This window comes from Veillonella sp. T34266-5 (assembly GCF_002959815.1).
Classification (GTDB): domain Bacteria; phylum Bacillota; class Negativicutes; order Veillonellales; family Veillonellaceae; genus Veillonella; species Veillonella atypica.
Map to the genome: position 1 here is coordinate 1 of NZ_PPCZ01000004.1, position 57,671 is coordinate 57,671.

The window sequence follows — 57,671 nt, forward strand, 5'->3', positions numbered from 1 at the left end:
AGTCTGTATTACGTCATGAAATTTATCAATCATAGATGGTTTATGACGATGTGGATCAGGCGTTCCATTTTCATAATGAGATTTTATGGTGCGTCTATCATAGCCTAATTCACGACCTAGTAAACTATAATTAGGTTTCAAATTGCAAGCCTCCAGAATGTCTCTTAACATTGGTAAGTCTAATAATGATGTTACAGTAAATGAACTGTTAATAGCGTATACGTATTGCATGTTGTTATCACCTCAACTATAGTATCGGTGATACAATCAAAGTTGTACATTCTTATATCATCATTTTTGTACATTCTTAGAGTATCATTTACATATATTTATAGAGTTGTGATTGTCTTTCTACATAAAAATCTTATCCATCTTGAAATTTCCTTTTCTACATACGATATTAAATAAACCATCAGAAAGGCGTATCAAGAAATGTTCTATATCTTTATCATCTAAAAGATTAGCACTATCATGCACCAATTTCTCTATTAATGTAGAGTTAGTAACCTTATAAAAAAAATGATGTGGAAAATCTTTTCTATCTACACCTGATGTAAAATTAAATTCATTTAAATACAATGCTTGCTCGTTAGTATAAGAAAAGTTTATTACTTCATTAGCCTCTACAGATATCTTTTTATTATTATCATCAGTTAAGACTAACTTGATACTATCTAAATCATAAGTAAACGAAGTTATATCCAAAAAAACAGTATTAGCCAAAATTTTATATGCTGGAATCCATATGTTGTTCATTATATCCTCACCGTTTTCTTTTACGTCCTAAATATCTATAAACATAACCCCACCCAAAATAAAATACTAATATTGTGATATAAGAAGCAATGAAGAAATAAATATCATTTTCATCTTCTATTATTTCAGGATTTATAATTAGACTAACGGTCATACCTATAAAAAGAAAGATGAATATACCTCGCACAAAATAATTATAGATTTTTAAAAACATATATTTACTCCCACAATAAAAACTATACTTTCACAACACAATTAAAATTTCAATTCTAATATATCACAACTCTTATATAACTTCATATAATAAAACGAGGTATCGTATTCCAAATACAATACCTCGTTTTATTATGAACTTTAATCATCTAAAATTGCTTAAATATTATAGCTATTAATATAGCAAAGCCACTACCTAAGCTACTCCGTCAAAGAACGTAATAACCGTAATTTCTCTCGGACAGTTAATACGAATAGGGAACCAGTGTCCAGATCCATTATTTACGTAACATACGCTATTTTTTTCTGTATAGCGACCTTTTACATATGGTGTACCAATCGGTACCCAAGGCATGCCAAAGAGGATAATTTGTCCACCATGAGTATGGCCGGACAAGGTTAATGGCACATTGCGTTCGATGGCTTCATCAAAGAATTCTGGATGGTGGGCCAACAGAATAACAAAGGCATTATTAGGGATACCAGACAAGGCCTTATCAATCATGGCTTCACGATTTTCTTTGCGACGTTCATTGTCATAGGATACGCCAGCAATATAGACCGGTTGTTTACCACCCATGATTTGGATGTTGTCATTAATCAGTACGTTTAATGGCGTTTTTGTTTTAATATCATCGACGATTTTATTTACATCGTGATGGAATTCATGATTGCCAAGGATATAGTCTACGCCATCAGGAATTTGTTTTGCAAATACCTTTAAGCGATCACAGACTTCAGGTAGCCATTGTATCTTGTCGATAAGGTCACCGGTGATGACAACGCGGTTTGGGTGTTCTAATAGTGCTAATCGCAAGATTTCGTCAAAGTCATCTAAGTCGATGCTTGGCCCAATATGGATATCACTGAGTTGTACAATCTTATAGTCTGCAAGCCCTGACGGTAGATTGGTATAACCAAAGCTTTCATGGGTTACAACGATTTCTCGTTGTCCTTCATAGGCAGCATAACCAGCGCCACCCATAGTAGCCAAAGGTACAAGGGTACCTACGGTTCTAAAGAAAGCACGGCGTCCTGTCCGTTCTTCGACGGGAACCTTATGGGAGATACGGTTTACCAGTGCATAAATCAAGGCCAATATGATGAAAACTGGTATACACAAGAATATGGCGAATACTACGCCATAGCTTTCCGTTCTAAACAAGTTAAGCCATTCATACCAAGGCGTGCCGTATAGATCAACTTGGTATAAGAAATAGTATCGTACCGCGCAGAACCAACCAGCGACTACCAAAATATAGGCCAGCCATGCAGGCCATAGTTTTTTCGGTTTCCATAAATAGAGGTACAATCCCCAAAAGCCTAAAAAGGCTATGGTTAGCACCACGAGAAACACAATATTTATAATTAATTGCATATACGCTCCTAACTGTATATCAAGTAATGGCTAATACATTGAGACAAAATCAGTGTTCGCCTCATAAATTTATTCTACAATAGGACATAATTCTGTCAATTTACCATGAGGTCCTGCCCAAGCATAATCGGCAAATTCCTCCCGTTTGATAAGCATCCAATCCTTCGGTAATTGCTTTTGTATCGTTTCGATTGATGTATGGTCTCCAGTATACTGCAAATCGCCTCGAAAGGCCTTCATAAACCATTTGCGATGAGAAAATACATGAGTTAATTCTTTCACAATAACTGGTTGCAAGGATAGACTAAAGCCCAATGCCCCTACGATCTCAGTTAAACCAAATTCTGCCGCATCATAAGAATCCGCATGTTCTACAGATGGAAATTCCCACATGGAGCGCAACAGACCTCGATTAGGGCGTTTATGTAGCAAATAATAATCACCATAGCTGAGGATGCCTACAAAAACAGGCACATCTACAACCTTTGTTTTCTTGATACGCACAGGCAATTGATCGGTTACATTATGTTGATACGCATGACACGTATTAACAATGGGACACTCACCGCAACGTGGCGTCTTAGGGATACATACGGCTGAACCAAAATCCATCAAGGCTTGGTTAAAATCTCCTGGTCTATCGTGAGGCAAGGTGTCCTCTACGATAGCAGTTATGGCCTTCTTGCCCTTTGTACCCAAAATATCATCGAATATGCCGTACAAACGGGCATAGATACGCAACACGTTACCATCAACGGCCACCTCTGGCTCGCCATAGGCCATGGATAACACAGCGCCGGCCGTATAGGAACCGACACCCTTCAAGGATTCCATATCCTTGCGATTATGAGGCACTACGCCGCCATAATTATTAACCACATCTTGTACGCCTAGGCGTAGATTCCGAGCACGACTATAATAACCAAGGCCTTGCCACGCATGAACTACCTCATCTTCTGTGGCCTTTGCCAAGTCCTCCAGAGTCGGAAATAGACGCATCCAATTATCATAATAGGGCTTCATCGCCTCAATGCGGGTCTGTTGGCTCATTACCTCAGACACCCACACCTTATAAGGGTCACCGCAGTCACGCCACGGCAAATCCCGTTTATTTACATCATACCACGCCAACAACTGTGGCACCCACTTGGGGTTATTCATCTCTTTCATAGTTCCTCAATATAGGTATATGTGAAAGCACATCCTATACTTTCACTACACTCTATTCATTAATATATACATCGATACGGGCCAACAATTCACTTTCCATGACTGTGTCGACCTCTGTTAAACTCATATTCTCTACATGACTGTTATCTGGGCCAAAACGGATAGGTCCCTTTAGCAACTTGCCCTCTAATAGCATAGGAAGCCACGTACGGTCCCCTTCCCACATATGCTCATAAGGGACATCGGCGAATGTAAACCAATGCGGCTCCATCTCGTCTGATTCAATGGGGTTTACATCGGTAACGCGCACAAAATATACATAGCCCACATGGGTTAGACTTTCATCATAAGGAAACTGAAAGTCAAAAAGGGCTACGCACTCCAAATCAGCAGCATTAACAAGAATGCCCGATTCCTCATATAGTTCACGAACGGCGCATTGGCGAAAACTTTCACCAGCATTGATTTTACCGCCAAAGCCATTATATTTATCAGCGCCAAAGCCGCGTTTTTTACGGCCCAACAAAATTCTATGTTGTTCATCTATGGGAAATACCAAGGTTGTCGGTTTCATAAGACCTCCTATAATTTGGTAAAGATTATTAATATATTATACCATTATTTCATGTGTAATACTGTCATTTATGGTATGATTAAAGGTATGAGATGAAAGGAGGCGCACCATGAACGAACCACTTATATTTGACATTGCACTAGGGCGTACAAAGCCTGTAAATATGCGTGACGCAAGTGTGCGCTGTCCATTCTGCGACCGGTCAAAGTTAACAGATATTCTGGCACAAGATGGTCACATCATATGGCTCATGAATAAATATCCTGTTTTGCAAGACACTTGGCCTACGGTCATCGTTGAAACAGAAGGTGACCAAGGCGAACTATCCACCCTTTCCGTTGATGATGCAACACGGATTATTCAATTCGGTCTAGATAAATGGCATGAAACGATTGCCACAAAAGAATATAAATCCGTTCTATTCTTTAAAAACCATGGTCCCATGTCGGGTGGTTCCATACGCCATCCGCACAGCCAAATTATAGGCCTACGCAACTACGATTATCACGAGGACATTACGGTCAAGAACATGAATGGTTGGCTATTACACGAAGATCAAGATATCCGCATCACCTTATCCAAACACCCTATTATTGGATTCTTTGAATACAATTTGCGGTATAAACCTGATGCGCCTGTCCGCTCCATCGCCATGCGCTTACAACAGACCATACGCTATGTACTAGATAGCTTGGCAAAATTTTCCCAATCCTATAACTATTTTTTCTATCAACTAGAAGATGGTTACGAATATATCAAGGTAATTCCTCGCTATATCACAACGCCGCTCTACGTGGGCTATAAAATTCCACAAACGTGCAATGACGAACGAGCTGCGAAAATTTTACAGAATATTACACCCTATTTTGAATTGAAATAAGAACCCTCTGCTACGAGTTCCGTAGGTTAGAGGACTCTAGTAAGGACATATATGAACATTTACGCCATTGGAGACCTTCATCTATCAGGCAATCCACCTACGAAGCCGATGAACATATTCGGTCCCCACTGGGACAATCATTGGCAACGTATAAAAGAACATTGGCTGTCCACCGTCACCGATGAAGACATTATCTTTCTCGTAGGCGACATGAGCTGGGCTTTGCGCCTCGATGAAGCACTCTACGACCTCAACGAAATCGCCAGTCTTCCGGGTCAAAAATTTATGATTCGTGGTAATCACGATTATTGGTGGTCATCGGCAAACAAAATGAAAAATGCTATGGGCGATGCTATTACCTTTTTACAAGGCCATGGTACGGCCCGTATCATCAATCTCACCACTCAGGTTAATACGCTTACTGGTGAAAGCCAGTCTACCGAACATCAATGCATCTTAGCCTTTGGTGGCACCCGCGGATATATCTGTCCTGATGATGCTAGCTTTGAACCAGATACAGATCAGTCTATCTATGACAGAGAAATTATGCGTACTGAAGCGGCATTACAAGAAATGGAGCACGCTATCCAAACGTTACAAAAGGAACATGCTAAAACAGAGAATACCAGCGAACCACTACCTGTAACGCGCATTCTATTGTTACATTATCCACCATTCAATGAAAATAACGCCCCATCAGGCTTTACAGACCTTATGGAGCGCTATCATGTAGATATATGTATATTCGGCCATTTACATGACCAGAATTCATTCAAACGAATTCCAGCCACATATGGAAATACTAAATTAGAACTCGTTTCTGCAGACTATGCAGAATTTAAAATACAAAAAATATTGTAATTGAAGCCCTATGAGGCATAACTGACATACTATTCAAATGTGCATCATACATTTATAAAGGAGCATTATGAGTCGCATTCATAAAGAGCATTTACAAGCAGGCTATATCTTTGGCGATACAATCAATCAAGAATATATCTATTTACCATCTGGCGAGGTGGGCACAGACCATCCATTGGCGGTCCTCGAAACGCCTACAAAACGAGAGGACCTTACATTGGACGAAGCGGTTCATATGATTGATACGCTAACATTAAAACGTTGTAGCCACCCTACATTAGGTAAAAAATCATTTTAATAGCAAAGAGTACTAGTTAGGTATAATCTGTAATGACCCCAAAAAGTCTAACTTTTTGGGGTCATTACATTTTACAAGCCTAATTTTCTTGGTGTTTCTTATATTTTAAAGGGACTGCAACTAGAATTCGGTAAACCTGCATTCTTTTACAACCCCTTTTCATTAAAGATATTTTTTAGCATACACAGGAACTATATCTAATATAAAAATCTCCCTATACTAAAAACATATGACTAGTATAAACATCAATAAATAATACAAATCATTTGTCATCATAAGAAAAATCTAAAGATAACTGACCTTCAGAAGTTAAAGTATAAACCATACTAGAGAATGGATTTTGATTGTAGAATTTAAAAGTTTCTATCATGTCTAAAATCTCATACTTTAAATCAGACATAATTTCTGAAATAATAGCAGGTTCATCATTATTGTCTTCTACATACCGTGAAATTGGGGTATTATTATCATCCCGATAAATTGAAAGTTCTACTGAAGAAAAATTATCATGACTTTCAAAATTCAATGCTACAAAAGCCCAGTCTAATGGAGTTAATTTAAATATTTTTTTCGCCAGAGCATTATAATGCTTCTCGAGCTCATCTTCCAAACTCTTATGTTCTAATCTAAAGGCCTTGTCTATGGCAGTATAATTTTTTGCTAATATACGGGATTCCATATCTTCCAACAATAAAACACCTCGAGGACCTTTTATCATTTCTTTATATACATCTGGCTCAAATTCATCTTCTCTAGCTAGAACACCAAAATTCTGATATTCCCACTTATATCTATTTTGAAGCCAACAATCATCAGTTACAGGATCATTATGAAACTCACAATATGGCTCATAATCATCGCGTGAAATATACATTGTTCCCCACGTCCATTGTTCTGTAGAAGCTTCATGAAGTAAACGTACATACGTCAAAATCTCACTAATCCCAGCTTTTATAGATTTTACTTTTTCATCACTACAATTATATAACAAATCACCATCAGTAATAATAGAACCCGAAGGAGTCTTAACATTATAACAAGCAGAACTCATTCCTGATTCTGTACATTCAAAAAACAAATAGACCTTATACCAATATTTAGGCATACACTCTACCAATATGTCTCTTATCTTATTAATATATCTATCCATATATCCTCACCTTAATTATTAGGAATGTTATGTATAACTGGACGTTCTCCATTTATACTATAGGAAAACTTAAACTCAGATGGTCGTTTGCTGCCATTCCTAATAACCTCTATTTCTACAGATACAACATTCCCTTCCATGACAGCTTTTTTTATTGCATTTTCAACTCTTCTATATTCACTTTGATTTACTACTCTATCCATAGCAACCAAATTATCTATATCACCAGAACCATTAAATATCTTTGCAATTAAATGTCCTCCTTGATCTTCACCTGGAATTCCAGTTCGCTGCACTATAGCCTTCTGTGCACTAGGTATGCGTTTAGCATCATTTAACTCTATTATGCCAGATACCTTCGTTATATTTCTATCAGCATCAGTATAATATGTATAACCATTTTTCAAATAAACAATACTAGGCTTTAACACTTTGATACCATCAACGACCTCCATATGAGTTCCATCTGTAATTCGGTTTAAGAACTGTTTTGACGGCTCTCTCTTTATAAACCCTCTTAATATACTCTTTCCCCCAAAGCCACGACCATTAAGATCTATATCTTCAGCATGCTTACTAATTCCTATTTTTTGAGCATTTAAAATTTCTGAATCAGAGAGCATTGATTCTATAATAGGATTTCCCATTATAGAATATTCTCCAGTTTCCCAATTCCATTCAGGAGTATAACCATATGACTTTCCTTGTAGCGCACGCCTATATTCAGCTGTCAAAGAATCTTTACCGTACTGATTTTTATTAAATAATCCACTAAAAAAATTCTTAGTCGAATACCAATATTTTAGAAATCGGTTTTTTAAAGTTTCAGACTCATCGAGCGATGAATTTAAACTACCATCATAATCAGTTATTGTAAATGTACGTTTCTTATCAAGAGACTGTAGATTACTATTTAAATTAACTAAATCTAAATTCTTATAAGTCTCTGGCTTATAACTCTTACCTATATCTAATATCGAAAAATAATAACCTATTAATCCTGATGTAGTTCCACCATCCTCATATACAATATCAAACATCTGTAATTTATTATCAATAGCTATACTTTTATACTTATTTGTTATCTTATCTTTTACAGAAATAACATAATAAGCACCATTTTTCATATTCCTAAGGTCAAAAGACTTTCCATCCATTGATACAATATAGTTATTTCCTTTAATTCTAGTTAGCTGATCAAATAATTCAGGTTCATACTGAAATTCATTCCATTTAGTAGCATAAGCTGACACCGCTGCCCCAGCATTTAAAGAACCGCCACTAACTTTATTAACTACACCACCTACCGTAGCACTCAACCATTGTGCTAATGCCGGATCATTATCTGCAATTTGCTTAATCTTTTCTATGAGCAATTCATTGGTCATTGTAGCTTTAAAGCCACTACCAGGTGCATTACCGGCCATACGTGCAGCCCACTCACCAATCACACCATGAGCAAAAGCTTTGGCAATCTTACCTTCTTTTGTGGTAGGTTGCCAATTATGTAATTGCTCATAAGCATTCTTAGCAAATAAACGTGCTAGTTCTTGACGTTCTTCAATTTTCTTTTTATCAAATATCTTATCTAGTTGATGTAACGTATTCTCTGTATTGGTATTAATCGTCTTAGTATCAATTTGTTTACCATCTACAGTTAGTATACCATCTGAGATTGCAGATTGAGTAGTAGAGTTTGCTTTACCTTTAGATCCTACGCCTAAATTTGGAACTAGACCAATACTGTTATAAATCTTATCATAGCCTTTTTTATCATTGCGCTTCATCTCTTCGAGTTTCTTTTTACTACCATAGTAGTTATAGCCTATCCCATTATTGCTATATGTATACTCGGCTTCATTTTGGATATCTTTCATCTCAAGAGATTTAGTAGTCAATGTATTCTTAGCTTTTGGAGCTTCACTTTTAATGACGGCACCTTCTAATGTAGTCCCATTCCCTACATGAATATCATAGCCATCTTCTCCAGCATAAATACCTGCCTGATGAGTCACGCTCTTCCATTTACTATCAATGCGTCCTACGCTAGCACTAATACTACCTGTTGGATTCTTGAAATTAGGTGTAGAGGAAACAGAGAAGCCCGCAGACTTACTGTGTTCTTTAAAGTTATCTACATCTTGTAAGCTTTGAATATGTAAATCACGACCTGTGTCTACTTCTACCTTCTTGCCAGATACGGTAGAACCAATAATATTTGTATCTCGTTTTGCTTTAAGTTGTGCTAATTCAGCTGCTTTAATCGTCGTTGGCACATAGCTTTCTTGGTGGGTATCGCCATTTTGACGAGCCATATTACCACTCGCATTAATATCGAGGAGGCCACCACCAGTCAAACTAATACCAGCACCGACACTCCATCCAGAGCTTTTATAAGTATTCTTAACATCTACAGTATTCTTACCGGCCTCAAGATTAATATCACTAGCGCTATCTAATACTAATTTTTTAGCCTCTACTGTTTCACCAGTTAAACTAATACCAGTTTTCTGAGCATCTCGAGCCTTGATTTGTACTTCACTATCGCTAACAAGAGTCCCGCCTTGATATGTATTTGTATCTACTACTTGCCCTTGTTTTCTAGAAGTGCTGCCGATGCTTACAGATAAGTTAATAGCATCATCAATATTTTTAGCGCCTCGTTTAGCTTTACCGTCTACTTTATCAACTTTACCTGTTACGGCATCGCGTATTTTTTCTCCATGTAAAGCTGCATCTACTGCTTCATATCCATCTTGCAATTGTTTACGTGCTTCATTGAGTTCAAGAGCGGCTAAACGTTTATCATCGCGGCCACCAGCTTGTTTTATTGTACGTGTAGTATTTGTAAGTGTATTAGCTATTGCACCACCTAAGGATACGGTAAGACCAGTTTTTTTGTAGCGTTCATCGTGACTCATGTGGTTATGGTCTACATTACCATCTAATGTCACAGCAGAACCATCTAACACAGCACCGTCTTTAGCAACAATATCTGCGCTTGTAAGATGAACGTTATCATTCGCTTTGACAGTAACAGTACCTTTCGTGCTGGCAATTGTATTTCGTACAGTAGATTCTTCATGGTTAGCTTCATCTATATTGTGTTTTTCTTTGCCTATAGTAAAGCCTATCCCTGTACTACCAAGCAAACCAGATTTCTTATGACGATATACACTAGTACCATCTGTAATCGCTTTATCTGCACCAAGTTCTACCTTTCCACCAGCTGTAACATCTACTGTATGTTCGCCTATAATTTGAGCAGATTGACCGGTTACATCTTGAGCACTTGTAATCTGTATATCTTTACCACTTACTGTAGAGCCTGTTACAGCTGTAGTAGTTGCATCATCCACCGCATTGGTACTTTCACGTTTGACCAAGCTTTTCTTTTTATCTAGGTATACATGATTGACTGTACTATTTGCCTTCGCCGTATTTAATTCAACCGTATTACCAGATACTTTCACTGTGTCTGCCGCTAATAGTTGACTACCTTCAAGTTGTACAGCATCAGAGGCTACAACAGAAACATTTTTACCTTCAATGCTACTACCAACCGATGATTGTGCTTTTACAAGATCATGAGACTCCGTTGTTTGAGAGTGTCCGCCACCAGATTTACCCTTGTCAAAACGATGTTCTTCCAGTTCATGTGTAGCATTCATGGCTTTCATCGTTACATTATGGCCGGCCGCTACATGCGTATTTACATCAGAGGTAATAACACCTGCCGCCATAGATACATCTCGGCCTGCGACTACTGTTGTTTCACCAGCACCACCAATACGACCTTGATCTACACCTGTCATCGTTTCACGTCGATTGTTTCGACTATTCCACTCAATTTTGCTATTAGCTGCCTCATACTGTACGCCTGTATTAATTACATCACGTCCAGCACTAACCTTTGTAGAACCAGCCGCATTAGTTTGTGTAATGGTACCGCCTTCATTAATGACGTCTTTCTTAGCATATACAGAGACTGTATCGTTGCCTATAATAGTACCTTGTGTATTACGAACTTCATCATTCGCTATAACCGTAGTAGTATTACCTTTGATAAGCCCATTATCATTGTGAATAGTATTACCAGTAAGATTCACATCTTTATCCGCCACAATACTACCGCTATTTTTCATAGTATCAACGGAAAGGTTAATGGATTGGGCCTGTAAATTAGCTGCACCGTCTACTCGTTTTGTATTTGGGGCTAAATATAGAGTCGGTACTAGCACAGTTTCCGTTTCACCATTTGGCAATACAACAGCCTTGCTAACTAAGAGCACTACATCCTCTTTAAGATTCTTTTGCTCAGCCGCTGTTAAGCCTCTACCTAATGCAATAGATTGAGATTTTGTTACACTAATCCCTGCATCCATCAATTGGCGATATTGTTCCTCTGCTGAAAGACCAGATTGCAGTCTACTTTTACCGGTTTGACGCATAATCTCTTGCATAACGAGCTGTTGCTCATAATAGCCATCACCCAATCGTTTTTGTATATTCATAGGGTCTAATTTAAGGCGAGATAATACGTAATCAGAAGATAAGAAGTTACGACGATTTGTAAAATTTGGATCGGTTTCAATCATATAGGTAGTATTAGGATTCGTCGATAACTGACTCATACTATTTAATAAAGATGCATCTACTGTAGCATCACTTTTACTATTTTCTACATGACTACCATATACGGCAACAGGGACATCTGTAGGATTGACTATCGTATTCTTATAGTCAGCCGTTCGTATATTAGTCGTATCCCGTCCACGTCTCCTCCGACGACTATACGATGTGGCTGTACCATCTTCAGTAATATATTCATTACCCTTAGGGTTACTTTGTTCATACTGACCTACTGTACCAGTGATATCTCCAGCAGCACTAATTTGACTAGATTCATTCGTCATATGATCGACATCCATATGTAAATCCCCACCGGAAATAATCCGCCCAGGATTAGATGTATCTACCACATCTTTTTCACGAGTACGATCATATTCATACTTAGTCCAATCCTCATGATATTCACCATTTATAGAAAGTTGAAGATTCTCACGAGTATGAATAACAACCTTATCTTTTGGAATTTGCTCATGATCTAAATAGATTCGTTCTTCCGATAATTGGTATCGCTTAATGCTACCAGATGGTGCTACTTCGTTTTTAATATGCTCTTTTCCACCTACCGCTACACGTTTAAGGGTAATCCCACCATTTTTATTGTCTACAGATTTAGCATATAATGCACCACCTTGACCAAATTCAATGGTAGACGCTGTATTTACAATACGATCTATCTTACCAGACACAGTTCCTGTAGAATCCATCGTTTTACCAAGTTGTAGTTTTCCTTCGGCTTTAATCACACTACCATCAGTATTGACAATCGAATTGGTTGCTATAGATAGATCTTTTTGGGCAATCATAACAGGAGCCTCTTTAGTCTCTGTATTACCCTTTTGAATAACAGAATCGGTAGTAATCTTAGCGGTATCCACATACAATTTGCCACGATTCATCTGCTCAAAACTTTTTGTAGTAATATCTGCTTCTGTAGCAGCGATAGTACCTGTATTTTGCAATTTGCCAGTACTATCTACGGTTAACTTATTTTGTGCAGATAATACACCTTGATTATTCACACCAAAGCCATCATTGGTGCCAACTAAATACATGCTATTGGCATACATACCACCAATAGCAGCTACATCAAGGCCAACTTGACTAGATTCACCAGTTTTGTGAACATTCGTAACTTTACCAGAAGAATCTACCGAAACAGCATTCTTCCCCGTCACAACTTGAGCATCTTTCGCCCAAACTTTACCATTCAGCTGAACAGCCTCTGCTAACAAATCTGTGCGTGCTGTTTTCGATGCATTAAGGCCTTTTTCCCCTACTGTGATACTACCTTGTTGTACTTGATAGCCTGTAATACTACCGTTATTGATAATGGGGTTCCCCGTTGTTAATGTAGCACTATTAGCATTGATAAAGGTTCCATTATTAACAGAAATCCCATTTGGATTTGCAATAATAACATGGGCCTTATTGCCGGCTACTTCAAGAGCACCATTCATAGAAGTAGAACTTGTACCCGTAACTTCATTTAAAATCGTATTAGCCGTAGGACCTACTAAATTAGGGTTCCCCATAATATAGCCTGCAAGCTCTGTATTTACAGGTCGATTCGCATTATTTAAAATAAGCCCCTTTTCGTCTACATTAAAAGCATTATATTGGTTATGTGATAACCCTTTATCATTAGGCGTATTGATATTGACTACAGTCATGCCATTACGAGCTTCTTCTATTTTTGGTCCTAATTTACCTTGATCTGGTACAACAGGATTAGCAAGGGCCATAGGAATCCATGGTGCAGAGTTAGTCGCTAATAACGCAGCAAAGATAGCCATTGCCGTATGTTTTCTAATATTCATATTACGTATCTCTCCTAAGTATATAAAACAATATGTATTATGTATCTATATCAATCTCTATGTACAACACTTAAAACTGATAACTCCCTCTAAACGCCCAAACACGGGTATCTGTGTTAAAGCCTTCTGGTTTCTTAATTGGCGTCCCTAGTGATACATCATAATTAACAGCTTCACCAACAGTGCCTCGTACACCAACGACACCACCAATCAAGGTGTTACCTAGTTGAGTTTCTGTAGATGGTCCCCATACATGACCAATATCTATTCCTATATAAGGTGTAATCTGTTGTTTTCTAAATGGTAATGACCATTCACTTTGTACATAGTACCCAGAATCACCTCGTAGTGTTTCTTCACCACTAAATCCACGTACCGAATACCGTCCGCCAATACTAAACTGGTCCGTAGTAAATAAGCGCTGATTCGTAAATTGACTTCTAAAGCGCATCGAGAATATACCTTGCTTATGACCGATTCGTACTCCCGTTTGAATCTGCCCTTCAACCCCAGCCATTTTATATAGTGTAGTTGGATTATCTGCCAAACCTTCCCAACTTCGTACCTTAGCACCTAATCCTTTAATGCCTTGACGATAAAATACATACGTATCACTCACTGTATTGCCTCTATATTGGCGATGAGATAACCCTAATTCTACCGATGTGGTATGTTGTTCTTGAACACCGATTTCTACATCATCCAGATAATTATGACGCGACTTATGATTAACCTTAGCAATAACTGATGTTTTCGAACGACTAGTCCTATTTAGAACCTGCTCTACTGATACCTCTGTACCTTGTGTGGTACCGGCCGAACGAAATGCATTTGGCATAAACACCAACTGATTATAGCTATACTTATACGTAGATAGTCTATACGTACGGTTGCCATCGGGAATCGCATAATTAACTGCATATTGCTTTGACCCATGGCCATCATCATGAGGGCTTATATCTTTAGTGAAATTAGCTGTTAACGTATCATTAAGACCCAGCAATTGACTAAACGATAAAAATACAGTACCTTGATACTCTCCTGTAGCTTTATATCCTGAATTATCTAAGATAAATGAGCCATGCACAAATCCTTTTTGTTCTACCGTAAGCTTAACAATAGAGTATAACGGCTTGGTACCTGGTTCAATCGTCATCTTTATATCTTGACCAGGTACGCTACGCATCTGATCAATTCCTTGTTCTAACGCTTGACGTCGTAATACATAGCCAGGTCGTACAGGGAATGCACTCCGCCAATTCGTCCGTGCATTTGGATTTGTAAGAACAATATCTTCAACATAACCCGGTAAAATCTCAAAAGTTAATGACCCTGAATGTAAATCTTGATTGGGTACAACCACTTGGCTTGTGACATATCCATCTGCTAATAATTGTTCTTGTAATTGCTTTTGAAGGAATGTAACCCCATCCGACCCGATTCGATTATGCTCATACGCCTCTAACCGGTTCTTATATTTACGAAATACAGGCTCTGATGATGTAATAACAATATGGTCTATAGGAAATGCAATCTCTTCCTTTGGTAATGCCTTCATAGGAGCACTGCTAAGACCAACATACGCTGATTCTGAACGCAACGAAGCGGCCCCAGTCATTGGTGCTTCTGCGCGTTGACGCAACGAAGCATCGGCTCGGGCCGCTTCTTGTTGTATAAAAGGGGTAGATACATCGGCTGCCATGCTAGGCAATGTACCAACTGTGGTCAGCAAGCCAATACAACTTGCTGCAATACGTACAACTCTCATAAATCCCTCTCCTTTCTATATGTAAATTATATATTAATCTTATTTTTTTGCAACAGAATATTAAATTTGTTTTTCATTTTTTTAAATATTTTCTCTATCTTAGACAACTTAACCATGCAAAAATCTTCTACGTTTTATAATTCTCACAAACACTATATATAATAAAATTAAGAAATCGTATAATAACACAAAGGGACTGTAGCGAAATACAGTTTTACCGCATTTCGCTACAGTCCCTTATTAAGTATATTTCTTATTTTATTCAGCTACAAATACTAACATTACAAAGATAAAATCTATCTTATCCCAAGAACCCACCATGGCCTAATGCAATACAGTCTTCTTTTGTAATCTCATCGTCTGCAATGAGCCGTGGCACGATTTCATCAAAGGCCGTTGGTTTACTAAACAATACACCACCTGGTACGCCTAGAATTGGCGTGCCATCAGCACAGTATGCGATGCACACCATAGAACCTGGCAAGACAGGGAGACCATAGGTTACAACACGGTCTGCGTAACGTTTAATGGCGCCTGGTGTCAAATCATCTGGATCTACGCTCATACCGCCGGTACAGAATATGATGTCTGCGCCCGCCGCTTTTACCTTGTCGATAGCGGCCACAATATCGTCCGTATTATCCGTCACGATTTCATGGGCGATTTTTTTCACCCCCAATGGCGCACAACGTTCTTCGATGATAGGTGTGAAAGCATCTTTAATGCGTCCTTCAAATACTTCAGAACCAGTTGTAACGATGCCCATTGTTTTGCGCACAAATGGTTTAATAGTTAAGATAGGTCCACCAATATTTTGAGCTGCTGTTACTTGTTGTTCTTCTAGCAATAATGGAATACAACGCATACCAGCGATTTTATCGCCCGCTTTCACAGGCGTATTATTCAATTTTGTAACGATGGTCAATTCGCCGATGCTATTGATAGCATATAGTTTATCTACATCTACCTTGAGTAAGCCATCCACATCGGCAATGGCCTCTATTTTACCTTGTGCCATAGGACCATCGTGCACGTAGTCCCCCTTTGCGATATCATACAAGGCACGGGCCACGTCTTCTTCGTGGAGGAACCCTTCATCTTCTGGTTCCATTACATAAATATGTTCTTTACCAAGATTAAGTAGTTTAGGTACATCTTCTTCGGTAATTACATGCCCCCGGCGGAATGGTGTGTCTTTCACCTCGCCGATAACGATGCGTACAATATCGTGTACCAAGGCATGTCCTACGGCATCTTGTACTCTTATTTCTTTCATAATCTAACCTTTCAACATTTATTCTATCTTATGTATATCAAACGTAATATATAGCAATACATTTACTTTATCATATGAATGATAGCGGTTAATATGCAATTATGCACATACGAGTTTAGCAATCCACATACCGATGGCACAGAGAGCTAAACCGCCAAGGATTTGCACTGCCCCATAGAATAGAACATCTGTAACATCACCAGATGTTAAGAGCTGTAAAAGCTCAAAGGCAAATGTAGAAAATGTGGTAAAGGCACCAAGTCCACCAACGACTAAGAAGAACCGAACCCATTGAGGCCAATCCGGTCTACACACATAGGCACCTAAAATAATGCCTATGATCAAACAACCGATTAAATTGACCGTTATCGTACCAAAAGGATAAGGTCCCAATCGTGCCATTACCCATTCCCCTACCACTGTTCGCGCTAGTGCACCAAGAGCACCGCCGCAGGCGATAGCTATATATTTTTCCATAATAGATCTCCATAAAATTAACGATTCGTGTAATTATCATATATACATAATAATTATCACATATTACGTATTAGTCAACAATGTATTTGCTAAGTATACTAAAAGCACAAGGTAGGGATCGGAAAGGAGGTCTTATGAAGGATCCTACACTTACAATGCCGGCCTACCGACGGAATCATTATCAAGACCCAAAATTTCAGCAACAGTATATGTGCTTGGGTCACAAAATCTCTACCCTGCGAACGTCGATGGGCATTTCACAACGACAATTGGCCGATGTCGTAGGCATTAGTCGCAGCTATTTGAGTAAATTAGAATGTGGATACGGAATATCAGGCGTATCCATCGAGGTAGTATTTAAAATTGCTTATTGCCTCAATGTTTCTACCAGTCAATTGCTACATCTTCGTACGCAAGACTATAAATCCTGTAATAGACATCTTTCAAAACATTATGAAAGAGTCGAATTTTTCCGACTAGCACACCAGCGCTTTTTGGAACTAAAAAAACGTCTCTAATCAATAGACCTCATATGAATAGAGACAAAATTAATTCTTTATTACACTCTCTTCTATTCAATTAAAACAACATTATATAACCTTTCAAAAATTAGATTAACAAGATAAAGTAATTCCTACTTAACACGTACAACATATATAAAAGATAACCCCCTTACAATATCTTATATATGACTTTGCAAAACAAAGGACCCTATCTAGGGTCCTTTTTACTATGTCTATGTAGTTTTTATACTTCGTTCAAGTTCTTGTCTTGTAATTCCGCATTAGCCCGTTTAAAGATAAACGCATTATTGATATGCTTGCGCATCGCATTTTCTGCAGCTACTTCGTCGTGACGTTCAATGGCATCTACAATGTGATCATGTTCATCGTCACAATCGTGTGTGCGCACTGCATTGAAGGAACTCAAATACATATCGCGATTTACTCGTTCACGGAAATCGGCTAAGTAATCAACAACGCGATCATTGCCCGAGAATTGAGCGATCATGCTGTGGAATCGGCTATTAACCTCTACGCGTGCCGTAGCGTCCTCAATAGCATGCATTTCCTTGCATAATTCCTTAAGCTCTGCCACTTGTTCTGGCGTAGCGTGACGAGCACACAAACGCGCCCCCAAACCTTCCATAACCTCGCGACATTGATATAGCGCCACGATTTCTTCCGGTGTATCTGCTTTAACAGTGACACCTTTCCACGGCACGATAACAACAAGATTATCTTTTGCTAATTTTCTGAAAGCTTCGCGAACTGGCGTTGCACTGACTTTGAGCTGTTCTGCGATCTTAACTTCATTTAGTTTTTCTTGCGGTAATAGCTCCCCTGTTAAAATAGCCTGTTTCAAGGTCACATAAACTTGTTCACTTAAAGGCAATCGTTCAATTGAATCTACAGCGGAAAAATGATACACATCTTTTGGTTCTTTTGTACCCTTCACGTCTTTTGTCATATTTCTAGCCTTAGGTCCCCTCTAATGTTTACACGCTTTCATACTTTCAATGAACGCCTAAAATGAGTATAATAGAATGTAAGCATTTTTATATACGAACACATGTATATATAATAATTGTATACCCTATAATTATAAGTCCCGTACATATGACTGTCAATTTCAAGATAGTCACAGTTAAAAAGTGAGGAAGTTACCCCTATGAGTCGTTGTTTGGTTATCATTAACCCTGTATCTGGCGGCGGTGCAGCACGCCGATACGCCCTTGATTTACAGTGGAAATTGAGCACCCTTTTTGACACAATTGAAGTTAAATTTACCACCGGTGCCGACGATGCAACCCGTTTTGCAAAGGCCGCTTGTGAAGATGGTTTTGACGCCGTTTTCTGCATGGGTGGCGATGGTACCGTTAACGAAACGGTAAATGGTATCGCTCAAGGCGGTTTCAAAGCAACCTTTGGCTTTATTCCGGTAGGAACCGTCAACGATATGTCTCGTGCTCTCGGCATTCCACAACGACCATTAGAGGCGATTCGCCGCCTCGATATCAACCAAGTTCGCTCCATCGATATTGGTCGCTGCAATGATAAATACTTCTGCAATAATATTGCAGCCGGTGTCATTCCGAAGGTTATCGAAGAAGTAACGCCAAAGGAAAAGCGCATCTTAGGTCCATTGGCCTACTTCTTGCGCGCCGGTCAAGCCCTCTTCACTACAAAGGACTATACATACCGCATTCAAACGGAAGATGATGATTTCATTTGTAAATCACCACTTGTATTAGCCCTACTCACCAACGTAGTGTCTAGTTTTGAACGCTTTATGCCAGAGGCTTCCGTAGACGATGGGTATATGCGCCTCGTTATTTTTAAGGAATACTTCATCCTCGACATCTTCAAGGTTCTACCTCTTATCCTAAGTGGTGCCATCTATAACTCTAGCAATACAACGACATTAACAGTCAAAAAAGCTCATATCGAATTATTGAGCAATATAGATAATTTACCAACCAACATGGATGGTGACGCAGGTCCTTATATGCCTGTAGACCTTGAGGTATTACCACGGGTCCTCAAGGTATTTGCACCGACAAAACATCAAAAGAAAAAGCCGCTTCTCTAAGCGATACGAACCCCCTTTGCTGATAAATCAGTAAAGGGGGTTCGTATTATGCTAAGTCGATTATCTTATATATGCTTACAACAGGACCGCTTCATGTAAGCGGAAGCTATAAATATAACTTGCTTTCACAGGCATATTTGTCAATCGTTCTAGGGCCTCTTTGTAGAGGTCCATTTGTATTTTATAGCGACGAATGAGCTCGTCTCCACTCTTAACGCGGTCTGTCTTATAGTCCACGAGGACCCATTGATCATCTTCTACAAAGGCCGTATCGATGATACCTTGTAAGAATAGACGCTCACCATTCTCTACATCAGGATATACCTGATTACCGTCAAAGAGCATGCTAAACGGCAATTCTCGTTCCACTCGTTTTGATGCAATGAGACGCTGTCCAAGATCAGAGTTAAAGAATCCATATAAGCTACGATCACTTAATAGACTGCGTTCCTCATCACTAAATTTACCTTCTGCTTGCAATGAATCGAGCATATCTGTCATGGATGTTTGCGTATACTTTTTAACAGGTAGCCATTGCATCGCTTCATGCATCAATGTGCCCCATTGCGCACCCGTTACAATTTCCTCAGCGTCAGCAATGGCCATCGGCTTGCGTCCAAATACGGAATCGGCTATCTCTATTTCACTAATAGCAGGAATACTTGTATCTAATACCGTAGCCGATACTGCCTCCGCATCACGTTCGGCAAATCGTCGTTTCAATTCGCTAACAGAAATCTTAGCCGTCGTCTTGGCTGCTACAAGATTTGGATAGGTGAAAGCAAAGCGCTGTACGATTTTCTCTGGCAATTCTACATCATTTACCTTACCTAATACGCGAACCGTATTGATGGTCGTTTCATCCACATCAGCCTTGTAATCTAAATCTCCATAGAGAGAACCATCATGAATCTCTACCTTTACCTGACATTGACGGTCCAGCAAATCAAAATTTGTTTCTCCTTCGAGTTCAATGATATTACGAAGTGGTGTACCCCCATCTAGATGACGGGCAAAGGCAATGAGTAGCCAATGCAAATAGGAATTACCAGCTTTGATTAGATCGGCACCTAATGCTTGGGTCTGCGTCAAGGCCGCATGTTTTATATGAGCGCCAATGCCCTTTTCCTTTTTGATTTCCTTGTTAATATATCCGATCAAGAATAGCTTATCCCGTGCCCGTGTCAATGCAACGTAGAGGATACGCTGTTCTTCGGCTTTCATGGCATCCGATTTAATGGATTTACAATAGAGCCACGGCATGGACGGATAGGATACGCGAATGTCTGGGTAATAACCCTTTAATCCGATACCGCCATTTTTATCGACCAATAATGGTGAATTGAAGTCCATGGTATTGAACTTCTTTTGTACGCCAGACAGGAATACAACAGGGAATTCAAGGCCCTTACTCTTGTGGATGGTCATAAGGCGCACCACGTCATCTGCTTCGGTAACTACATTGGCAACGGCCATATCTTGATTGCTATCGCGTAAGCTTTCAACAAAGCGAAGGAACCTAAAGAGCCCTCGGAATCCGGAGGATTCAAACCCTTTAGCCCGTTCATAGAGGGCCATCACATTGGCGCGACGCACGAGGCCATTCGGCATGGCGCCTACGTAGTTCACGTAATCTAATGTTTCGTAAATATCCCACAATAGATCTGCTACACCATGACGACGAGACAATGTGCGCCAACGCTCGATATGAGCGGTGAATTGCAACAATCGTTCATCTTGAGCCTGTTCTGCATAGAGAGGCATAACAGACCATAAAGAGCCGTCCCTGGTAAGGCGCAATGCACCGAGTTCATTGGCATCAAGCCCTACAAGTCCTGAATGCAATACGGCGGCCATCGGCAAATCCTGCTCAGGATTGTCGATGATTTGTAACAAGGATAAGAGCAATTGGATTTCTTGCGCTTCAAAATAGCCATCTCGTTCATTAACAACGGCTGGAATACCGGCTTGGCGCATAGCTGCTACGGCCCGTGTACCCCACCCAGCAAGGGACCTACGCAGTACGGCAAAGTCACGCCATTGAATTTGGCGGAACGAGCCATCCGCATTTTGCACCTGTTTCTTCGAGGCGTGTAATTCTTTGATTTTTTGGATGATAAAATCCAGTTCTCGCTCATTGTTCTCCGGTTCATCGCCTGCGGTTTCGGAATCACCATCGGTTTCGTCAGAACGATTCGTATCGCTCGTATCCAAGAGATGTAATTCTACAGCACCGCCCACCCAATCGGATGGAGCCTCTTCTACGATACGGCCCGGTATAAGCGATTCTTTTTCTCCATAATCAAGCTCCGCTGCCTCTTGGGTCATAATTTGGTAGAAAATAAAATTCGTAGTGGCCAAAATATTTTCGTGAGACCGGAAATTCTTCGCCAAATCAATGCGGCGCTCAACGGCATCATTCATGAGCCCATACGTATTATACTTGTTCATAAATAACGAACTATCCGCCATACGGAAACTATAAATGGCCTGCTTCACATCGCCTACGTAAAAACGATTATCCACGCGGGAAATGAGGTTAATAATGGTTTCCTGTACACCATTCGTATCTTGGTATTCGTCCACCATAATTTCTTTAAACGTATCCTGTAACTCAAGGGCCACTTCGGATGGTTTTGGATCATCTTCTGTGCCTGGTTCCACAAGGAGTGCCAAGCAGAGATGTTCCAAATCGCTAAAGTCCATGATGCCTTGCTCTTTTTTAGCCTCGTCATAGGCTTTGTGAAAGGCGATAGTCAATTCTACAAGGTTATGAATGAGCGGATATTGGTCTTTAAATTGCTGTTGCAGAACGGATTCATCAATATGGAATAGACCGTTTTTCATACCCTTTAAGCTATCCTTGTTTTGAGAGCCTAGCGATTTAAATTCGTCTGCTAACGCACCATCGACTTCTCCCTTTTCTAAGGCTTTGCCAAGGCTTGTAAAACTTGCTTTTGTAAAGGTATCTAAATTACGGCATACGTCGACCATATCGGACCAGGTCTCTGCCCCTTTTAATTGGGCTAATGCGGCTAATTGTTCTTGGTACACCTTGTCCCATTTCTTAGGGCCTACAGGACTTTCAAGTAAAGGTTCCATCTGTTCGATGCGGTCTGCAATGCGGTCGATTTCGGCCTGTTGGTCATTCCACATAGCACGGCCCCATAAGGTATCTCGTAAATCCTGCTCTTGAGCGGCCTTATATGGTTCTACGGCATGGCGCATCCACCCGTCAGGATTCGATTGAGACATGGCGAATTCATAGAGACTGAGCACCTTATCTTGCAACCCTGCATCAGATTTATCATCACTAAAGAAATCAGATAGGTCAAAAATACCATATGTATTATGTTCATAAGCCTCTTTCAAAAGGTTCTCTAACACTTCTTGTTTTAAGAGGGCCATTTCCGCTTCGTTGCCAATGCGGGCTGTAGGAGGAATATCTAGTTTATAAAAATAAGAGCGAATCACCCACTGACAGAAGGAGTGCAATGTCGAAATATGTGCCGATGGCAATAGATTAAGCTGTCGCTCTAGGCGCGCTTGTAACGCTTTATCATCGGTGGATTCCATGGCCTTAGCTAAGGCGACGCCAATACGAGCGCTCATTTCAGCGGCAGCAGCCTTTGTAAAGGTAACAACCATCAGTTCTTGTACGGATAAAGGATTCTCCATATCTTTTAACCGCGTAATAATACGCTCTACAAGAACCGCCGTTTTGCCAGAACCAGCAGCAGCGGCGACAAGCAAGGTTTGGGCCCCTAAATTACTATCCTTTGGGGACATGATGGCAGATTCCTGCTCCGGTGTCCATTTAACGCCCATTGTCGTCACCTCCTGTCATAGAGCTATCGGTATTAGAACTTTCACAAAAATCAGCGTTAGCCTCAGTCTGTCCAGATGAACCATTGAGGGCATGGCGCATTTTTTCAAGAGCGTTCGCCTCATTTAGAGCACTCAAATAATTATATTGATTGCGCTCATTATCAAAGCGACACACCGTCTTGTAATCGCAGTAGGAACAAGGAATGGCCTTATTCAACTGATACGGAGCAATGGGGAATTCACCCTTACCGATGGCAGAGCCGGTGTCCGCCATAATCGATTCCGTATAGCGGCACATGATATCAAAGTCGCCAGAGGATTTAACAATTTTCATATCCCCAGAATGGATGGTTCCCTTCCCGGTAATACGAACGGGCACATAAGGGCCCTTGCTCTTATAGGTGAGCAAATTTTTATCCATCTTTTCCAACATGTCGATATCGTCTGTAAAATACCCTTTATTATTAAGGGCCCCATTTGTATCCGCCAAGGCTTTGGCCTCTTCATAAGACACAGGCTCACCCGCTGGCGTTCGTGGATTTTTTACATACGTATACACCACAGCGGCCGGTGTCATCGGTTGATCATGGTGTTTCTTATAAGCCGATTCTAATGCCAACAGATAGGTCATCAATTGTAATTTTAGGCCATAATAGATTTCTTGTGCATTAACCGATGTACTACCCGATTTATAGTCGATAACCATGCCATACGTATGACCATCACGATTATATTCATCAATACGGTCAATTTGCCCTACTAAGCGTAAATAACGGTCCTCTCCAAGGGATACCTTAATGGAGTCCCACCCATTGGGACGTCCAAAGTCCTGTTCTAAATACATCGTATCAAAGGAGGACCGGCTAGACCAATCGACAAGGCGCGATACCGTTTTCTGTAATGTTCTCACAACGCGCTCTTCAATAGCCTTATCATAGGCTGTCTTTTCATCCTCATCATAACGGTTTTCTTCTAATATATCCGCTGCTACGCGGGCACATAATTCTTGTTGTGCCGTTTCGTCTAAATCGCGCCATTGCTTATGCTCGGATAATAGTTGCGTTCCTAACCGCTCCAAATTGGCATGTAAAAAGGTACCAATTTCAGGGGCTCCAAAGGAACGAACCTTGCGAGGCTCTAATTTCAAACCATATTGAGCATAGAATTTAAACGGACATTGACGATATTTTTCAAGGCGCGTTACCGACCCAGACATATAGCCTCGTTTGAGGAACAGACCAGTTACTAATTCCGGCGCAATAACAGGTACATCATTATTGTCGCGAATACCACGGCTCACGTCCTCTAAGCGTGGTCTGTAGGCCCCATCATGGCGAGCCCAGTTATAAAGGCCCCACCATAGTGGTGACACAGGTACGCCACTAAACAAAGCGCCCCAACGTTCAGATAATAGGGATAGACTTTGGTATGGACGCCATAAGTATTCATCTTCTGTACCATCTTGAATGGTGAAAGGAACCTCTATAGGGGACGTACAGAAACCGAGGGATTGTAATCGTTTAATGACGAGGGAACTTTCAAGTCCTTCCCCTTCATCATTGGAACCTGCATAGGATATGGTTAAATGCTGCTCGGCCCGCGTCATCGCTAAATAAAGAAGGAAATTTTCATTAAACGCCTTCGGCAAGGCGCCTTCTGCAAGAACGATACCCGCCTCAGCCAATGCTTCTCGTTCTCTATCCTTAATCAAACCTTCATCGCCCATGTTTTGTGGGAACACACCTTGATTAAGACCCATCACATAGACCCGAGGCCACGATTGACTGTACGCCCGTTCTATGGTTGTAATCGCTATGTGATCGAGAGACGGAGGAATCATGGAGTAATGAACATTATCGAGGGCCTCTTCTAAGAGGGCTATCATTTCATCTAACGTCAATGTTTCCGTATCGGTGAGGACCATCATTTCATCGAGGAATCCGATGACCGCATTGTACATTTGCTCGTGACTGGCCTTGGATTCTAAATCGCCATCTCGCTCAGCTTCTAAGGACCATTCATAGAGGCGCTGAGGCACTTGTAATTCTTCGAGGACTCTGTAGATGTGTTTACACCATTCCACACCTGTATGCGCGTCGCTGGACGCGGCAAAATCAAACCAAGGTATCAAAATATCCATGATGGTCTGTCTCGATGCATTCACACGCTCACGTCTCAGTGCATCCGGTTGTTCCTCGTCTGAAAGCCCCGATACGCGGCGCATATAGGACCAAGTATCCCGTTCCCACTGTAAATGGTCAATACCAAACTCAAGAACATAGTTTTCTAATTCATCTACCTCCTCACGAGTAAGAGGCGTCAAATCCGTTTTTAATAAACGAAACATACCATCTCGACTATAACTATGCTTAACGATACCGAGCAAGTCCGTCATCAATTCTCCAAGCGGATGATTATTCATAGGTCGTTGACGGTCTCCAAAATGAGGTATCCCATAGCGGGTAAATACCTTCTCTAATGTATCGCCATAGGTCTCCGATTCACGGAGCATAATACATACATCGCGGTAGCGTGCATTAGGGCTGCTTTCAATATAGGAAAGGATATCACGAGCCACCCAATCCGCTTCGCGTTCCCGATTATAGGCACTTACAAGCGGTATATGTTCAGCCGTAGTATTGTGCTTACCGTGAAAGAAATTTTCCTCTAAAGATTGCAACACAGGTGTCCCTCTATGCCCTGTAAAAGACTGAAAGGACAATTTCGTTCCATATTCCTTATGGAGATTTTCCAAGATTTCAACGGAGCGATTAAAGATGCCATGACGACCTTTATTAGCCAATATACGTTTAGGGTCAGCTGGTAAATCGACGGTGATTACAGATTCTACAGCAAGATCAAAGAGCATATATAACAGCTCAAAGTGAACCGGTGTAAACCAGTGGAATCCATCGACAAAGACATGACAGTTTTCCATCAATGGAGACTGTGGCAATGCATGAACAAGGTCCATGATAGGGTCCCCATCAATTTGCCCATGAAGCTGCAATTCCTCTTCGTAGGCCGACATGCATAGTGCCAATTCCTGTAGCTTTTTCTGTAATACACCATTTGATACGCGCTGTGCACCAGATTCTAATTCATCAGGTCCAATGCGAAATGAGCGAAACTCGGAAAATAAACCTTGCAATACCGCTGAAAACTCTGGCCGTTTAGCGGCTTGCGACAACAGGCCTAATTCAGCTCCTTTTCGTTTCATCACAAGGCTTAGCAACATGGTTCTCCCCAATTGAGATATACTCTGTTGCTGAGCCTTTACATTGCCTATCGATTGATATACCTGATAGGCCAATCGGCCAAAGCCAACGACGCGGACCGTCGTAAAGCCTCCTTGAGGCATAAATTCCGCAAGTTCCCGTTCCACGCGATAGGTGGCTGGCTCTGGAACGAGCAAAATAATAGGGTCACCTGGGCATTCAGTGATAACTTGTCGAATGCGTTCATATACGGCACGGGTCTTACCGGAACCAGCGCGACCATAATACATGGTAATACTCATACTACCTCCCACAACAATGCTTATATTTAGTAGTTTTGCTTATATTTCATCATCCCTAAAACAAAATATATAGCACGGATACTTTATACGACATATAAATATATATACTATTGTACACCATGGAATATTAAAATTGTATTTGACAAATTCTCATTTTTCCCTTATTCTGTTTACAAAAATTAAAAAAATTAAATTTGTTTATATTTTATTTACATATTAACACTCATCATGTATAATGAAACATAGATGAAGTGTTATTTGTAAAAATGTGAGATTAGGAGTCTTTATTATGAATACAAAACGAATTGCAACGGCATTTGCTGTATTGGCAGCAACAACAGTTTCTTTTTCTGCATTTGCCGCATCTATGGATGCAAATGCACGCGCTTATGAACGCGCTGCAGCAGAACAAGCTCAATATCAATACACACCTATAAACAGTGCACCTGTTGCACAAGCAAGCTATGTAGCAATGCCTCCACGTCCTAACTATTCCCCATTACCAGCTGTACCATATACAGCAGGTGATATGAGCCAACAAATGCCTGTTTCCAAAGAATTAGGCGACCCAATCTTCGTGGCTCCACAAACAACAGTTGTAGGCATGCAAATCATGGATCCAATTCCAAGCCCTAATGCACCTCAACAACAAGCTGTAGATGCACCAGCTACACTTACTTTCAGCAAAAGCGGCAGCGGTTATGTATCCACATACAGAAATAACCAATTGAACGCATTTGATGTATTGTTGAATGGCCGTTCTTATACATTCGATTTACCAGCTTATACAAATGGTTACCAAGTTAAAACTGCAAGTTCTTACAACCGTGCTGGTAATGGCATCGCTAATGTATTTACAACAAATGTTATTACAGAAGCAATTGTAAACAACACATCCTTACGTGTTACTGTTAATATGACACAACCTACATCCGTAGCGGCATCTAAATTACGCGCTATGCAACAATCTGGACAAGTAACATTGGGTGAAGTTTCCACATTGTTTGCTTATAATGAAAGCTATGATGGCGTAAAACAAGCTGCTAATTACGATGTATACAACAATAACGGTCGTTTCATCGTTGTAAAATCCGGCGCAGTAACAGTTCCAAATGGTGCACAACATCCATATGCAACAGCTATGTTCGCAATTACTGATGATACGGTAGCAGCTGTAACGGTTTCTGGTAACAGTGGTGAAACTTATGAACTTGTAAAAGGTACCGCTTACGCTATCGCAGCTTCTGCACACGCTGCAGCTGACAAAACATCCAAACAAAAATAATAGACCTCCAGTGTACGACTTATGTCGAGCACTACACATAAAGAAAAGAGCACATCCTACGGGAACGTGCTCTTTTCTACTATAATCGTGTAAATGTTTCTAATGCCTTATAGGCCATTAAGCGATAGCCCCGCTCATTTGGATGAACCTCTCCTGCAAATACGATTTGTCCTATTTGATCGGCTTCATGAAGGACGCTGTAAAAATCGATAGTTTGTAAGCCATGTTCTCTTGCATATTCTTGTAGACGACGGTTTACTTCCACTACCACATGATTAAGGCCGTCCATTTCACTATCGATTTGTGTTTCAAGGCCCATGATAACATGACCCTTGTCACTAGCTATGGTAGCGGCTTTAATGAGCTTGTTATATACATAGTCACTATCGCGATTTTGCAAAATATCGTTTGTACCACACATAATGCATATATATCGATTCTCCTCATAGGACTTGTCGATACACCAGGATTCTAAATAATTGATTAAACCTTGCACAGATAGTCCATCGATGCCGTGATTTTCCATATGATATGCGGGTAGTGCGGCGCTACATAGCTCAACCCAGCCGAGACCGTCTCTCACATCATATCCACGGGTGATGCTATCTCCAAAACATATTATATTCATAAATTCCTCCCTGTACATTAATTCATCTACATTGTAAAATATATATGTATAAAGTACAATATGTTACTCATTTTCATGTATTCTTAAGTACACCATGGTACACTTTTTTCACATGGAGAGGAGAATTATAATGAAATATTTATTAGCTCTCGTGGGAACCCTATTGTGTACCTCGCAATCGGGATTTGCCATATCACAATACGAAATAGAGCAAAAGCCCACTCAGTATCAGCTAGCGTATTCTAGCGATACCGAGCATATGTATGTCGACCTTAGCTCAATTCATACAAAACAGACGGCTTCTAATTATAAAACGGTACAGGCTCGACTATTGAGCTTATACACTAAAAATAACGTAATTGCAGACTATGATACAAACTTCACATTTTATAGACAACAACCTAATGCACCGGTAACGATGACTGCGTGGAAAATATCTAAACCAACATTCTATGCGGAAAATGGGTATCCTATCGATACATTACCGCAACAACGGTTAGCAAAGGATTATGGACAACATGTGGCGGCGCCAAATAGCCCATCACAACGCATTGGGGAATTTATCTATAATACGTCTAAAGAGATGGAAAAGATTACCTATACATATGATAATCCATATATTCCACCTCAAGTATTCCCTCCTGTAGTCGATCAACAAACACGGGCCGTATTATTTGGTCTCATGCCTCCTACAGATGCTGTTATTTCTACACCAATGGATCGTGTTATACCAGCACCTCCAGCACCTCCAACTAATATGCAACCAAGCTTGCAACCAGGTCATGTAGGCGGACCTAACCCAGATAGCTTAGGTGACCGTGGGCGCTTCTCACCAAATTTAAATGCACTTCAAACGGGTAAATTCCAACCATCTAATCAAAATATGGCTCTTCCAGATCGACAAGGACCTCCTGGCCCTCAAGGTTTTAAAGATAACAAGAATCGTGATAGCCGGAATCTTAACGATAATGGTCATGGACGCGGTCATGCTGACATGTCGCCTAATAGCCCTAATCGCGATAGTCATCACAACGATGGTAATCGTGACAACGGCGGTCGTAATGGCGGTGGTCGCGGAGATGGTGGCCGTGGCGGTGGTCAAGGTCCTCATTAATTATTATTTACAAAAACATTTAGAAACACGAAAACCCTCATCGTTATTGATGAGGGTTTGTTTTATGGCTTTCACAAGGGAAATTTATTTTTTTAGTCTTACAAAGAACAAGGCAACGGCACCGATAACTGGTGCAATAGCAAGGGTCATCAATGCAGATTTATAGCTACCAGTTGCAGTTAGCATACTACCTAAAATCATAGGCGCCAACATAACACCGATTTGATTAAATAAGTTTACAAAGCCTGCCGTAGTGCCTCGCAAGTGAGGTTCTGCTGATTGTACAACGAGAGCATTCGTCAACGCACTGTGCATGAATGCGCCAATACCAAGAATTGGACCTGTAATAAAGAGCATATCTGGGTTTGTGGTGCTCGCAAAGAGTATTAAGGCCGGTCCAAATAAGAACATAACGAGTGCCGTTAAATGATTTTTCTTAATCGGCAAAATATCGGATAAAATACCGATGGTTGGCTTTGCAATAAGTGCAGCCAAGCCAAAAGCGGACATAACATGACCTGCATAGATGGCGTTAACCCCTAGTTGTTTTACCATGTACAAGTTTGACCATTGAGCCACCGCCCATGTAGCACCGGTAGCGAAAAAGCCAGCAAACGCAAGGCAACGAATATTGCGATTTTTTAACACGTGAATCAAGTTTTCTTTTATGGATGGCTTTTCCCCTACAGGAACCGCTTCGACATGAGCCTCCGCTTCACGTTGAGCTAGAATTTCAGCACTTGGCTTACGCACTGTAAAGTAACTAAGTATAAAGATAAGAATTGGCAACATAGCAGTTAAGAGGAATGCATTTTGCCAACCATAGTTAGTTGCTACATAAGGGGCATATAAATTTACAGTCGTCACCCCAAGTGATGTACAAGACATGAAAATACCAACGGCTGCGCCACGTTGATTAGGACCAAAATAATCCCCAATGGCACTCAAGCAAGAGGCCTGTACAGGCCCCGATACAATACCTAGTAAGAAACGCAACACCCATCCATAGGTGTAATTATCAATGGTGCTCATCAATGCGGTAATAACTGCCATGGCGAGTAAGCTAACTAATATAGTATATCGATAGCCGATTCTATCCGCTAAGATACCACCTGGTAATACCATGATGGCATAGCCCATGTAAAAGGCGGATAAATAGGTCGTCCCCATTTGTGGCGTAAAATTCAATGCTTCATTGACAATCGGCATCAATGACGCCCAGGATAGGCGCATAACAAAGCTAATCAAAAACGTTAGCCAAACGCTGACGAGAATTAAAATCTGAGTTCGCGAGAAACCAATTCTACTCATACGAGCTCCTTTCTATAGAAAAATAACATATAGAGCTATCATACTATAAATAGAAAGAGTTTTTCAAACATAATGAGTGAATATCTAATACTTTACAAAATTAAGTATCCGATGTACTATAATAGTTGACTAAGGAAATGAATAACTAACATTGCTTAACGCAAAAGAAAAAAGACGGTACTGCGAATACCGTCTTTTTTATATGTGCTAGTTACTTGCTGAAGTATCTATCTAGCCACTTGCAAATGTAGTGACAATTAAGGTTATCTATTAATAAAGCGTACAAAAAAGCAGTACTACTAGTCGCCCGACTCAGAGTGGCAATAGCCAAGCGGTCGGTCAAATGACCAGTAATACTGCTTTTGATACTATAAGTATAAAATTGAATGGCGGAGAGGGTGGGATTCGAACCCACGGCCCCTTGCGGAGTCACTGGTTTTCAAGACCAGCTCCTTAAACCACTCGGACACCTCTCCATAATGGTATATTATAGCAGATTTGTATTGAAGTGTGCAACAATTGAATAGAGGTAACCTCAGATATCTCCCATGTAGAACTACTTATATGAGAGACAAAAAAGCTGGCCTAAAGCCAGCTTTCAGCATATCTATTATAGTTATTATCTTAGAAAAGATCTTTTTTCCACATGCCAATAATGGCCACGATGGAACAGGCCACGGAGATGCCCACAACCTCGAAGAAACCATTTTCATCGTTTTGAAACGGCAATGGCACGTTGGTCCCCCACAAGCTAAAGATGATGGTCGGTACGGCCAGGGTAATCGTCAAGGCTGCCAACATTTTCATAACCATATTAAGGTTGTTTGAAATGATGGATGTAAAGGCGTTCATCATGTTCATCAAGATATTAGAATACATTTCAACCATTTCGATGGCCTGTTTATTCTCGATGATAACGTCCTCTAATAGATCCTCATCTTCCTCATACATCTTGAGAAGGTGTTTATAGGAACTGTGACCACGCAAGCGCAATAAACGTTCCATAACGGTACCATTCGTACGCAAAGCGGACGTAAAGTATGTCATGGATTTTTGTAATTCCAACAATTGGAAGAAGTCCTTGTTCTTTGTAGTATGACGCAATTGGACTTCGATATCGTCGGTACGACGGTTGATTTGTTGCAAGTAACGCAAGAACATGGTCGCCGTGCGATATAGAATTTGGAACAAGAAACGAGTCTTTTTATACGTATAGAACGTAGAAATCTGATTAGAAATAAACGGATAGAGCACTTCAGATTCTTCTAAACAGATGGTAATAAAGAAATCTGGCGTCAAAAAGATACCAAGTGGCACCGTATCGTACATATCATTGCCGCGAACAACAGGAATGTTGATAACAACAAAGATATAATTGTCCTCTAACTCCACGTGAGAACGTTCTTCCATATCGAGGGCGGTCTTTAATACGTCTGTAGGAATTTCCGTCAGGATATTGATAAGGGATAACTCATCGGGGTCTGGGTTCACCAAATTTACCCATGAACCTTTTGTGGCATCTGATACCGTGTAATCGGCTACTAATTCTTCTTCTATGTGCTTGTACACCGTAATCATGTTATCCCTCCTTCCGAGCGAAAATACTGTATCTCATCTTTAAAATTATATACTATTTAGGTGTACTATTCAATTCTCTTGTGAAAGTTTTACATAGAAAAACTGCTCCTCATTGCCTAATACAATGTAGGAGCAGTTTATTATCTATCAGTATTATTTTCTACTCAAGATGCGGACAGAGTTTAAGATACAAAGGATGGATACGCCTGTATCGCCAAATACAGCCCACCACATGGATGCATAGCCTAAGATGCCAAGCAACATGATAAGGATTTTAACAGCAATGGCGAATACAACGTTTTGCCAAGCCACGCGCAATGTTGATTTGGATAAATCAAGAATATGTGCAATAGCGGTCAAAGATGGACGCATGAACACAACGTCGGCCGCTTCGATAGCCGCATCAGCGCCGCTACCCATCGCACCACCTACGTCAGCACCAGCAAGAACTGGCGCATCATTGATGCCATCGCCTACAAACATGGTAGGACCATATTCAGAGCGAATATCTTGAACAACGGACAATTTATCTTGAGGCAATAGTTGAGCACGTACTGCGCTTACACCCGTTTCTTTGGCGATATAGTTAGCGCTTGCTTCAGCATCACCAGTAAGCATAACAGTTTTAATATCTTGACGATTAAGATCAGCAATCGCTTCAGCAGAATCCGGACGAGCTTCATCGGCGATGATAATACGGCCAAGGTATGTATTACCTTCGGCTACAAGAACTTCTGTACCGTATTCAGCAGGTTCTGTTGGATAGCCTTGTACATCATAGCGTTCCATAAGGCGACGGTTACCAACAAGTACTTGTTGACCATCTGCCATACCTACCATGCCTTCGCCAGCTAATTCCTGAACGAAATCGGAAGGTTCCACTGTAAGACCTTGATCTTTTGCTTCAGCAACGATACTTGTTGCAATTGGATGTGTAGATACAGCTTCAATAGCTGCCGCCATGGATAATAATTGACCAGAACTTACATGGGAGCCTACAGTTTCTACGTTGTGAACTTTGAACTCACCAGATGTAATAGTACCTGTTTTATCAAGAGCTACTGCTTTCACATTAGCCAATGCTTCGATAACACGACCACCTTTAAGCAAGATGCCATGTTTGGATGCGTTACCAATACCGGAGAAGAATGCAAGTGGCACGCTTAGCACCAATGCACATGGACAAGAAATAACAAGGAATGTTAAGGCTGTATAAATCCATCTATGCCATTCGCCAGTAATGAGGGATGGAATAATCGCAACAGCAAGGGCAAGGGCTACTACGATTGGAGTATATACACGAGCAAAGCGCGTAATGAATTTATCGATTTTAGGTTTCGATGCAGCTGCATTTTCAACAGCATCAAGAATTTTAGTAACCATGGATTCTTCTAGAACCTTATCGACGCGCATCGTAATACGTCCAGTTTCATTGATGCAGCCAGACATCAATTGTGTACCTGGTTCTGCGCGAACAGGTACTGGTTCGCCGGTTACAGGAGCCGTATTGACGCGAGTTTCACCTTCAAGAATCGTACCGTCTAGAGGAATCAAATCGCCAGGACGAACTTCAATAGTCCAGCCCACCTCAACCTTTTCAGGGGACATAACTACAATTTCGCCACCGCCGCATGTATCTACGACGCGCACCTCTTGAGGACGCATATCTACAGCGTTCATGATTTCTGTACGGCTACGATCTGTTGCTTTTTCTTCAAAGAATTCACCGATACGGTAGAATAAAATAACACCAACCGCTTCAGGTAATGCATCGATAGCGATGGCACCTAATGTAGCAATAGACATCAAGAAGTTTTCATCAAATATTTCACCCTTTAAGATATTACGCGCTGCTGTACGCAATACAGGAAAAGCAAGGAGTACATAAGCCACGTAGTAAATCGGAGTTTCAATGCTCTCTGGCAATCCGATCGATGGAACAAAGGAAGTCAATGCTTCATAGATCATAAATAATAGACCTACTACGATAACTGCAATTGTTACAGCGTCATTGTCCTGATTGTTTTCACGGCCATCATCCACAGCCGCTTTAGATTTACGCTCGTAATCAGCTACTGTTACGCCCTCTTCGATAGCATCACAGATGTCTTGAATGTCACGCTTAAGAGCCTCACGGTCCTCCCAAGACCCAGTTAATTTTAATTGATGTGTAGCAAGTGTAAAATTAGCTGTTTCTACCACATCCATTTTACGGATACGATCTTCGATTTTCGCTGCACAGTTCGCACAGTTCAAATCCTTTAGAAGTAATGTTTCTTCCATGATATCTCCTTTATCTATATTTGAAAGCACAGAAAGCTTTCATCCTATATGAATTAAAATAACATATGAATATTCACTCATATGTTATTTTAATAGAATCTATACGATATGTCAAGAAAAATTATCAAAATCAATAAGACGTAAAACAGCCCATACGTATCACCTATACGCATGGGCTAATTCTATATTCTTACGTTATAGTTTTGACTATTTCTATTCATAAAGATTGATTTCTTTTATGTCTTTAAAGGTAATCTCAACCCCCTCTATAGACATAGTATGGGCCGTCTTATTTATCATCTCTATGGCGCCCACCAACTCCGTATAACAATGACCGTTGTAATATAGGACTCGCACAAAATTTCCGTCTGTTAATGATTGGATTGTACGATTTAATTCCTCTAGTTGATCCTCAGATAACTCTACACGAGACTCCTTAGGCCGTGCTACGGTTGCCAGCAATGTTTCAAATCCCTTTAACGCCGCAAAGGGCATAAATTGTTTAGCCCGTTGCAAGCGCGACATCCGATGTTTCATGAATGTATACCTTCCCTCACGCAATACATCAATTCCTATTGTAAAATCTACTCTCCATTATGACCGCCTACCAATGTATTTCTAAACTGCATGGTCCCTTCTTCTTGCAAGCTAGATGCACGAAGGATAGCATTTTTACCAAAACGTCCTTTAATATTCAGCATGGTTTTCTGTATATGTTCCTCTTGCTCTGCTGTATCCGTTAATGCATTACTAAACAGGTCCATTTCAGTCGGTACAGCGGCCTTATTAACTAAAGCTTCAAAACTAACGGCAATGCGTCGTATTAACTCATGAGGCCGTTTATATTTATCAAACAAGGCTAGTACAGCTGGACATAACTCTTGAAATGAGTCCGTATAATGTGCTAAGGTTCTGGATCCACCAGTGGACTTTAGATCCTCTGCTGCATAGCCGATATGAACATGAATACATTTTGTAACCGCCTTAATCTGTAACAGTTCAAGGACTAAGGACTCCACCATTTCTCGCATGGGCAATCGCGCCTCATCAGCCGTATAATTGCGCAATAGAATTTGGCTTTGTGAAAGGGAATGTTTAGACGGTCTATAGGCGTGAATATCGGCAATAGTGCAGCTCTCACGACCCCACGCATGATCGATTAACAGCTCCGCGTTCACACCAAATTCCTTATACAGTTTATGTTCCGGTACTTGGGTGATGCCATGCAAATCAAAGGCGCCAAATTTACGTAAGCGGTTTGCAATACCGCTGCCGATTTGCCAAATATCCGTAATGGGCTGATGATGCCAAATTTGCTCTTTAAAAAGGTTTTCATCAAGATACCCTATAAAATCCGGCGCATGCTTCGCCAGTATATCAAGGGCAATTTTAGCGAGGAATAAATTAGTCCCAATGCCAACAGTAGCGTAAATATGAGTAGCCTCGAGTACCGCATCAAGCAGGAGTTGAGCCAACTGACGAGGCGTTTTCTTGTACAAATTCGTATATGGCGTGATGTCTATAAAGTATTCATCAATAGAATACACATGAATATCCTCAGGGGATATGTAATTTAGTAGCGTCCCATAAATCTGCGCCGACGCCTGCATATACCGTTTCATATGAGGCTTTACCGTGATGTATTCAATATGTGAAGGAATTTGAAATAAGCGAGACCGATTTTTAACGCCTAGCTTTTTAAGCGCTGGAGAGATGGCCAATGTAATCGCCCCCTTGCCACGCGAATTATCGGCCACCACCAATGGTGTTGTAAAGGGATCCACACCTAAATCGGCACATTCTACGGATGCGTAAAAGCTCTTTAAATCAATACACATATACATCCGATCTGTATCAGCTAAACCCATACCAACACCTCCTTAAAACGCTAATGGATTGACTTTCACAAAATTAGTATCCTCATAATTTCTATCATTAGTATAACAAAAATACGCAGTATTTTCAAACGTATGTTTGCTATTATGCAAATAATTTTAACTAAAAAAAGGTATCTATCATTAGACATATTTCTAATAATAGATACCTTTGTGCTTTGAATTTTTTTGATTCTAAGTATGTATCCCGACGACAGATTACGTTTATTGTTCAGGGCCAACCCGATCTTCGTCTACCGTGTCTAAGAATCGTGTTAACTCGCCAATAAATAGAAGTTTTACACTACCGACCGCACCATTACGATGTTTACGAATAAGGACCTCTGCCTTATCACCCATTTCAGAATTTTCATCGTAATATTTATCGCGATACAAGAAGATAACGATATCCGCATCTTGTTCAAGGGAACCAGATTCACGAAGGTCAGATAATACTGGCCGCTTATCTGGGCGGCTTTCAACACTACGAGACAACTGAGACAAGGCGATAACAGGCACATTAAATTCACGGGCAATCAATTTTAGATTACGAGAGATTTCGGATACCTCTTGTTGTCGATTTTCGCTGCCCTTACCGGAGCCACGACCTTGCATAAGCTGAATATAATCGACAATGACAAGATCAAGGCCATGTTCTACCTTGAGGCGGCGCAACTTAGCGCGCATATCCTGCACCGTAAGGCCTGGCGTATCATCGATGAACAGGTTCGCTTGGCTCATCTCATCCGCTGCGGCCATTACCTTACCCCAATCATTAGGGTCCATGTCAGCCTTGCGCAACTTATCTGATTCAATGCCGGCCACAGAGGACAAAATACGTCCTACCAACTGTTCCTTAGACATTTCTAGAGAGAAGAATGCTACGGTCCGCTTAATCCCCATCGCTACATTCTGAGCGATATTCAAGGTGAAAGCGGTCTTACCCATGGCAGGACGAGCCGCCACGAGAATAAGGTCTGACCGTTGCAAACCATTCAACATGAAGTCTAGATCTTTAAACCCAGTTGGTACACCTGTAATAGAACCCTTATGTTGTTGCAGCTTACTAAGTCTATCAATATTCATAAGAACTACATCACCAATGGGTGAAAACGTCGATTCTGATTGTGTTTGACCACCTACATCAAGAACGAGTTGTTCTGCCTTATTCATAATGACGGATGGTTCATCCTCACCAGCATAGGTCATACCGACGATTTTATTTCCCGCATCAATGAGACGTCGCATTTGTGCTTTTTCCACAATAATGCGCGCATGCTCTTCAACATTATAGCCCGTCGCTTCATTTGCAAGAGATGTAATATAAGCAATGCCACCTACTGTATCCAGTTTTTTACGTCGTTCTAGTTCTTCACTTAACGTAATGAAATCTACCGTCTTGTTGCCTCTTACAAGATTTAAAATAGCATCATAAATGATACGATGCGTATCACGGTAAAAATCATCACGATCTACGATACTTGTTACCAAATCAACGGCTTCGCCAGATGATGATCCATCTGTCAGCAATGCCCCTAATACGGCCTTTTCCGCATCCTCATTATGCGGTGGTATGCGTACGTCCATGTCCTTCTCCCCTTAACTAGAATATGAGTATCTTCCCTATGAAAGCGTGCGTCACGCCTCTTCTATGCACAAAAAGAATCACCACACTCTGTGAGCATGGTGATTCGAAGATTATTCAGCGACTACGTTAACCTTGATAGTGCTCGTAATTTCTGGATGTACACGAACCACTACATCATGAACACCTAATGTCTTTAAGGGTTCTTTAATTTCAATTTTCTTTTTATCGATGTCTACCTTGTATTGAGCTTTTGCTGCATCAGAAATATCTTTAGCAGTCACAGAACCGAATACGCGGCCTTCTTCACCCATGCGAACCTTAACAGTAACTTCAACCTTTGTGAGTTGAGCAGCCAAGATTTTAGCTTCATCATTTGCTACTGCTTTGTTATGTGCAATGGATTCTTGTTTTTGACGAGCATTGTTTACATTCGTAGCTGTACCTTCAAGACCAAGGCCTTTTTTAATCAATACATTACGACCATATGCGTCACTTACATCAACGATTTCGCCTTTTTTACCAACTTTTTTTACGTCTTCTAACAATACTACTTTCATTGTTATTCCTCCTCTTTTTCAGCGGAATGAAGGGCTTCTAGTGCTTTATCTAGAATAGCTGCCTTCGCTTCCTCTATCGTCATACCTTGTAATTGGGCACCAGCCACGGTTCTGTGACCGCCACCACCCAAGGATTCCATTACAACCTGTACATTTACCTTGCCTTTAGATCGAGCACTAACGCCGATACCGCCGTCATTCAATGGGTAAAGCACAAAGGCCGCTTCAATATCTTCATTACTGATGAGCATATCCGCACTCTGTGCAGCCAATGCCATCATATCCTTCAAACCTTCAGGTGCTACAGAAATAGCAATCCCTTCGGTACGACTGGCTTCAAATACCATTTTAGCACGCAATTGGATAGAATCGAAGGTTTCAATAAATAATTGTTTAACCTTTTCAATATCCGCCCCTGCACGGCGCAAGAACGCTGCCGCTTCAAAGGTACGTGCCCCCGTTTGTTGAACGAAGTTCTTCGTATCTAAAACGATGCCTGCATAAATGCCTGTGGCTTCCGCTTTTGAAAGTTTTACAGGAACACCTGCATATTGTACAAGTTCTGTTACAAGCTCACTCGTAGATGATGCAGCCGGTTCCAAATACGTAAGCAATGGATTTTCAATAAAATCAGCTGCTCGACGATGATGGTCGATGACAATGCGTCGCTCAGATACTTCAAGAGCCTCTGGCGCTGCTACCATCGGCGTTCTATGCGTGTCACAAACGATGGCCAATGTATTCGCATCGGCCCACAATTTTGCTTCTGCAGGCGTTAAGATATGAGTTTTCCAAAATTCGTCTTCCCCGAGAACATGTACCATTTTGTCGATGGCATTTGTTTCTTTTGAAAGTACTAATCGCACCTCTTTGCCAAGAGCACGTGCAATCGATACGACGCCAATAGCGCCGCCTAATGCATCATAGTCCTCACGTTGATGGCCCATAACAAGAATTTTGTCAGAATCATTCATCAATTCATGAAGGGCTTGACTGACTACACGAGCACGAACGCGCGTATTCTTTTCAATACCAGCCGTATTACCTCCGAAGAAGCGGGTGCTTTCACCATCCATAATACAAACCTGATCACCACCGCGCCCTAAGGCAATATCGAGGGCTGCACGAGCACGTTCGGATACATCCTTAACAGAGCCTGCATTTTCGCCAATGCCAATACTGATTGTAGCAGGCACTTGGCGAGGAGAAGGCAATTTACGGATGCGCTCAAGCACACTAAAGCCATTGTTTTCCATGTCTTGCAAAGCGCCACGAGAAATGGCAAATGTGTACATATCATCTTGGAAATTTCGAATGAACCCTTCGTGTTTATCGATTTCATCAACGACGATATTATTGATTTCAGCCCATAGATTTGTATACTCTCTATCGCTAAGGCCCTTCGTCAATTCTTCGATATTATCGATTTGAATCATGCCCCATACAGGCTGTTCTTCTTGCGCCTTAATACGTTCCTTCTCAATTTCTGTAATATCCTTAAAATATAAGGCCATAACAGCATGTTCAGTCAATTCATCATTAGGATCCGCATCAGGTCTCGTATCGCGAGGGTCAATGAACTTATATACCACTTGGAAATAGCGATCTCCGTATTGTTCTTTCAAAAATCCAGATTTACCCCAAATCTTATCAATTCTAAACCCAGGGATTAACGCGGACATTTTTTGCAACTTGTTCCAATCTACTGGAACCCAATCGGCAAATACACTATTATTCCACACCAATGTACCTTGCTTATTGACAAGTACGATGGCTGTCGGTAAGTTTTGTAAGGCAAAGTTAGCCGCCTGCGTCACATTTTTCATCATAGCACCGAATTGTTCGCGTGCTAAACGACGACGATTATGGATGGTATTGTAATTAATCAAGTATACAGCAACCACCACGATGGCCGACAATATGGCTAATAGCCAATTTAAATAAGCAATGATTAAGATTAATAGAACGATGACACCAATAATTGTCCATTCCATTACTTCCCATCTTCGTTGAAAGGATTTCATAGTAACCTCCTTTCTATTAATAACCTCGTTGATTAAAACGAGATCGTAAATCTAAAAACATATCCATAACACCAAACGTTACTAGAGATATTGGCATCATGACATACAAAAGAGCTATAATAACAATTTTTAATACTCTTGATACACCATAACCTTCTAAAACGCCAAGCAAAGAAGCGATGCCATTAAGGCCACAAGCAAAGGCGCCAAATAAAGCAATGTTCATGCCAACAGTTGTAAGTAGCTCATTATTGATGCCAATAAAGGATGAGCCATAAATAATAATGAGACCTACAGCCAATACACCAGCCGTCCAAACAGGTATTTGCCAGGATGAAATAGCGGGTAATGGTTGTACAGGATTATTAGTACGTTTTGCAATATATGCTGTAAACCGTGCCAAAATATAGGACGTAACAGCAAAAGCACAAAACGCATAGGTTATGAGCATCCTTTTAATCTGTGTTAAGCTCGCTTGTATTTGTTGTATATAAAGCTCTGTCTGTTCTGGTGGTAACGATTGTTGTTTCACTGTATCTATAAATGCATTTTGTACATCATCACCAATATTTTGAATAGATGTCTGTAAATCAACAGACATAATCGACATGGATGCTAACAGTGTAATAATAGTAGTCACCGCTAATGCTAGCGTAGGCACCAAGATCAATTTTAAAGGTGACCAACGTTTACGAAAACCTAGACCAATAAAAATACTTGGTACTGCATACATCAAGATAGTTCCTACAGCGGTCAATGGCCCCAATAAAATGGAAACAATGACAAAGGCTACTACAGCCGCAGAGCAGCTATAACGAACACCCCACCTGATACCTACTGTAGCAATCGCCGCAGGAGCTACGATAGTAGCTAATAATGATAAGACAGGAAGACTAGCGCCTATAACGGTTAATACAACTACGATGGCCGCTAAAAATGCCGTTTCCACCATAGCTCTTGTATTTGTTTGTTTCATAATACTCCATTCAACACTAAAAGGATACCAGTTATCCTTTAATTATAGCAGTTTAAAGAAGTAACTTCAAATACCCTATATAGTAGACAATAACAGCAACCACGCTACTTATAGTGTCTCAAAAGAATAAAGATATCCCCCTCAAGACCACTGCCATGTCATCGTGGCTGTGTACTTGAGAGGGATATGTTATTTAGTGTACATCTTGAATGATTGGTAAAATCATAGGTCTACGACGTGTTTTGTCATAGAAGAATTTACCCAATGCATCGCGAACGTTTTGTTTAATTGTAGTCCAGTCCTTGATACGTTGTGCTTCACAATCATCTAATACTTGATGAACGCGACGTTCTGCTTCAAGCATAAGTTCTTCTGCATCACGTACATATACGAAGCCACGAGATACGAGATCTGGGCCTGCAATGATGGTACCGGAAGCAGTATCCATGGCCATAACAACGATAACCATACCTTCTTGTGCCAATTGTTGACGATCGCGAATAACGATATTACCAACATCGCCAACACCAAGGCCATCAACGAAGATAGCACCCGCTTGTACACGGCCACCTTTACGGCCACCGTCTTTATCAAATTCAAAGATTTGACCATTATCGCCGATGAGGACCTTCTTAGGGTCTACGCCCATAGCCACACCAAGTTCACCATGACGACGTAACATACGGTACTCACCATGAACCGGGATGAAGTATTCTGGACGCACAAGGTTGAGCATTGTTTTAAGCTCTTCTTGACTCGCATGACCAGATACGTGGATGCCACGATCTTTGCCATATACAACATGGCAACCTAGACGAAGTAAGTTATCGATAGTTCTACCAACAGCACCTTCATTGCCTGGAATTGGTGTAGCAGAGATAATAACAGTATCATTTGGTGCCAATTCTACAGTGCGGTGGTTGCTTGTAGCCATACGGGATAAGCCCGCCATCGGTTCACCTTGAGAGCCAGTTGTTAAAATCATGATTTGGTCATCTGTATAGTTGTGCATTACATCTACGTCGATAATCGTATTTGGTGGAATATTCAAATAACCGCGTTCTTGTGCGATTTCTGTAACATTTACCATGCTGCGACCCATAACGACAACCTTACGGTTGAACATAACCGCCGCATCGATTGCTTGTTGGATACGAGATACGTTAGATGCGAATGTAGCCAATACAACGCGGCCTTTTGCAGCACCTACAGCTTGTTTAATAGCAGGTCCAACGGAGCTTTCAGAACCAGTAAAACCAGGTTTTTCTACATTTGTAGAATCGGACATCAATGCTAGTACGCCCTTGTTGCCAAGTTCTGCGAATTTATGAATATCCATCAATTTGCCATCAACTGGTGTTTGGTCGATTTTAAAGTCCCCTGTATGGAGTACAGTACCGATAGGTGTATCGAAGTACACCGCAACGGAGTCAGGAATGGAATGATTAGTTTGGATAAAACCAACCTTCACTTGACCGATTTGCACTTCATCGCCTGCTGCAATCGTGCGAAGGCATTTTGGGGATACTTTATGCTCTTTAAACTTACCTTCAATCAAGCCACAAACAAGATTTGTAGCATATACAGGGCAGTTAATTTCCTTCATAAGGTACGCTAAGGAACCGATATGGTCCTCGTGACCATGGGTAATAACGACTGCTTTCACGCGGTCCTTATTCTCAATGATATAGCTCATATCAGGAATAACGATATCTACGCCAAGCATATCTTCACTAGGGAACGCAAGACCTGCGTCAAGAACGATGATTTCATCCTCGTATTGGAAGATGGTCATATTTTTACCGATTTCACCAAGACCACCAAGAGGGATAATTTGGAATTTACCCTTGTTAGAACCCGCTGGTTGACGACCAATTAAATCGGATTGAACCTCTTGGTTGCGAGTCATCGGACGGTTGTTAGTGCGCGTACGACGGTTGTTAGTATTTTCATTACGATTATTATCATGCGTATTACGTGTACGCGTATTACGTGTATTTCTTGTATTACGAGTATTCTCGCCATTTCGTTCAGTACGATGTGTATTTTCACCGCTTCGAGTTGTACGGTTTTGACGAGGTTGGCGAGGTTTACGTTCTGTACCTTGTTGTTCGCCTTGCTCTGCTGTTGGACGTTGACGACGTGTATTCGTTCTTGTATGTGTCGTACGTCGTTGACGGCCTTCGCCATTTTGACTAGCTTCGCCTGTATGACGGCGTTCACCAGTGCGACGACCTTCTGTATTGCGGTGTTCTCCCACAGATCGACGTGTGTTGGTACGACGGCGCGTTGTTTTTTGCTCACCTTGAGCAGACGGAGCCGTCTCTACTGCAGTCACTTGTGCAGTATGTTGATTATCTGTTGTATTCACAGTTCCTCCTAAAATTTTATTCATTAATTTGTTTAACATATATTTTCACCTATCATTAAAATTTGATCTTTACAGAGGAACGGACAAACGAAAAAGGCGCTATCCAGCAGCGTCTTTCAAATGGGCGCAAAAATAGCGCAACTTAATTGTTACCGTTCAAGTCCTTTTGTCCATTCGCCTCGTGCAAATGAGTATAGTGTACCATTAAACGCGTCAGCCGCGACGTTACGTTCTCTTCGTTACCGTTTAATGTTCATTATAATCCGATCGTTCTGATGAAAGCCTCGCTTTCATACGTTACTATTATTGTAACATAAAAATAGCGTTAACAAAAGAGGCCCCTTATGTTGACGCTATTCCATTAATCCTGTACGAATTTGAGCTGATAATCGCACAAAATCTAACCGTGTTTATACATCATATTTAGTTATCATCATCAGGCAAATGTTTGTAAAAGCCTTCAATATGCCACGCACCATTTTCTTCAATAAGAGAAATATATCGCTTCATCGGTTTAGCCTCTACCATGCCTTCGCCAACCTTTGTGGTTTGTAAATCTGCTTCAAATACAATACGTTTTAAACTACCTGAACGACTCAGCCGTGCCACATCCAAGGTAACCATATCCACTTTTGTACCTTGCTGCATAGCTATGAGCCATTTTTGTTTTTCTACTGGATTGGACCTAACTCGGTTCATCACATACGTGAAAGCCTTATCATAGTCCTTATTATTTACCGCATCAAAATAGCCTTGTACCGATGCACGAGCGGCCTCTTCACTGCCTTCACCAACAATGGCATTTGTAAACCACCCTGAAGGGAACACCTCATTTTCCGGTCCCATAGTTCGTAAAGAAAATCCAAATATACATACTATACTTACAAGCACAACAATTAAAACTCTCGTTGTTAACGAACTACTCGTAGGGGATACTTTCATAATTGAAGCTAGCCGTTTATCTATAACGATATGCTGCAATGCACCACCATATTGATTGTCCTGTGGCTGCCCCTTTTGACATAACAAGGCGAGCAAAATCAAGGGTCCTACAAAGGGGATGAGGAACAGCAATAAGCTCATACTGCCTCGTCCCGTATCATGCAGTCGGCGCACACATAACGACCCTAACGGAAGCAAGGATACTAAACATAGTATAGCCGTTAAGAACCTACCTAAACCGATTAAATACGGTCCCGTTTGAAATATAGCGGTTATAGCATAGAAAAAAGCGAGCAAACCAACCATACATACATGCCACAGCAATAGAAATTGTAAAAATTCCCTCCGCGAAGCGCGACCATCTGTATCCATGAACTTATTCATCACATAGAGATATGTATCCTTATAGCTAAGCTGATAATGGGATAAAGGATAAATTACATCACCTTCAGGTGCAATGCGCTCCACCTCTGTAGCCACCGTATACTGCCCACATGTAGGGCAAAACATAGCCGCCTCATCACAATATTGATGGCAAGCATCACAATAACGTTTCATAAATTTCTCTCCCAAAACTTTCAACTCAAATTATTTTAAGTATGTATCTATAGCCTCCGCAAAACCCTGACGATATAGATTAGCTCCACCATTTGCAGGATGACGTAAACCGATGGCAGATAGACCAAATTTGCCCATCGTATCAGCAGACTTTTGTCCTACTGCGAGCACAAGAGGTTCTACGCCACCTAATTCTATATGTAAATCTAACAAGCGTTTTGTATATTTCCAACCTAATTGTTGTTCTCTATCCGTAGGCGTGCGGTTCGTCAATGGATTTCCATCCTTATGAGGATGGAAGGGGAATATATTCCACAACAATGTATCATATGGATCTATCCCCTTTTCAACGATAGCACTCCACACCACCGTATCAGTAGGTTCGTTAAAACCGTCCTTCTGCTGTGTTCCTTTTAATAAAGAGCTAGTAGGCGAACTAGTGCGTTCCAACCGAATCGGTGTTATATTCTTCGCACGAATGGTTTTGTGCTTATCTAATAGCATTCTTTCACAAGTAATAGCAATGCCACTAAAACGTCCGCCTTGATATCCTACCGCCTCAGCCACTACAAATACCTTAGCTCGACCTAAGCGCGGTAATAAATAAGCTACTAAATTATCTCGACGCACTTGAGCCGCATCAAAACCATCTGTAACAATCTCTAAATCAGGATTTACCTCACCCCAAGGATTGTGTACAAGACTACCATGATATTGACCGAGCCACTCTACAAACCCTCGCACCTTCTCTACTCGTTTTGCATCAAATGACGCTATATACTCATCAATAGACATACGCTTCTCTAACTCAAATAAAGACATACAGCCTCCAGTTTAAAATTTATATGTTATTACCGATATATATCTACTATACATGATAATTACACGAATTGCATAAGAAATATAAAAACCACCCAAGGACGTCGAAATACTTGGGTGGTTCTTTTAAGGTGTACACTAATGGAACTCCTTACTCTTTTAGCTTCTTATAGTATACACCATAACAACTAAATATAGAACTCGATTTTGTCTTCTTTTGCCAATTGGAATTGTTCGAAGATGTGGTTCCGAATATTAACAAAGGCTGCCGATGTGCGGTCTGTTCTGTCAATGATATTTACAGGGATGATGGTTTGTACTCGACCCGGATTAGCTGCCAATACTACTACACGGTCTGCTAGTACTACGGCCTCTTCAATATCGTGGGTGACAAATACAACGGTTTTACCCTCTTCACGGCAGATGCGAGAGATTTCGTCTTGTAAGTTGATACGTGTCAATGCATCGAGGGCGCCTAATGGTTCGTCCATGAAAATGATATCTGGATCTACGGCTAGTGCACGAGCGATAGATACACGTTGTTGCATGCCCCCAGATAACTCTGCAGGATAGCGATTACGAGCATGATCGAGGCCTACCATTTTAACGTATTTATCGATGATAGCAGGTCGCTCTTCTTTAGGCACCTTTTTACTTTCAAGGCCAAGCTCAATATTGCTTTCCACCGTACGCCATGGCAACAAGCCATAATTTTGGAATACCGTTACATATCTGAGTTGAGGCGCTTTCACCTCTTCACCGTCGATAGTGATAGAACCAGATGTAACGAGCTCAAAGCCCGCCATGGCATTTAATAGCGTACTTTTACCAGAACCAGAAGGGCCTAAGAGGCAAATAAACTCGCCCTTTTCAATATCTAGATTAATATCTTCAAGAATGGTGAGTGGTTCCCCATCTTTCATAAATTCCTTGTGTGCATTGCGCACCGAAATGTAACCCATGAGGCCACCTCCTATTTCTCAATACCCCAACGTTTGTAAATCCATTTTTCGATGAGGGACACGCCCCAATCGAGTAAAAGCCCAACGAAACCGATGGTCAAAATGGCTACCATCAAGAGATCGTTACGCAAGTTATTTCTCATATCGATAATGAGGAAGCCAAGACCTGTTTGAGAGCCTACCATTTCACCGGTTACAAGGAAGATCCACGCTGTACCAAGGGCGATGTGAAGACCAGATGCAATACCTGGGAATACAGCAGGCAACACGATTTTAAATAACAGTTCAGGCTGTCTAATACCAAAGTTACGCGCTACCTTGATGTATACAGGGTCGATATTTTGGATAGCGGATACTGTGGACAATAACACAGGGAAGAACGCTGCAATAAAGATGATTACGATAGCCGGTGCTTGACCGATGCCAAAGAATAGAACGATGAATGGCAACCAAGCTACTGGAGAAATTGGTCGAATCACTTGAACGATAGGATTAATGTAATTCCAAACTCCCTTGTACCAGCCCAAGATAAGACCTAAAAAAACGCCGGCTACAACAGAAATGATATAGCCGATAAAGAAACGTACTAAACTGTCTGCAATATCTTTAAAGAGAACCCCTTCTCCAATAAGTTCTCCAAAGCCGAGTAACACCTTATATGGCGTCGGCAATAAAGCTTCGTTAAATCCGCCGAGGCGAACGATTAACTCCCAAATCAGCCAGACTGCAATAAATGCGCCCGGCACATATGTATATTTCTTCATGGTCCCCTCCTATGGTAACAATGATTGGTCTACAAACTCTGAATAGGTCGGCACGTTTTTGATTAAATCAATATGTGTCATGTGATGCACGAGCGCATTATAACGGTCCTCTGTAAGGGCTAAATCTCCAAACCCAATCACTTTGAGGGAACGTTCAATAACAGGATCCTTAAACTTCATATACTTTAAGGAAATCTCTTTTTGTGCCTCTGGATGCTCATCTAAGTATTTACCTGCATCGAGATAGGACTTGGTGAAAGCTTTCGCTAAATCGTGGTGTTCATCCACGAATTTTCCATTAAACACAAGAGCACAGCAAATATTGTCATGCCAGAGGTGATCAGGGTCTTCAAAGACCTTACCTTTCCCCATTTCCAACGCTAGAGAACCAAATGGTTCAGCCACGCTATAGCCTGCGATTTGGCCTACCGCTAAAGCAGATGGCATTTCAGGAGGGCTCATTTCTACGATTTGTACATCTTTTTCAGAAAGACCCGCTTCTTCAAGCATGCAATCCACGAGAACTTTTTGAGTTGATTGTTTATGAGGGATAGCAAAGGATTTGCCTTTTAAGTCTTGAACGGAGTTAATATCCTTATTAACGATAATAATATTACCCTCTGTATGACCAAGTGCAGCAGCACGGACATCAATGCCTTGTTCACGAGCCTTTACACCAAGTTCAACAAGAACAGCTGCGGCATCTACCTTACCAGTATTTAACGCATCCATAAGCTCTGGCCAAGACCCATATTTAACAAGCTCTACATGAACAGGACCATTTGCCGTTTCCAGCTCTTTTGTAGCAAATACTGGCAATGCATGAGTAATTGGTAAATAGGCTACGCGTACAGTCTTTAATTCTTGTGCCGTCTTTGGTTTATGGTGTTCATGATAACCATAGGCTATGCAGCCAATAACCAAGAGAACCACTCCGATGATTAGATACCATGTCTTCTTCATAACTTCCCCTCTTTCTACCTCACAACAAGGGGGCGATTTTGACACATGCCACTTCCGCACTTTTCTAAAACCTAGATGAAATAAGGTTTCAAAACACCTCGTTCTAAAAATTATATAACCTACTATACCAATATGTTTTTAATATGTCAACAATGCATATAACTATAATGGGTTTTATTTCTAAAAAAATATAAATAGTAATTAGGACATAATATATACATTAAATATTTTGATTATATACACAAAAAAGCATCAACCGCATTGAGCGGTTGATGCTACTTTCACAAACATGATTAACAATATATTATTCTTCAATATAAGCTTGTCGTTTATTCAAAATATAAATCTCAGAGCTACCAGCCTCGCTGTACTCACCAACATATGGTGCAATACTAGACTGTTTAAAATGGTTAATTTCGCCTTTTGGAACGATGACCATGATTTGCTTACCTTCAGCCAAACGCTTGATAAACTCGTCCTCCGTCACTTGCTCCATAAGGTATTTTTTATCCCACTCAGCACTACGGTGCTTTAACTTATCCTTGTCATCCCAACGACTGCTGTCACCCTTAATACGAACCACATCATGTCCAGTATAATATACGAGAGATGTGCTGTATCCATTGTAATAATACACATCACCATTATACTTATCTACAACAGGGATAAGATTGATAGAACTACGTTGTTTAACAAGAGGTACCAAGCCTTCGAGTACTACAATCGATGAAATAAGCATGGTTCCGATCACGACAATGCTCAGCAAACGATACCGTTGGCGAGTCCACCAGAACCATAACAGCCCTAATATGGATACGCCTGCCAAAACATAGAGTAATCCATAATAGCCCCAAGGTGCAAAGAAAGACGCGCCTACATAAGCGATCCATAACAATAGTGTGGGACCGACTACAATCCATGGGACATAACGAGGCCGACCCGGACGCAGAGCTTTCATAGCCCCTAATGTACCAAGAATACTGAAAGGTACAAGACTAATAAATGTATATAGAGGATACTTAGTGGCCATCAAGGAATAGAATAGAACCGTACCCACGCCCCAACACATGCAATACACGTACCACTTATGACGCTGTTTAAAGCCCGTTATCATGCCATAAATAACAGCGCCCGTCCATGGTAAAGAAGCACCGAGGAAAATAGCGATATAGTACCACCACACATTATCTTCCGGGTGTTCAGATTGTGTTGCACGTGTCACATTGTTAAGGCCTAAGAATCCATCCAAAAAGGCTTGTCCATGGGCGCTATACATATAAACATACCACGGCATAGCGACGACAAGAAAGGCCAAAATCCCTTTCCAATCAAAGAGACGAAATAACATTTGTTTTGAACGGCAAAGCGCAACATAAACGAGTAAAATAAGGCCAGGTAAAACAAGTGCCACGGGCCCCTTTGTCAAAACTCCTAATCCGGAAAATACATACGCTACAATCATGGCCGTACTAGAATTTTCATTCAAGCCTTTGTACGCATACATCATAACCATCAATGTCGTATATAACAATACCATATCGGTTATAACACCATGAGCAACAGCCCAGAACATAAGAGATGTACCAAGGATAGAGGAACCTACTAAGCCAACAAGCCAACGTCGACTAAAGGTCCGTAAAGCTTGAAACAGGGTAGCCACTGACAAGGCACCAAATATAGCACTTGGCAACCGAACTACCCAATCAGCAATACCAAAGATTTTAAAAGCTAATGCAATCAGCCAATAAATCATAATCGGCTTGTCATACCAATATGTCCCATAAATCTGTGGCGATAACCAATTGCCAGACAACACCATTTCCTTAGCAGTTAACGCATAATTCGATTCTACTGGATCGGTTACAGGTAGTATATTATTAGCTACCATAAAGAATACCAGCCAAACAACAAACAACACAGGCGTCAAACGAGACAATTTCATTGTGACCTCCTTATGATTTACGGCGATTCTTATAGTATTTAAATCCGAGCACTGCAGCCACAATAGCAAAGATGACAATCACAACTAGCAAAAATTCATGATTATACTGAATAAGATCTTTCCAGTTTTCCCCCAGTACTTTTCCTAAATATACGAGTAAAATCGTCCAAGGAATAGTACCAAGTACAGTCCAAACGATAAAGTGCCACAATGGATAGCGTGCCATGCCAGCCGGGAATGAGATAAATGTACGAACACCAGGTAAAAGACGGCCAAAGAATATAGCTACTCCACCATATTTATTAAACATCTTTTCAGCGAGTTCAAATTTATGCTCATTAAAGAATACATATTTACCGTATTTCAATAACAACGGACGACCGCCATATTCCCCCATCCAATATGACAAAATGGATCCAACGATACCAGCCAGTGTACCTACGACCATTGTCGTATGCAAATCAAATATACCTTGAGCAATTAAATACCCTGCAAATCCAAGCACAATTTCACTAGGAATCGGTATATTCGCATTCTCTAGAACCATCGCAATAAACATGGCTGCATAGCCATACGTTTCCATGAACGAAATAATATATTCCACTTGTTATACCTCGTCATAACTCCCCTATACCGGATTTATGATTTTTTAATGCTAACTAATGCTGGTAAAATATCACCATGTATACAATCTATTTTACCATAATAAAATGACCCTCACCATACGGAAGGGTCATTCGGGGCATCCTTAGCATTCTGTTTTTGCAAGAATCAACTAGTCATACACAATTATTCAGTTTTAAGTCCTTGTATAAAATCAAATGATTTTACAGCCGCTTCTGTGTCTACAAAATGGAACGGTTCCAACAGGCGACAGAATTTAAAAAGATAGTCACGCTTTTTTAAAACTTCTTTCACATGAAGAACAGTATCTCGTGCACAGCGTGCAGAGCTATAACCATTCATAGCTGCATATAGGTAGGTATTTGGTAAATCTCCTTCTCGGATGAAGCTATGAATAAAAATCAGTAAATCCCATCCAGCAGGCGTGAATTCTGGCCAGCGACGTGCATTTTCCCAATCAAGTAGCATCACGCTATCCGCATCTGGATTATAAACGATATCACGCAGAGCAGGGCGGCCATGGGATATACCATAATCGTGGAGCGTGCCAAGAGCTTTACCAAAGGCATAAAAAATATGAATAGCCATATCTTCTAAGGATGCATCTTCTGGATGCTCTTGTGGTAAATGACCATAATAGGTCAAATTCTTACCATAATTCGGAGTCACAAAATAGTTTTCTCGAAAGCCTACAATTTCTGGAGCTAATGGCAATTGTGTACGCACAAAGTTCATCATATAAAACTCATGGTCAAAGGATGCACGAGGGGATGGTTTGATCCATGATGACCGGTTATTACCTACAGCGCGTTTTACAAAATACTCATTGCCTTGAAAGGTGACTGAGAATACGCGTCCCAATTCTTCGTCATTCAATTTACGGTCTATATATTCTAATAAGGCTTCGTTCATGAGACCTCCTTATGTCATCAATGCTCTTACCTATTTATTATATAATAAACACCATATATGTATCAAATAAAGACCCCCTAGCCAAGGCCAGGGGGTCTTTACGGTAATTATGATAATAGGTTTAATTTAGATTTTATAAGCCAACTGAGGCACTCTAAATTAAAACGAATTAACCTACAAATTTTGTCACTGCTGCAGTATCAGTTAAGTGACGTTTAGGCATGCCCATTTCTTCAGGAGTGATGCCAAGAGCAAGACCTACTAATTGGGACATGTGCAAGATTGGCATATCTTTGCCACCGCCAACAACTTCTTTTGCTTCTTTTTGGAACATATCAAGTTGCATTTGGCAAAGTGGGCAAGGAGTTACTACGCAATCTGCGCCTTCTGTAGCTGCATCTTTATTGATGGAGCCAGTCATTTGCATTACGGAATCATGTGCAGGGTATACAGCATGGAAACCGCAGCAATCAAGTTTACGGGAGAAGTCGATTGGTGTAGCACCGATAGCGGAGATCAAATCTGCTAAGGATGTAGGCATTTGATAATCTTCGAAGCCCATTTCAGTTTGAGGACGAAGAATATGGCAGCCGTAGTATTCAGCTACACGTAAACCGGTTAAAGGTTTAACAACTTTTTCTTTCAATTTGTCCAAACCGTAATCGCGGATCAATACCCATAAGAAATGAGTGATATCAGTTGTACCGCGGTATTGTTTACCGATTTGAGCTAATTTTTTGTTCACTTCTTCTTTTTCTTTTTCGTTATTGTCTAATTCGTTTTTAGCTTCACGAAGCATCAAAGTACAAGTGTTACATACAGTTAAAAGGTTCAAACCTTTTTCTTCTGCCAATGCAATGTTACGTGCGTTTGTAGCTAATGTAATTTCTGGAGCGATATCTTGAACGTGGGATGCGCCGCAGCAAGTCCAACCGTCAAGTTCTTCTAGTTCGATGCCGAGTTTTTTAGCTACTGCAACAGTTGCCATGTAATCTTCTTTGGCAGCGCTTTCAAGAACGCAACCTGGGAAAAATGCGTATTTCATTATTTGCTTACCTCCTCAGCTGCTTTCATAAGTCTGCGAACACCATCAATACCATTAACTGGTTTTTGAGGTACTACAAGTTCGAAAGGATTAATTTTGCTGTGTTTCCACAAACGTAATGCATAGAATGCTTGTTTAGCGGAATCTACAACACCGTCAGATTTCAAGCTCATAGAAACTTCTTTCAAGCGACCAGTTTTGTAAAGGTCTTCTTTGAAAGCAACTGCATGGCGAACGCCTTTGTTGTTTGTAAGGCCAGCTTTTGTAGCTTCTTTACGCATGTTGGAAATATCTTGAGCAGGTTTTAAGTGTTTAGGACAACGGGAGATACAGTTCATGCAGTGAACGCATTTCCAAAGACCATTGTCATAAGCAGGTTGAATGTGAGCCATAGGTGCATCATCACGGCTATCCAATACGAAACGGTTAGCTTTAGTGAATACATATGGTTCCAAGAAATCGTCTTGACGTGCAGTCAATTTGTTACATTCAGATGCGCAGCAACCGCAAAGGATACATTCTGTACCAGCAACGAATTTTTTGAAATCAGCTGGAGTTTGACGAACGATTTTGTCGCCTTCGTTGAATTCTGCTTTAAGGAAAATCCAAGGAGCAACTGTTTTCAAACGATCAACTTTAGATTCCCAATCAACAACTAAGTCGCGGATAACACGGAAGTTACCGATAGGAGCGATAGTTAATTCATCTGTACCATAACGTTCTGTCAATTCATCAATTTTAGATTCACAACCAAGCATTGCTTCGCCATTTACGCGAATGGAGCAAGCGCCACAAACTGCGGAACGGCAAGCTGCCAAGAATGTTAATGTTGGATCTTGAGTATCTTTAATTTTTTGAAGGCCCCAAAGAATTGTACGGTCAGGTTCGTAATCGAATTTGAAAGTTTGTACAAACGCGCGACCTTGTTGGTAACGGTGGATATGATAGGTGATTTGTCTCATCTTAGTACTTCCTTTCTTGTGGTTCGTATTTAGTGAACACTACGTCGCGTTCAGTTAATTCGTATTGACCGTCTGCGCCTAATTTGATTAAAGAATGTTTTAAGTATCTTTCATCATTACGTTTTGGATGGTCTTCACGAATATGAGCGCCACGGGATTCACGACGGTGTAAAGCGCCCATTGCAATAGCTTTTGCTACTGTTAACATAGAACCGATTTCACAGTAGTTTACGAATGCCATGTTGTAAGTACGTTCAGGGTCACCTACATAACAAGTTTTGTAATCTTCGATCAATTGATCGATTTCTTTTAATGCTTCAGTAATACCTTCTTCATTACGGAAGATACCTACTTTGTTCCACATTGCATCAGCCAATGCATCGCGGATTTCTACAACTGGGCGACCACCTTCACGAGTTGTTACTTCAGTGAATTTTTCTTCCCAGCGTTTAGCAGCTGCAGCTAATTCTGCATCTACATTTGGTTGTTCATGTGTTTCAGCATAGTCAGCTGCACCAGCACCGGATACTTTACCGAATACTACGCCGTCAGCCAAGGAGTTACCACCTAAGCGGTTAGCACCATGGATGGAAATACAAGAAGCTTCGCCAGAAGCGAACAAACCAGGCAATTCACATGCACAAGTTTTGTAGTCCACTACGTCGATACCGCCCATTGTATAGTGACATGTAGGACGAATAGGTACTGGTTGAGTCAATGGATCGCAGTGTTCGAAGCACATAGCCAAGTCACGGATACCATGAAGTTTTTCGATGATAACTTCAGGTCCTAAGTGACGAAGGTCAGCTACTACGTATGCGTTAAGACCAGAACCAAAACCACGACCTGCAGCGATTTCATCTTCGATTGCTTTCGCTACAACGTCACGGGATGCCAATTCCATTTTATTTGGCGCATATTTTTTCATGAAACGTTCGCCTTCAGAGTTAAGAAGGTAACCACCTTCACCACGAACCGCTTCAGACATCAAGATACCAGTACGACCAAGACCAGTTGGATGGAATTGAATCATTTCCATATCTTTCAAGCCGTTACCAGCACGGAAAGCTGCTGCCATACCATCGCCTGTGGAAAGGAATGGGTTAGTAGTACGAGTCCAGAAAATACGACCTGCACCACCAGTGGACAAGATAATAGCTTTCGCTTTAATTTGTTCTACGCGACCTTCTTTCATGTTCCAAACTACAGCGCCACCAACATGACCATCTGCAGATTTAACAAGATCTAAAAGGTACCATTCTTGTAAGAAGTGTACGCCTTCTTTCAAGCATTGTTCGTAAGTTGTGTGCAAAATAACGTGACCAGTTTTATCCGCAGAGTAGCAAGTACGTGGATAGGATTGACCACCGAAGTTACGTTGCGCAATTTTGTTTTCTTGAGTACGAGAGAAAGGAGCACCCATGTGGTCCATTTCAAGTACGCCTTCTGGACAACGAGAGCAGAAGAATTCGATCGCATCTTGGTCACCAAGATAGTCAGAACCTTTTACTGTATCGAAAGTATGTGTTTCAACTGTATCTTCAGCTGCTACGTTGTTCAAACATGCATTGACACCGCCTTGCGCCATTGCTGTTGCTGAACGGGTTGGGAAAATTTTAGTAATAAGTGCTACATTTAAGCCTTTGCGACGACCAACTTCAAGAGCCGCACGCATACCAGCGCCACCGCTACCTACTACTAGAACATCAAACTGTTCCATAATGACCTCCTCATAACTACCTATAAAAAGAAAATTTCTTAGACTATCTAGATTCAAAAACCTTATAAAAATTTTTGATAACCTAATCATTTTTCCTTAAAGAAAAACCTCACACTTGTGCGATATTTCTTATAGCTTTACATATAATTATAGTGAGCATTGCCCCGTATGTCTAAATCTTATTATGCATAATTAATTTCAATGAATCTAATTGATACTCTATATCAATTCAAGTTTTAGCAGATAAAACTTGAATAATCTGATTATGTACAAATGCAATTCTATTTATTTTTCTGTATATCATTTATATCAGTTCGGTTCCGAATTTTTTACTATATAGCTAACTAGGTGAGTCCAATAATTACTATGTTTTACCGGTCATATCACTCCAAAAAGCCCATCTATGGGTATCAAAATTTTTAAATTCCTACTAAAATCACACGGAATTTAATAGACTTGTATATATTAAAACCTCTCGATTTTAGTATACTTTTAACTTTTGATAATTATTATCATAAGTTTTTATTGTGATTTTCCTTACATCTTTCAAAATCAGTAAAATCACCCTTATCTATGCATAAATGGCAATCTTCGATATACTTCATTTTACGAAATCTAATTACACTAGATAAAACTTAGATAGAGATATGTAGACAGTATTTATATATGAATATATAGG

41 protein-coding genes, 1 tRNA gene and 1 pseudogene are annotated in these 57,671 nt (G+C 40.7%); 7 read left to right on the top strand and 36 right to left on the bottom strand.

Annotated features, from left to right (window positions below; translation table 11 throughout):
- From VIHSUH07_RS01795 to VIHSUH07_RS01820, 5 genes and pseudogenes are all read right to left on the bottom strand, one after another.
- Positions 1-231, bottom strand: a pseudogene (locus tag VIHSUH07_RS01795) (IS21 family transposase); the annotation flags it as partial.
- Positions 232-351: 120 nt separating this feature from the next.
- Complete coding sequence (locus VIHSUH07_RS01800; protein ID WP_105083668.1) at positions 352-756, bottom strand: hypothetical protein; 405 nt, start codon at positions 754-756, stop codon at positions 352-354.
- Between the two features lie 409 nt (positions 757-1,165).
- A complete protein-coding gene (locus VIHSUH07_RS01810; RefSeq protein ID WP_105083670.1) occupies positions 1,166-2,347 on the bottom strand; it encodes a metallophosphoesterase in 1,182 nt (393 codons plus the stop codon).
- A gap of 69 nt (positions 2,348-2,416) precedes the next feature.
- Complete coding sequence (gene mutY, locus VIHSUH07_RS01815; RefSeq protein WP_105083671.1) at positions 2,417-3,517, bottom strand: A/G-specific adenine glycosylase; 1,101 nt, start codon at positions 3,515-3,517, stop codon at positions 2,417-2,419.
- A gap of 52 nt (positions 3,518-3,569) precedes the next feature.
- Positions 3,570-4,091: an 8-oxo-dGTP diphosphatase gene (locus tag VIHSUH07_RS01820; protein WP_105083672.1), complete on the bottom strand. Its 522-nt coding sequence runs from the start codon at positions 4,089-4,091 to the stop codon at positions 3,570-3,572.
- A gap of 109 nt (positions 4,092-4,200) precedes the next feature.
- On the opposite strand from VIHSUH07_RS01820, the gene VIHSUH07_RS01825 reads away from it, so the two are divergent.
- The 3 genes from VIHSUH07_RS01825 to VIHSUH07_RS01835 all read left to right on the top strand — a co-directional run bounded on the left by VIHSUH07_RS01825 (position 4,201) and on the right by VIHSUH07_RS01835 (position 6,130).
- Positions 4,201-4,971: a DUF4931 domain-containing protein gene (locus VIHSUH07_RS01825; protein ID WP_005384501.1), complete on the top strand. Its 771-nt coding sequence runs from the start codon at positions 4,201-4,203 to the stop codon at positions 4,969-4,971.
- A gap of 51 nt (positions 4,972-5,022) precedes the next feature.
- A complete protein-coding gene (locus VIHSUH07_RS01830) occupies positions 5,023-5,832 on the top strand; it encodes a metallophosphoesterase (RefSeq protein WP_105083673.1) in 810 nt (269 codons plus the stop codon).
- Between the two features lie 67 nt (positions 5,833-5,899).
- The gene (locus tag VIHSUH07_RS01835; protein WP_005378024.1) at positions 5,900-6,130 is read left to right on the top strand and encodes a hypothetical protein; all 231 of its coding nucleotides are present in this window, start codon (positions 5,900-5,902) and stop codon (positions 6,128-6,130) included.
- 262 nt (positions 6,131-6,392) lie between these two features.
- Here the strand turns inward: VIHSUH07_RS01835 and VIHSUH07_RS01840 are convergent, their stop codons facing one another.
- The 5 genes from VIHSUH07_RS01840 to crcB form a co-directional block, all read right to left on the bottom strand.
- On the bottom strand, positions 6,393-7,280 hold the full coding sequence (locus tag VIHSUH07_RS01840; RefSeq protein ID WP_016476379.1) for an immunity protein YezG family protein: 888 nt from the start codon (positions 7,278-7,280) through the stop codon (positions 6,393-6,395).
- 11 nt (positions 7,281-7,291) lie between these two features.
- Positions 7,292-13,729, bottom strand: a complete 6,438-nt coding sequence (locus VIHSUH07_RS01845; protein WP_105083674.1) for a two-partner secretion domain-containing protein — start codon at positions 13,727-13,729, stop codon at positions 7,292-7,294.
- A gap of 70 nt (positions 13,730-13,799) precedes the next feature.
- The gene (locus VIHSUH07_RS01850; RefSeq protein ID WP_105083675.1) at positions 13,800-15,497 is read right to left on the bottom strand and encodes a ShlB/FhaC/HecB family hemolysin secretion/activation protein; all 1,698 of its coding nucleotides are present in this window, start codon (positions 15,495-15,497) and stop codon (positions 13,800-13,802) included.
- 301 nt (positions 15,498-15,798) lie between these two features.
- Positions 15,799-16,773: a molybdopterin-binding protein gene (locus tag VIHSUH07_RS01855; protein ID WP_105083676.1), complete on the bottom strand. Its 975-nt coding sequence runs from the start codon at positions 16,771-16,773 to the stop codon at positions 15,799-15,801.
- 99 nt (positions 16,774-16,872) lie between these two features.
- Entirely contained in the window at positions 16,873-17,250 is a 378-nt protein-coding gene (gene crcB / locus VIHSUH07_RS01860) for a fluoride efflux transporter CrcB (RefSeq protein WP_105083677.1), read from the bottom strand.
- 209 nt (positions 17,251-17,459) lie between these two features.
- Between crcB and VIHSUH07_RS01865 the strand changes: the two genes are divergently transcribed.
- Complete coding sequence (locus tag VIHSUH07_RS01865; protein WP_227068440.1) at positions 17,460-17,768, top strand: helix-turn-helix domain-containing protein; 309 nt, start codon at positions 17,460-17,462, stop codon at positions 17,766-17,768.
- 229 nt (positions 17,769-17,997) lie between these two features.
- On the opposite strand, the gene VIHSUH07_RS01870 is transcribed toward VIHSUH07_RS01865, so the two are convergent.
- Complete coding sequence (locus VIHSUH07_RS01870; protein ID WP_038123004.1) at positions 17,998-18,720, bottom strand: GntR family transcriptional regulator; 723 nt, start codon at positions 18,718-18,720, stop codon at positions 17,998-18,000.
- Between the two features lie 201 nt (positions 18,721-18,921).
- Here VIHSUH07_RS01870 and VIHSUH07_RS01875 point away from each other — a divergent pair, with 201 nt between their 5' ends.
- Complete coding sequence (locus VIHSUH07_RS01875; protein WP_005378125.1) at positions 18,922-19,842, top strand: diacylglycerol/lipid kinase family protein; 921 nt, start codon at positions 18,922-18,924, stop codon at positions 19,840-19,842.
- 75 nt (positions 19,843-19,917) lie between these two features.
- Here the strand turns inward: VIHSUH07_RS01875 and addA are convergent, their stop codons facing one another.
- Together addA and VIHSUH07_RS01885 are read right to left on the bottom strand one after the other, a co-directional pair.
- Positions 19,918-23,670 (bottom strand): helicase-exonuclease AddAB subunit AddA, encoded by a 3,753-nt coding sequence (addA, locus tag VIHSUH07_RS01880; protein WP_105083678.1) that lies wholly within the window; start codon positions 23,668-23,670, stop codon positions 19,918-19,920.
- Positions 23,660-27,190 carry a PD-(D/E)XK nuclease family protein gene (locus tag VIHSUH07_RS01885; protein WP_105083679.1) on the bottom strand — a complete coding sequence of 1,177 codons (3,531 nt, stop codon included), beginning with the start codon at positions 27,188-27,190 and terminating at the stop codon, positions 23,660-23,662. The genes addA and VIHSUH07_RS01885 overlap by 11 nt, the downstream gene beginning before the upstream one ends.
- A gap of 289 nt (positions 27,191-27,479) precedes the next feature.
- Here VIHSUH07_RS01885 and VIHSUH07_RS01890 point away from each other — a divergent pair, with 289 nt between their 5' ends.
- Positions 27,480-28,475: a hypothetical protein gene (locus VIHSUH07_RS01890; RefSeq protein ID WP_105083680.1), complete on the top strand. Its 996-nt coding sequence runs from the start codon at positions 27,480-27,482 to the stop codon at positions 28,473-28,475.
- 79 nt (positions 28,476-28,554) lie between these two features.
- On the opposite strand, the gene VIHSUH07_RS01895 is transcribed toward VIHSUH07_RS01890, so the two are convergent.
- A complete protein-coding gene (locus VIHSUH07_RS01895) occupies positions 28,555-29,103 on the bottom strand; it encodes an SGNH/GDSL hydrolase family protein (protein WP_105083681.1) in 549 nt (182 codons plus the stop codon).
- Positions 29,104-29,233: 130 nt separating this feature from the next.
- Between VIHSUH07_RS01895 and VIHSUH07_RS01900 the strand changes: the two genes are divergently transcribed.
- On the top strand, positions 29,234-30,217 hold the full coding sequence (locus VIHSUH07_RS01900; protein WP_105083682.1) for a hypothetical protein: 984 nt from the start codon (positions 29,234-29,236) through the stop codon (positions 30,215-30,217).
- Positions 30,218-30,301: 84 nt separating this feature from the next.
- Here the strand turns inward: VIHSUH07_RS01900 and VIHSUH07_RS01905 are convergent, their stop codons facing one another.
- The 22 genes from VIHSUH07_RS01905 to VIHSUH07_RS02010 all read right to left on the bottom strand — a co-directional run bounded on the left by VIHSUH07_RS01905 (position 30,302) and on the right by VIHSUH07_RS02010 (position 56,992).
- A complete protein-coding gene (locus VIHSUH07_RS01905; protein WP_105083683.1) occupies positions 30,302-31,528 on the bottom strand; it encodes an MFS transporter in 1,227 nt (408 codons plus the stop codon).
- Between the two features lie 387 nt (positions 31,529-31,915).
- Positions 31,916-32,004: transfer RNA gene (locus VIHSUH07_RS01910), tRNA-Ser, on the bottom strand.
- Positions 32,005-32,152: 148 nt separating this feature from the next.
- Positions 32,153-33,106, bottom strand: a complete 954-nt coding sequence (locus VIHSUH07_RS01915; RefSeq protein WP_005378032.1) for a magnesium transporter CorA family protein — start codon at positions 33,104-33,106, stop codon at positions 32,153-32,155.
- Between the two features lie 153 nt (positions 33,107-33,259).
- Entirely contained in the window at positions 33,260-35,389 is a 2,130-nt protein-coding gene (locus VIHSUH07_RS01920) for a heavy metal translocating P-type ATPase (RefSeq protein ID WP_105083684.1), read from the bottom strand.
- A gap of 213 nt (positions 35,390-35,602) precedes the next feature.
- Complete coding sequence (locus tag VIHSUH07_RS01925; protein ID WP_233187791.1) at positions 35,603-35,926, bottom strand: YolD-like family protein; 324 nt, start codon at positions 35,924-35,926, stop codon at positions 35,603-35,605.
- 47 nt (positions 35,927-35,973) lie between these two features.
- Positions 35,974-37,257, bottom strand: coding sequence for a Y-family DNA polymerase (locus VIHSUH07_RS01930; protein WP_105083685.1), 1,284 nt, complete (start codon positions 37,255-37,257; stop codon positions 35,974-35,976).
- A 231-nt stretch (positions 37,258-37,488) separates the two neighbouring features.
- Positions 37,489-38,850: a replicative DNA helicase gene (dnaB, locus tag VIHSUH07_RS01935; protein ID WP_105083686.1), complete on the bottom strand. Its 1,362-nt coding sequence runs from the start codon at positions 38,848-38,850 to the stop codon at positions 37,489-37,491.
- 111 nt (positions 38,851-38,961) lie between these two features.
- The gene (rplI, locus tag VIHSUH07_RS01940; RefSeq protein ID WP_105083687.1) at positions 38,962-39,408 is read right to left on the bottom strand and encodes a 50S ribosomal protein L9; all 447 of its coding nucleotides are present in this window, start codon (positions 39,406-39,408) and stop codon (positions 38,962-38,964) included.
- Positions 39,409-39,410: 2 nt separating this feature from the next.
- On the bottom strand, positions 39,411-41,432 hold the full coding sequence (locus VIHSUH07_RS01945) for a DHH family phosphoesterase (RefSeq protein ID WP_105083688.1): 2,022 nt from the start codon (positions 41,430-41,432) through the stop codon (positions 39,411-39,413).
- Between the two features lie 16 nt (positions 41,433-41,448).
- A complete protein-coding gene (locus VIHSUH07_RS01950) occupies positions 41,449-42,408 on the bottom strand; it encodes a DUF2232 domain-containing protein (protein WP_105083689.1) in 960 nt (319 codons plus the stop codon).
- 193 nt (positions 42,409-42,601) lie between these two features.
- A complete protein-coding gene (locus VIHSUH07_RS01955; protein ID WP_233187792.1) occupies positions 42,602-44,779 on the bottom strand; it encodes a ribonuclease J in 2,178 nt (725 codons plus the stop codon).
- Positions 44,780-45,202: 423 nt separating this feature from the next.
- Complete coding sequence (locus tag VIHSUH07_RS01960) at positions 45,203-46,279, bottom strand: DUF805 domain-containing protein (protein ID WP_105083691.1); 1,077 nt, start codon at positions 46,277-46,279, stop codon at positions 45,203-45,205.
- A 30-nt stretch (positions 46,280-46,309) separates the two neighbouring features.
- The gene (locus tag VIHSUH07_RS01965) at positions 46,310-47,101 is read right to left on the bottom strand and encodes a uracil-DNA glycosylase (protein ID WP_105083692.1); all 792 of its coding nucleotides are present in this window, start codon (positions 47,099-47,101) and stop codon (positions 46,310-46,312) included.
- 185 nt (positions 47,102-47,286) lie between these two features.
- Entirely contained in the window at positions 47,287-48,060 is a 774-nt protein-coding gene (locus VIHSUH07_RS01970) for an ABC transporter ATP-binding protein (protein WP_105083693.1), read from the bottom strand.
- An 11-nt stretch (positions 48,061-48,071) separates the two neighbouring features.
- Entirely contained in the window at positions 48,072-48,824 is a 753-nt protein-coding gene (locus VIHSUH07_RS01975) for an ABC transporter permease (protein WP_105083694.1), read from the bottom strand.
- 9 nt (positions 48,825-48,833) lie between these two features.
- A complete protein-coding gene (locus tag VIHSUH07_RS01980; RefSeq protein ID WP_105083695.1) occupies positions 48,834-49,787 on the bottom strand; it encodes an ABC transporter substrate-binding protein in 954 nt (317 codons plus the stop codon).
- 304 nt (positions 49,788-50,091) lie between these two features.
- Complete coding sequence (locus tag VIHSUH07_RS01985) at positions 50,092-51,729, bottom strand: ArnT family glycosyltransferase (protein WP_105083696.1); 1,638 nt, start codon at positions 51,727-51,729, stop codon at positions 50,092-50,094.
- 10 nt (positions 51,730-51,739) lie between these two features.
- Positions 51,740-52,333 carry a DedA family protein gene (locus VIHSUH07_RS01990; RefSeq protein ID WP_105083697.1) on the bottom strand — a complete coding sequence of 198 codons (594 nt, stop codon included), beginning with the start codon at positions 52,331-52,333 and terminating at the stop codon, positions 51,740-51,742.
- A 185-nt stretch (positions 52,334-52,518) separates the two neighbouring features.
- On the bottom strand, positions 52,519-53,265 hold the full coding sequence (locus VIHSUH07_RS01995) for a hypothetical protein (RefSeq protein WP_105083698.1): 747 nt from the start codon (positions 53,263-53,265) through the stop codon (positions 52,519-52,521).
- Positions 53,266-53,434: 169 nt separating this feature from the next.
- Positions 53,435-54,310: a CoB--CoM heterodisulfide reductase iron-sulfur subunit B family protein gene (locus tag VIHSUH07_RS02000; RefSeq protein WP_005378080.1), complete on the bottom strand. Its 876-nt coding sequence runs from the start codon at positions 54,308-54,310 to the stop codon at positions 53,435-53,437.
- A complete protein-coding gene (locus VIHSUH07_RS02005; protein ID WP_005381216.1) occupies positions 54,310-55,272 on the bottom strand; it encodes a succinate dehydrogenase/fumarate reductase iron-sulfur subunit in 963 nt (320 codons plus the stop codon). Before VIHSUH07_RS02005 ends, VIHSUH07_RS02000 begins: the two co-directional genes overlap by 1 nt.
- A 1-nt stretch (position 55,273) precedes the next feature.
- On the bottom strand, positions 55,274-56,992 hold the full coding sequence (locus VIHSUH07_RS02010; RefSeq protein WP_016476353.1) for an FAD-binding protein: 1,719 nt from the start codon (positions 56,990-56,992) through the stop codon (positions 55,274-55,276).
- Positions 56,993-57,671 lie beyond the last annotated feature (679 nt).

Excerpts from the sequence above, each read along its gene's own strand:
- VIHSUH07_RS01820 (WP_105083672.1), bottom strand. The coding sequence starts at position 4,091 with ATGAAACCGACAACCTTGGTATTTCCCATAGATGAACAACATAGAATT.
- VIHSUH07_RS01845 (WP_105083674.1), bottom strand. The coding sequence starts at position 13,729 with ATGAATATTAGAAAACATACGGCAATGGCTATCTTTGCTGCGTTATTA.
- crcB (WP_105083677.1), bottom strand. The coding sequence starts at position 17,250 with ATGGAAAAATATATAGCTATCGCCTGCGGCGGTGCTCTTGGTGCACTA.
- VIHSUH07_RS01905 (WP_105083683.1), bottom strand. The coding sequence starts at position 31,528 with ATGAGTAGAATTGGTTTCTCGCGAACTCAGATTTTAATTCTCGTCAGC.
- VIHSUH07_RS01960 (WP_105083691.1), bottom strand. The coding sequence starts at position 46,279 with ATGAAACGTTATTGTGATGCTTGCCATCAATATTGTGATGAGGCGGCT.
- VIHSUH07_RS01925 (WP_233187791.1), bottom strand. The coding sequence starts at position 35,926 with ATGAAACATCGGATGTCGCGCTTGCAACGGGCTAAACAATTTATGCCC.
- VIHSUH07_RS01855 (WP_105083676.1), bottom strand. The coding sequence starts at position 16,773 with ATGAAAGAAATAAGAGTACAAGATGCCGTAGGACATGCCTTGGTACAC.
- VIHSUH07_RS01970 (WP_105083693.1), bottom strand. The coding sequence starts at position 48,060 with ATGGGTTACATTTCGGTGCGCAATGCACACAAGGAATTTATGAAAGAT.
- VIHSUH07_RS01930 (WP_105083685.1), bottom strand. The coding sequence starts at position 37,257 with ATGGGTTTAGCTGATACAGATCGGATGTATATGTGTATTGATTTAAAG.
- VIHSUH07_RS01950 (WP_105083689.1), bottom strand. The coding sequence starts at position 42,408 with ATGAAACAAACAAATACAAGAGCTATGGTGGAAACGGCATTTTTAGCG.
- VIHSUH07_RS02000 (WP_005378080.1), bottom strand. The coding sequence starts at position 54,310 with ATGAAATACGCATTTTTCCCAGGTTGCGTTCTTGAAAGCGCTGCCAAA.
- rplI (WP_105083687.1), bottom strand. The coding sequence starts at position 39,408 with ATGAAAGTAGTATTGTTAGAAGACGTAAAAAAAGTTGGTAAAAAAGGC.
- VIHSUH07_RS01830 (WP_105083673.1), top strand. The coding sequence starts at position 5,023 with ATGAACATTTACGCCATTGGAGACCTTCATCTATCAGGCAATCCACCT.
- VIHSUH07_RS02005 (WP_005381216.1), bottom strand. The coding sequence starts at position 55,272 with ATGAGACAAATCACCTATCATATCCACCGTTACCAACAAGGTCGCGCG.
- VIHSUH07_RS01945 (WP_105083688.1), bottom strand. The coding sequence starts at position 41,432 with ATGAAATCCTTTCAACGAAGATGGGAAGTAATGGAATGGACAATTATT.
- VIHSUH07_RS01980 (WP_105083695.1), bottom strand. The coding sequence starts at position 49,787 with ATGAAGAAGACATGGTATCTAATCATCGGAGTGGTTCTCTTGGTTATT.
- VIHSUH07_RS01835 (WP_005378024.1), top strand. The coding sequence starts at position 5,900 with ATGAGTCGCATTCATAAAGAGCATTTACAAGCAGGCTATATCTTTGGC.
- VIHSUH07_RS01965 (WP_105083692.1), bottom strand. The coding sequence starts at position 47,101 with ATGTCTTTATTTGAGTTAGAGAAGCGTATGTCTATTGATGAGTATATA.
- VIHSUH07_RS01825 (WP_005384501.1), top strand. The coding sequence starts at position 4,201 with ATGAACGAACCACTTATATTTGACATTGCACTAGGGCGTACAAAGCCT.
- VIHSUH07_RS01915 (WP_005378032.1), bottom strand. The coding sequence starts at position 33,106 with ATGATTACGGTGTACAAGCACATAGAAGAAGAATTAGTAGCCGATTAC.
- mutY (WP_105083671.1), bottom strand. The coding sequence starts at position 3,517 with ATGAAAGAGATGAATAACCCCAAGTGGGTGCCACAGTTGTTGGCGTGG.
- VIHSUH07_RS01985 (WP_105083696.1), bottom strand. The coding sequence starts at position 51,729 with ATGAAATTGTCTCGTTTGACGCCTGTGTTGTTTGTTGTTTGGCTGGTA.
- VIHSUH07_RS01800 (WP_105083668.1), bottom strand. The coding sequence starts at position 756 with ATGAACAACATATGGATTCCAGCATATAAAATTTTGGCTAATACTGTT.
- VIHSUH07_RS01850 (WP_105083675.1), bottom strand. The coding sequence starts at position 15,497 with ATGAGAGTTGTACGTATTGCAGCAAGTTGTATTGGCTTGCTGACCACA.
- VIHSUH07_RS01920 (WP_105083684.1), bottom strand. The coding sequence starts at position 35,389 with ATGGAAGAAACATTACTTCTAAAGGATTTGAACTGTGCGAACTGTGCA.
- VIHSUH07_RS01995 (WP_105083698.1), bottom strand. The coding sequence starts at position 53,265 with ATGAACGAAGCCTTATTAGAATATATAGACCGTAAATTGAATGACGAA.
- VIHSUH07_RS01890 (WP_105083680.1), top strand. The coding sequence starts at position 27,480 with ATGAATACAAAACGAATTGCAACGGCATTTGCTGTATTGGCAGCAACA.
- VIHSUH07_RS01895 (WP_105083681.1), bottom strand. The coding sequence starts at position 29,103 with ATGAATATAATATGTTTTGGAGATAGCATCACCCGTGGATATGATGTG.
- VIHSUH07_RS01840 (WP_016476379.1), bottom strand. The coding sequence starts at position 7,280 with ATGGATAGATATATTAATAAGATAAGAGACATATTGGTAGAGTGTATG.
- VIHSUH07_RS01865 (WP_227068440.1), top strand. The coding sequence starts at position 17,460 with ATGTGCTTGGGTCACAAAATCTCTACCCTGCGAACGTCGATGGGCATT.
- VIHSUH07_RS02010 (WP_016476353.1), bottom strand. The coding sequence starts at position 56,992 with ATGGAACAGTTTGATGTTCTAGTAGTAGGTAGCGGTGGCGCTGGTATG.
- VIHSUH07_RS01885 (WP_105083679.1), bottom strand. The coding sequence starts at position 27,190 with ATGAGTATTACCATGTATTATGGTCGCGCTGGTTCCGGTAAGACCCGT.
- VIHSUH07_RS01875 (WP_005378125.1), top strand. The coding sequence starts at position 18,922 with ATGAGTCGTTGTTTGGTTATCATTAACCCTGTATCTGGCGGCGGTGCA.
- VIHSUH07_RS01870 (WP_038123004.1), bottom strand. The coding sequence starts at position 18,720 with ATGACAAAAGACGTGAAGGGTACAAAAGAACCAAAAGATGTGTATCAT.
- dnaB (WP_105083686.1), bottom strand. The coding sequence starts at position 38,850 with ATGGACGTACGCATACCACCGCATAATGAGGATGCGGAAAAGGCCGTA.
- VIHSUH07_RS01900 (WP_105083682.1), top strand. The coding sequence starts at position 29,234 with ATGAAATATTTATTAGCTCTCGTGGGAACCCTATTGTGTACCTCGCAA.
- addA (WP_105083678.1), bottom strand. The coding sequence starts at position 23,670 with ATGGGCGTTAAATGGACACCGGAGCAGGAATCTGCCATCATGTCCCCA.
- VIHSUH07_RS01975 (WP_105083694.1), bottom strand. The coding sequence starts at position 48,824 with ATGAAGAAATATACATATGTGCCGGGCGCATTTATTGCAGTCTGGCTG.
- VIHSUH07_RS01810 (WP_105083670.1), bottom strand. The coding sequence starts at position 2,347 with ATGCAATTAATTATAAATATTGTGTTTCTCGTGGTGCTAACCATAGCC.